This is a genomic window from Enterobacter sp. SCRI0065, assembly GCF_059766475.1.
On record NZ_JCBAJB010000010.1, the window covers coordinates 1 to 56,884 of the forward strand.

The following is a 56,884-nucleotide window of genomic DNA, read 5'->3' on the forward strand; positions in this document are numbered from 1 at the left end:
AAACCGACGTTTTATAGATTGCCCTTCAATGGCTTGACCGATAATGTCACCTGTTTTTTTTGCAGAAATCATTGGGTGAAAAACATGCAAATTGGCTATGTCAGGGTATCAACAAATGACCAAAATACTGACCTACAGCGACAGGCGCTGGAACGCGCAGGATGTGAACAGATTTTCGAGGAGAAAATGAGCGGCACGGTTGCAAACAGACCCGCGCTAAAGAAGCTAATGCGAGCCCTTAATGCAGGAGATACGCTGGTGGTCTGGAAACTGGATCGTCTGGGTCGGAGCATGCGTAATCTGGTTCTGCTGGTAGACGAACTGCGTCAGCGCGGTATTCACTTCAAAAGTCTTACCGACAGTATCGACACTTCCAGCCCAATGGGGCGCTTCATTTTCCACATCATGTCTGCCCTTGCTGAAATGGAGAGAGAGCTGATCGTCGAGAGGACCCGAGCAGGTCTGGCAGCAGCGAGAGAAAAGGGAAGGATTGGAGGTCGCCGGCCAAAATTGACTCCGGAGCAATGGGATCAGGCCGGGCGGCTTGTCGAGAACGGAGTCGATCGTAAGCAAGTAGCATTAATTTACGATGTAGCGGTATGCACACTATATAAAAAATTCCCGGTAGCAAAGCTTGCTGGAGGCAAACAGTAGGGTGGGCCGAAATATTTACAAAAACATATTTGTCGATGCATGAAATGGTTACGCCCAAACCGCTTAAGCATTAATCAGTCAACATCAAAGCGCACCTTGATCAGATTTTTCCATTCAACTACTGTATATAAAAACAGTATCGAGGCGTGCGTTATGAAGTTATACAGACCAGCAGAGTTACGAGAAGTCATTGCGATCCCACTTTTCAGCGATTTGGTGCAGTGTGGATTTCCCAGCCCGGCGGCGGATTACGTTGAGCAGCGTATCGATCTCAATGAGTTAATGGTCCAGCATCCGAGTTCAACGTACTTCCTGAAGGCTGCCGGGGACTCGATGATCGATGCGGGGATTAGTGATGGTGATATGCTGGTGGTAGACAGCTCAATCACTGCGGGTCATGGAGATATCGTGATCGCCGCAGTGGAAGGAGAGTTCACAGTAAAACGCCTTCAGCTTCGACCAACCGTTCAACTTAATCCAATGAACAGTGCTTATAGCCCGATCATTGTCGGCAGTGAAGACACCCTGGATGTTTTTGGCGTCGTAACTTTCATCGTTAAATCGACGAGCTGATCATGTTTGCGCTCTGTGATGTAAATTCCTTCTACGCATCATGCGAGACGGTATTCAGACCGGATTTGAGGGGGCGGCCAGTTGTCGTTCTCTCTAACAACGATGGCTGCGTGATCGCAAGATCAGCTGAGGCCAAAGCCGCTGGAATTAAAATGGGAGAGCCTTTCTTCAAACAAAAGGACCTATTCCGTCGCGCTGGCGTGGTCTGCTTCAGCAGCAATTACGAGCTGTATGCTGATATGTCGAACCGGGTAATGACGACACTGGAGGAAATGAGCCCTCGTGTCGAAATTTACAGTATCGATGAAGCTTTTTGTGACCTGACGGGAGTAAGGAACTGCCGTGACCTGACTGACTTCGGTAAAGAGATCCGCGCGACAGTTCTTAAACGCACGCATCTCACTGTAGGAGTTGGTATTGCCCAGACCAAGACGCTTGCGAAGCTGGCGAATTACGCAGCAAAGAAGTGGCAGCGCCAGACAGGAGGGGTCGTTGATTTATCAAACCTCGAACGACAGCGAAAGTTGATGGCAGCGCTACCTGTGGATGAAGTCTGGGGAGTGGGCCGGCGTATCAGCAAGAAGCTTGAAGCCATGGGTATAAAAACGGTTCTGGACCTGGCTGATACCCATACTGCCGTCATTCGTAAGCACTTTAACGTGGTTCTGGAAAGAACGGTGCGGGAATTACGTGGCGAGCCATGTCTGGAACTTGAAGAATTCGCGCCGGTTAAACAGGAAATTGTTTGCAGCCGGTCATTTGGGGAGAGGGTGACCGAGTATGAACAGATGCGGCAGGCCATTTGTTCATACGCAGCACGCGGCGCGGAGAAGTTGCGTGGCGAACATCAGTATTGTCGGTACATCTCAGCGTTTGTGAAGACGTCGCCATTCGCACTGAATGAACCGTATTATGGTAAAAACGCATCTATTAAGTTGCTGACTCCCACACAGGACAGCAGGGATATAATTAACGCGGCCACAAAATGCCTGGATGCCATATGGAAAGAGGGCCACCGTTATCAAAAAGCCGGGATTATGCTGGGTGACTTCTTCAGCCAGGGCGTTGCTCAGTTGAATCTTTTTGATGAGAACGCGCCGCGCAAAGATAGCGAGTTGCTGATGAATATTCTCGATCAACTCAATGTGAAGAGTGGAAAGGGCACACTTTATTTTGCCGGACAGGGCATACAGCAGCAGTGGCAGATGAAGCGTGAAATGCTATCTCCACGCTACACCACAAGGTATTCAGACCTTCTTAGGATTCGATGATTTTTTGATGCCTAAATCTGCTATATGACTGAATCACGTAGGATTAAGCTACAGGCTAACGACACCTGCTGGCTCATTTCTCACCTGGCTGTCAGTCAGTGCATTATTACTTCACTATCAACAGAGATATCCTGCATTTGGCGACTGTTACCCTGCTTAAGGAGGGCACTTTCCGTGAGAGAATGTAAGTCCCAGAGTGCAGTGATTATCCCTGACCTTCTCAACTCATCACACTCGTCAAGTAATTGAACCTGCAGCCTCTGGTAAAGGGTCTTAACGGTAATAGGCGTTTGCTCTCCGAGTAATAACAAGACCGCTTCACCCAGGACAGTTTCAGAGAGCTTATATTGTTTGCTTTTAAACATAAAAATCGACTCGCAGGGCAAATCAGTTTTGCCATGGGTTACTTAACTGTGCCGACTCAACCGGCTACCAAACGCATTCAGACAAGTTGTGACATGTATATGTTTATACTTGTTTCCTGCGTTTTGCCGAGTACATCACTTCGTCACTTTGTTTAAGCATCTCGCCCAGTGACGGGTACCGAACCGGGTCATTATGCAACATTCCATAAGAATAATTAATATTATAGGGTTTACCCGATTTTTCGTTGTACTTATCCACACTGTTACGCAAACCCTGCAAAAATGTATCAGTCCTGGTCTGTTGAGCGATTAGAACGGCAAATTCATCTCCACCAATACGCCCTGCGACATCTCCGGGTCCAAGAAGTTTGTACAACAAAGTAGAGAATACTTTTAACACCTCATCGCCTTCTGCATGTCCCCAGAGATCGTTGATAGGTTTAAATTTATCGAGATCAAAAAATAGTAGGCTGAATGTTTCTTTCGTTTGAGTAAGGGCGCGGAATCTCTTTTCCCCTGTGCTGTAAAAGCCACGACGATTGGGTATACCTGTGAGACTGTCGGTCTTGGCCATGCCTATAATCTTAAATTCATCCTCAACAATAAAGGCCAGGTCTCTGAGTAAGGCAATATCATCGTCGTTAAAACCCCGCGGTGTGGAATGAATCAGACAAAGTGTACCCGCAACTGCGCCATCAGGCAGATGCACCGGATAGCCAGCGTAAAATCTTATATGGGGTTCGCCGGTAACCAGGGGATTATCATGAAAACGTTCATCGTTAGCGGCGTCGTTAACAATAAAAGGCCCTTCCTGCAAAATGGCGTGGCCGCAAAAGGATACGTTACGGGGCGTTTCGCGCGTACCCAATCCTTCGCATGCGAGCAACCACTGGCGCTCGCGATCCAGCAGGCTAATCAGGACAACGGGCACCTGAAAAATTTTCTTTGCGAGACGTGTTAAACGGTCAAAACGTTCTTCGGAGCCTGTATCAAGAAGGTCTGTTAGATAAAGGGACTTTAAACGCTCTTCTTCATTTTCCGGTATGCCAGGAAATTTCATATCGCCTCGAATGAATGTACATGTTTTATGCCGATAATGGTTTAAAGACTGAATGAGTCTTTTCCATCACTTGAATATAGCTGAAAAATTGGCAACCAGCCTAACGGCAGTAATGGGGTAACAAATTTTAGCTCATTATTTTCAGTAGGTAATGTTTGTTTCGTTACATTGCTTCCGGAGGGGGAATCGCAGATAAATTGGACCTAATACACGTTGTAAACGATTCAAAATTTGAAATCTTGTATGGAAGGATCCGATTCGTGCAATAAGCGGATGTCTGAGATGCAGATATCCAATCCCATTTGAGCTTATTCTTTTCAGTTATTTTACGCCACTCCTTGTGTGCTTCATGGAATAGCCACGATTAACCGAGGATCCTGATTTCTCGGGTTTCCAACAGCGGTAGATACTGCGTGCCAGGTGAATTTCTCTGCTGGTACAGTACCGTCGGCAACTATCTTTTCAACCTCATTCCCTCCAATGTCCTGTCGCATCCATTCCCGGGCAGCTTCCGGTGACAGTACAAGCGGCCGTCTATCGTGAATATCGACCAGCCCTTTATCCGCAGCAGACGTGACAATGAGAAAACCTTCTGCTTCATCGCCACGTTCAAATGGCGTGCTGCCGATCGCAGCCATAAATATTGGTTGCCCGTCGGCGCGATGAATGAAGTAGGGCTGTTTTTTGTCGCCTTCCTTCTTCCACTCGAACCATCCATCCGCAAAGCAGATCGCCCGGCCATGCTGCCAGAGAGGTTTGAACATTCTGCTGGTGGCCGCCGTCTCGACGCGCGCGTTAATCAGCGGCTGCTTATCCCACCACCCGGGCGCGTAGGACCACAGAACCGGATCGAGGTGCAGTTGCTCGTCTCGTTCGCTCAGCAGCAGGACTTTGGTTCCGGGCGCGACGTTGTACCGGCCAATAGGTTCCGGGTCATAGGCAATGTCGCGATCGGCTTCATCGGCCAGGTAAGCCAGATATTCTTCACGGGTTTGGGCTTGTGCAAAACGTCCACACATAGAAACCTCCAGTCAGTCAGACTGAAAGTATAGGGCAGGGACAAAGAGTGTTGAGCAGATGCCAAAGATTTTGGGGGCAGATTTGGGGGCAAATTTTCAAATAGGGGCAGGAAAAGGGGCATTAAATAACCCGATATAACCCACTATTGTCTTAAGCAGGTATGGTGTAACTGATTGATATACATCTAACTTGATGAAATGAAGGGATAACCTTCGCCAGATCAATAAATCATGAAAATTTAACGATCTGGCAAAAAGAAAATCGGGGGTTAAGCAACGTTGCGAGAATGGCCTGCGAGGACTGCCAGCGCTTCGCCGTTTTCGATGGTGATGTATTTACCTTTCACCGCTAACATGCCGCTTTTCTGGAAACGGCCCAGCAGGCGGCTGATGGTTTCCACCGTCAGGCCAAGATAGTTACCGATATCGCCACGCGTCATGGTCAGACGGAACTCGCGCGGAGAGAATCCACGTTCTGCAAAACGGCGCGAGAGGTTATAGATAAAGGCCGCCAGGCGCTCTTCTGCATTCTTTTTAGAAAGTAGGAGGATCATGTCCTGATCGCCTTTGATCTCACCGCTCATCAAACGCATCATCTGCTGACGCAGGTTCGGCATTTTGCCTGACAGGTCATCCAGCGTCTCGAATGGAATTTCGCAGACCATTGAGGTTTCCAGCGCCTGAGCGAAGCTCGGGTGGTTACCGGTGCCAATGGCGTCAAAACCCACCAGATCGCCAGCAAGATGGAAGCCGGTGATCTGCTCATCGCCTTGTTCGGTGATGGTGTAGCTCTTGATAGTGCCAGAACGGATAGCATAGAGCGATTTCAGTTCGTCTCCCGCTTTAAACAGCGTCTGCCCCTTCTGAATAGGCTTTTTGCGCTCGATGATATTATCAAGCTGATCGAGTTCATGCTCATTCAGGGTAAACGGGATACAGAGCTGGCTGATGCTGCAATCCTGGCAATGGATAGCACAACCGCCAGACTGAATGCGTCGTATAATTCGCTTTTCCGGGATCATAGGTCTGCTCAAGCCTTAATTGATATTGGTCAATTTTAACATCTTTTTTAAGAGTAAGTAAGCCTGGCAAACTATCATAAAAGACAAGTGGCGACATTGTGTCGCCATCTTCTTGAAATTCCACAGCTTGGTTGTGGAATTATGACCTAAATAGAAGAAAATTAAGCACTAAAAGCTTGGTTTCTACAGCAGCAGGTAGCCTTCATGGCGCAGTAACCACTCTTTACGCTGAACGCCGCCCGCGTAGCCCGTCATGGTGCCGTTACGACCAATCACACGGTGGCATGGTACGACGATGCTGACAGGATTTGAGCCGTTTGCCGCACCTACCGCCCGGGCCGCGCCAGCGCGACCAAGCTGTTCTGCCAACTGACCGTAATGCATGACCTGACCGCAAGGAATGGTGCGCAGAGCCTGCCATACCTCGCGCTGGAAAGGTGTACCGGCTGTAGCGGTGGGTAACGTATCGATAATGCTGAGATCGCCTTCGAAGTAGTGTCCAAGCTTATCACTCAGGCCGCCTGGGTTGGTGGCGCTGATGCGCTCATAGCCCGAACGATAATTGATATCCAGTAATTCAACCATTCGGTTGCTGTACTCTTCCCATTCCACTGCGCGCAGGTTGAACTGTTCGTCGGCAATGACCCACAGTGGCCCAAGCGGTGTGGCAATCTTATCTTCAAGTAATCTCAGCATCCCTTGTCCTTAATTCAGCCGTGGGTAAATCCCCGGTCCAATTGGCAGACCGACAAGATACCACGCCACTAACATCACCAGCCATACCCCTAAAAAGATAAGCGGATACGGGAGAACCAGCGAATAGTAGGTACCCAGTTTTGCCTCGGGTTTATAGCGCTGAAGGAAACCTAAAAACAGCGGCACGAACGGCGAAACGGGGGCGAGGGGTATGACAGACGAGTCGGCGACGCGGAACAAGATTTGTGCAAACGCAGGATGAAAACCGAGCAGCATAAACATCGGCACAAAAATGGGGGCCAGGATTGACCAGATTGCAGACCCGCTGGCGATAAACATGCAAAGTAATGACGACAACAGCGCCAGACCCACGAAAGCCGGAATACCGCTTAATCCAGCCGTTTCCAGGATATCAGTCAAACCTACCGCCATAAATTTGCCCATGTTGCTCCAGTTAAACATGGCAACAAATTGCGCGAGCGGAAAGACCATCACGATAAAGCCTGCCATCTCCTTCATAGGCTCAATCATTAAATGCGGCAGATCGCCCTGACGGCGAATTTTGCCAGTGGCTATGCCATACGCCAGCGATACGACAAAAAAGAACAGAATGATCAGTGGGACAATACCCTGAATGAAGGGCGACGGGAGGACGGTGTGTTTAACAGGGTCGCGAAGGATACCATTTTCCGGAACTACCATCAGGGCAATCACCGCGATAAAACATAACGAAACGATCCCTGCCACGCGCAGCCCAAAACGTTGTGCTTGACTCAGGGTGTCCAGCTTCTCATCGCTGTTACCCTCCCATTTGCCCAGACGCGGCTCAATAATTTTATCTGTGATGAGCCCCCCAACAATCGTCAGCACAATCACAGAACAGGCCATAAAATACCAGTTGTCGATAACGCTGACATGCATACCGGCATCGATGGTTTTTGCCGCCTCGGTGCTGATACCGGAGAGCAGGACATCCGTTGTCACAATCAGGAGATTAGCGGTGAATCCACAGCCCACGCCTGCGATAGCGGCCAGCAAGCCCGCTACGGGATGGCGGCCAACGGCTAAGAAAATCAGCGCGCCCATCGGCGGCATAATCACCAGCGCGGCATCAGAGGAAATATGGCTGAAGAAAGCAATAAACAACACCATAAAGCTCGCGTAACGCGCGCTCACGATCGATGCCATTTTTACCATTAGCGCTGGCAGCAGTCCGACGCGTTCCGCCAGACCTGCACCCAGCACCAGCGCAAGAATGGCGCCTAGCGGTGCAAATCCGCTGAAGTTTTTAATGACATTGGGTAAAAACCAGTGCAACCCTTCAACGCTAAGCAGGTTTTTCACCTCCACCATGCTGCCGTCAGCCGGGCTTCGGACGCTAACGTCAAACGCCGACAGGACGGCTGTGGAAATCATCAAAATAACAATCAGATAAATGAAAAGCAGGAAAGGGTGCGGTACTTTATTACCGATCCTTTCAACCCAGCCATAGAGCTTACCGGATGGGGAAGGCGAAGGTATGGAAGACATACTCATGGGCGTTCCTCGAGACTGTTGTGTTGTTGTATTTGCGTGTTTTATTATTTTAAAGGTGACGGTGTCACGTTATGGGGTATCGGACACTCGTACGGTCGTTCTGTGATGTGTTGTTCAAATTCGTCGCGACATGCTTTCAGCAACGACGCGTCCTGGAGCAGGTTGAGTGCTGTTGAACCCATTACTTTTCCAGCCAACAGCATGCCTTTGTGCGCGATAGACGTGCGCCCCTGAGCCACCAATTGCCAGGTGTGCAGCGGTGTTCCAACGGTAAAACAGGGACTAAAGCATTGAGCTACGGGCATTTTCCAGCTCACATCCCCCACGTCCGTCGATCCCGCCAGCACGTTATCGGTGATGGCATACGGGGCAACTTCAGTCACCAGCAGCGTGTCGTGGTGACGTCGGGCAAACGCTTTGCCCTCATTACCGCCAGTAGCGGCGATATTATTGAGACTGTTTTGCAGATCGTTTGCGCTGAGCGTTGCGCGGATCTCGCGCGCAAAATCATGCTCTTCTTTCGTCCAGGCAGGCGTTCCGTAATGCTTTAGCGCATCGTACATGGCGGTTTCAAGCGTACGGTTGGGCAGGTAGCTTGAACAGGCTTTATCGAAACGGCGCTCCACGCGGGTTTCGGTCATTAGCGCAGCGCCCTGAGCAATCTTTTCTATACGTTCGTAGATTTGCCGTGCATCCGCCATTTCTGGCGCGCGGATTAGATACAGCACTTCTGCCTGAGCCTGCACGACATTTGGCGAGATCCCGCCCGTGTTGGTGATAGCGTAGTGGACACGTGCTTTTTCGATAATGTGTTCATTGAGGAAATTGGTACCGGTGGTCATTAGCGTGACGGCATCCAGCGCGCTACGGCCAAGATGCGGGGAGTTCGCCGCGTGCGCTGCCGTGCCGTAAAAACGCCAGGCGGCCTGAATATTCGCGAGTGTACTGACGTTAAACATGCCCGCAAAGGCTTCGGGATGCCATGTCACGGCGGCATCAACATCGTCAAATAAGCCTTCGCGCACCATAAAGGTTTTACCGGATCCGCCTTCTTCACCGGGACAGCCGTAAAAACGAACCGTACCGCTTCCGCCGTGTTGCTCAAGCCAGCTCTTTACGGCCACTGCGCCTGCCAGTGCAGCGGTGCCGAGCAAGTTATGCCCGCAACCGTGGCCGTTGGAGCCTGGTGTGTCCGAGCGTTGTGTCGCGCAGTGCGCCTGCTGGCTCAACCCGGCCAGCGCATCGTATTCACCTAATAACGCCACCACGGGTTTACCGCTACCAAAACTGGCAATGAAAGCGTTCGGGATCCCACCTGCTTCGCGTGTTAGTGCAAAGCCTTCGGCTTCGAGCGCGTTGGCCAGACGCTCGGCTGACCAGAACTCCTCAAAGCGGGTTTCAGGATGATCCCATATTTCGTCGGCAATATCGGTGAATGTCTGACATCGTGTTTCGATTGTGTCATTAACAAAACGGTAAATCTCCTGCATCACACACCTCGCGTCCACGGAAAATTGAGTGCCGTACGGGCCAGCGTATCGATAGCAACGCCCATGATCTGCTCGTCAAAGTCGAATTTTTCATTGTGATGTCCGGCGCTCAAATCAGTGCCAAAGACCATATAAGACGCCAGACCGCCATTTTCCTGCACGCGAGCCATCATCAGCGTGGCATCTTCCGAGCCTGCGGGTGCTTTAACTCTGTCGATTGCCTGGGTGACGCCCGGAACCTGGCTTGCCTGTTCACGCAGGTAATTCACCCAGGCAGGGGAAGGCGAACTTGATGTAGCCGCGCCCATCAGGTGCATGTCATATTCCACGCCGTAAAGCGCGGCGGCACCTTGAATAACCGATTGTGCACGCTCGAACACATATTGATTGATGGCGTCGCTTTCCCCACGCGTCTCCACTTTCAGTAGCGCATTGGCGGGGACCACATTGCGCCCGCTGCCGGCCTGCATTACGCCGACGTTCACCCGCGAGGCCCCTTCGCTGTGCGGTGCGATGCTGTGAAGCGCCAGTGCTGCCTGGGCTGCGGCGAGCAGGGCATTACGGCCATCTTCCGGTTTGCCACCGGCATGAGCCGCCACGCCGGTAAAGCGCACGTCAAATTTGGTGGTGGCCATAAAGTTATCGCTACCGCAAATAACCGTCCCGGCGGGTACGCCTGTCCCGATATGTATTGCCGTGAAATAATCGATACCGTCAAGCGCACCCGCCGCGACCATAGCGCGTGCGCCGCGTGTCCCTTCTTCGGCAGGCTGGAAGATAAGTTTTATAATGCCGTGAAGCTGTGATTCGTTGTGTTTGAGGATGTGAGCCAGACCCAGACCAATGGTGGTGTGTCCGTCGTGACCGCAGGCGTGCATCATTCCTGGGTTACACGAGGCAAAGCCGTCGCGATGGGGGCGATGACCGTCATGAAGGGCTTCACTAAGATCAAGCGCATCCATATCCACGCGAAAGGCGATTGTCGGTCCTGGTCGTCCGGTATTTAGCGTGGCGACAATCCCGGTAAAACCACCTTCAAATGCCGTTACCCATTTTTGTGGAGCACCTTGCTGGCGCGCGCGGGCAAATTCCGTTGCCAGTGTGGCATCGTCCGGCAGCCCCATGCGGCTATCGGCATCGATAACATCTCGGCCCATTGCCAGTTCAAAGCCGAGTGTGTCCAGAACTTCTGCGACCATTGCAGCAGTACGAAACTCCACCCATCCCGATTCGGCATAATGGTGAAAATCGCGACGCCACTCGATTAACTTTGGCATCAATGTTTGGATGGTATGCGTCAACGAATCCATATCTCTTCCCGTCATCATCAAAATGTGTGAGCTGCTTCACGCTGTGATAGTTTTTACTTATCACTAACCGTTTATTCACAGTTTTAACCGTTCAGGAATTACCCTCGCACATCCATTTCCATTAAAGTAGATGACAGTTTCTTTACTCTGATAAACAACGGTTATCGGTCCAGCTATGTCATTTCAGGTTAAAATTCACCAAATCCGGGCGTTTGTCGAAGTGGCGCGTCAGGGGAGTATTCGGGGTGCCAGTCGTGTGATGAATCTTTCGCAACCCGCGTTGACGAAGTCAATCAAAGAGCTGGAAGAGGGCATGGCGGCGCAATTTTTTGTACGCCGTAGTAAAGGCGTGGCGCTCACTGAATGTGGCGAGAGTTTTTATCAGCATGCCAACCTGATCCTTGAGGAGCTGCGTGCCGCGCAGGACGACATTCGTCAGCGTCAGGGGCTGCTTGGCGGGCAAATCAATATCGGGATGGGAGCCAGTATTGCCCGTACGCTCATGCCCCCGGTCATTACGCGCTTTCATGAACAGCATCCGCAGGTCAAAGTGCGAATAATGGAAGGGCAACTGGTATCAATGATTAATGAATTACGCCAGGGAGAGCTGGACTTTACGATTAATACCTATTATCAGGGGCCTTACGATCACGAATTTACCTTCGAAAAACTGTTCGAGAAGCCGTTTGCGATATTTTGTCGGGAGGGGCATCCAGCCATTGGTGCAAAATCAATCAGTGAACTGCTGCATTATAACTGGACGATGCCAACACCGCGCGGAAGTTATTATAAGCAGCTAGAGGATGTGTTTAAATATCGCTCACAAATACCGCAGATTGGTGTGGTGTGTGAAACATTCTCTTCGTGTATCAGTCTTGTTGCACAAAGCGATTTCCTGAGTATTTTGCCGCAAGAACTGGGCTGCGACCCGCTGCTGGCACACCGACTTGTAATGCTCCCGGTGACGGAAACATTACCAAAGGCTGCCTATTATTTAATCCAGCGACGGGATTCTCGTCAGACACCGTTAACGTCGTCCTTAATAACTCAGTTCAGAAGACATGCCCGCGGAATATTAATGACCGAGCGCAAATAAAAAAATAGAGCCTGCCGACATCAGACAGACCCTACAGTACACACAGCAGTGCGTCCTTTCGCAGTCCCGCTTTTTTTATCCATTCGGCGGGTTTATTAAGTTATAACAGCTTTCTCCCAAAAATAAAGTGACCTGAGTGACCTGATTCACTTATTTTTAACTTAAATTTTTCATTTCATTAACCGTGAAATTTCATTTAAGTCCTGTTTACGTTTCGGTGTTGGAAATTTAATCGTTTTAGAACGTTTCCCAGTTGCCTTCTCCGGCAGAGGCCGGTGCCGGGCGCAAAACCTGCGGCGTTTTAACGTTTGAAGGGCGGGTCGTTGCCACCTGAGGCTGCGCGTTCAAACGAAATGCAGCCACGGCCTGGCGCAATTGTTCTGCCTGATCTTCCAGCGCGGCAGCGGCGGTTGCGGATTCCTGCACCAGAGCGGCGTTTTGCTGGGTAACACTGTCCATTTGCGAAACCGCGAGGCTCACCTGCTCAATACCGCGACTTTGTTCGTCGGAGGCGGACGCGATTTCGCCCATAATATCGGTCACGCGAGTGACCGCCGCGACGATCTCCTGCATGGTTTTGCCGGCCTCGCTGACCTGTCCGGAACCGGTATTGACCCGGCTGACCGAGTTTTCAATCAGCGCTTTGATCTCTTTCGCGGCCTGCGCGCTTCGACTTGCTAAAATGCGGACTTCACCGGCAACTACCGCAAATCCACGACCTTGCTCACCCGCACGCGCGGCTTCTACAGCGGCGTTTAACGCGAGAATATTGGTCTGGAAAGCAATGCTATCGATAACGCCAGTGATATGAGCAATTTGCTGAGAACTGTCGGCAATTTCGGTCATCGTACGCACAACGTTGTCGACGACACGCCCGCCGCGATCGGCGGTTTCAGAGGCATTTTTAGCAAGTAACGTCGCCTGCCGTGCATTGTCGGAGTTCTGTTTCACGGTTGCCGTTAACTCTTCCATGCTGGCGGCAGTCTCTTCTAGTGAAGCGGCCTGTTGTTCCGTTCGGGCAGAAAGATCGTTACTGCCTGCTGCAATTTCTCCTGCGCCGGTATAAATCGAGTCGGTGCTGCCGCGAACGGCGCTGACGGTCGTCACCAGGGATTGCTGCATTTCATGCAAACCGGTGGCCAGTTGGCCCATTTCATTGCGGCTGTTAAGGGGGATCGCGTGGGTTAAATCGCCGCTGGCGATGGTCCGAATATGGTTCATTATGCTACGAAGCGGTTTCAACAGCAGATGTTGTAAACCCATCCAGAAAACGATCAGTACGGCGATAACCACCACCAAAATCGTCCCCAGCGTCCATTGCATATTGGTGAAGCTGCTCTGGTTTTCCAGGGCCGCGGCTTTAAGCAGCGTGTTATTTTCTGCGCGCCAGCGGGTATAGACGGCTTCCATTGCGTCCTGCGCCTGTTGAGCATCCAGATCGCCATAGGCTTGATAGTTGTCAGCGCGCAGATAATCAATCGACAGGCGCATAACATCGTGCATATGGGTGTAGGCTTTTTGCATCTCATCGGTTAACGACTGGCTCTGGCCTTTAACGGATGGCATGCCTTGCCAGGTGCCGTAATACGCTTCCGCTTTGGTCAAGGAATCATTGGCGTTACCCAGCAGCTTGCCAATGGCGGCCAAAGAGGCAGGATCACGCTGATTTTTAAGGTATCTGATCGCCACTCGGGTGACGGTGACGCGCGTTTTGACCAGCGTATTCACGCTGTCACTCAAACTTTCCTGTTGCGCATTTAGCGTGCCTGAGTTTTGAAAATTATGACGATCGTTGCTGACGGCAGAGTAGAACAAACCTCCCGTGACGATTTGCAGCAGGCAGAATATAGTAAGAGCGAAAATGATCCCGGTAATGACGTGCAGATTTTTCAGCATGACGGACGTCCATTTAATGTGCAGGAGTTGCATCATTACTATCGACGTAGCAAATCTAAACTTTAATTTAACCATTGCTTAACTAAAGGTCGCAGCCCGTAAGCTGTTGTTACTTTGGGCAGTATTCGAAACGAAAAATTTCTTCTACGCAGTCGATAAGGAACACAAACATGACCAGCATTGATAAAAGCGGCACTTTTACGTTAGGTTCAGGCACCGTCAAACGACTCGGCTATGGTGCAATGCAGTTGGCTGGCCCTGGTGTTTTTGGCCCGCCTAAAGACAAACAGGCGGCGCTGGATGTGCTGCGCGAAGCGGTCGAGGCGGGTGTCGACCATATCGATACCAGCGATTTTTACGGCCCTCATATTACTAATCAGCTTATTCGTGAGGCGTTGCACCCTTATCGTGACGATTTGACGATTGTGACCAAAATCGGTGCGCGACGTGGCGATGACGCTTCCTGGCTGCCGGCATTCTCCCCGCAGGAACTCACCCAGGTGGTTCACGATAATTTACGTCATCTTCAGCTGGATGTACTGGATGTGGTCAATTTGCGCATTATGTTTAGCGCGCATGGCCCGGCAGAAGGCTCGATCGGAGAGCCGTTGACCGTGCTCGCGGAGCTGCAACAGCAGGGTCTTGTTCGCGATATTGGCGTGAGCAATGTGACCGCCGCTCAGGTTGCGCAAGCGCAAAGTATTGCGCCGATCGTTTGTGTGCAGAATATGTACAACATCGTTAACCGCAGCGATGATGCACTTATCGATTCCCTGGCCCGGCAGGGGATTGCTTATGTTCCATTCTTCCCACTGGGTGGGTTTACGCCGCTACAGTCTACCGAACTGCAAACGATAGCTGAGGGCCTTAATGCAACGTCGATGCAGGTTGCCCTGGCCTGGTTACTCAAGCGCTCGGCAAATATATTGCTGATCCCGGGGACATCATCACTCGTTCATTTGCGCGAAAACCTGGCGGCGGCCGAGTTAGTGCTGCCGGATGAGGTTTTTGCTGAGCTAAACAATTTGGCTAAGGGAGATAAGGTTTAACGCTTTACTCTGCCGCGAGCTCTGCCTCGCGGCTCTTCTTATAAAGCGCGATAGCTGCCGCAACAATCTCCTGTTTGCTTTTACGCGTTTCAAAAGCAGTGGTTCTGATGTAATCGACGAGCGTTGATTCAATCCTTGCACTTAACATTGTCAGGTCTGCGTCCTTCGCTAACCCTCTTACTGCTCGCTTGTCCGGATAATCTCGGCTTGGCATCACATTCGTCCTCAAAAGATTGTCTTGTTAATTCGTGCTGTGAAATATGCGTGGGGAATGAATGCAAGTCAACTTTGGGTAGGGCGGGTAAATATTGTTGTGAAGACGTTAAAAAAACGCACCATAAAAGCACGGTCTTTCATATGGAAGTCAATGTTCTTAGCGGCATAGAGTGAGGTGTATGTCTTGGGTTAGTCATTTAATAACGCATGTTGAGTAATCGATTACAGTTCAAAATGAAATGAGGGATTTAGCGTACATTGAAAATTGTGATATTCCTCAATAAATTGCTTTCGTAAAGAACGCCCATATTGTCTCTGTAATGGAAACACAATTATGCGCAAAACTGAATATTTATGCTAAATGAAGGTATTTAAGCACTATTTGATGCATGTCATCTCGTGATAAGACATTTTCTCAGATGTAACATTTGCGCAAAATTGTGATCTAAGTCTTAATCTGAAACAGGATAAAATCCTTTTTAAGTGAATAATAAGTGATATTGTAGTGATGTTTTTTCCATCTATCCACAAGGGATTAAGGTTCTACCTTCACTGTGAGAAGTCTATTAAAAGTGTTCATGGGTATCTCTTTATTCAAAACTATCCATAAAGATAAAAGTGGCTTCTTTGCGCTGATACTGGTTAATCATGGGTACCAGTCGTCTGAAGTGCTCACTCGCGCAATGTGTGTCTAATGCTGAACGATCGGGCCACTCCTCAATAAAAATGAAATGACCAGGGTCTTTCTCATCTATATACAAATCATAAGCAATACAGAGTGGCTCAAGTTTGGTGGCCTTGACCAATTCCCGATATAGCGGGAGGACGATGGGTAAGGCTTCAGGGTGAATAAAATCTTCGGCGATGACTTTTAACACGGTATTCTCTCCAATTTACGAACAGCACTATGGCTGACGGGTAATGTCTCACTTTTGGCTCATATCGCTCAGTAGCACGGCAATGCTCTGGCCACCCGCCGTCTGTTCAAGCCCGATCTTCACGATAATGGTCAGCGGAACCGAAAGCAGCATGCCGACTGGCCCAAGCAGCCAGCCCCAAAATATCAACGACAGGAACACCACCAGCGTCGACAGGCCCAGCCCGCGTCCCATCATGCGTGGTTCGATAATGTTCCCGAATACCAGATTGATCACCAGATATCCTGCCAGCACAAGCAGCGCATCGTATAAACCGCTAAACACCAGCACCTGAGCAATAGGCGGGATAGCCGCCAGCACGGAACCGATATTGGGGATATAGTTCAGCGCAAACGCCAGGAGTCCCCAGACAAAGGCAAAGCGTACGTCTAAAGCGGCGAGCATTCCCCACGCCACCAGGCCCGTGATAATGCTAATGGCGGTTTTCAGCACCAGATAGTGAGAGACGCTGTCCAGCGCCCGTTGAATCGCGCTCATTCCTTCGGCTGGTCGCGACATCATTTGCTGTAGCTTAGCGGGTAGCTGTGGCACTTCGATAAGCATAAAAACGACCGTCAGCATCAGCAGGAAAATCGAGGTCATGGCGCTGGAAAGATGCGCTAATAAGCCCGTCACCAGGCTCATGGCGGCATTCGGATCGATATACTTGAGAAGTTCCTCAACGGAAACCTCAATCCCGGCGCGTTGCAGCCAGGGTTCGAGCTGTTTTAACGGGATAACGAGCGACGAACGGTATTGTGGCAGCGTACGCGCCAGTTCATTAAGCGATGTCCCCAGATAGGCGATAAGCAACACCATGGCCATAATAATGACGCTTATCAGCATGGTGATCGCCAGTACGCGGGGGACGCGCAGTCGAACCAGGCGTTGCACGAGTGGGTTGAGGATCACCGCGATAAAGAGTGCCAGAATGAACGGGACAATAATATCGGCAGCAAAACGGATCCCAGAGAGAATGATCATCAGCATTCCCAGCATGATGACAATTTTTAGCCCGTTCGGGGTAATAATGGGTTTGGCCATGTTTGTTCCTGATTAATCCTTTTTTATTGATGATAAATGCAATGGACATTCAATAAACTAACGAATGTCAAACAGGCTGGGTAAAGAATTGAAAAGGCTTTGAGTTAAATCTTAGCTTATGGTACAAATCGGGCGTGTTCAACTACCGAGGACAATTTTCATCCGCAATGACGAGAAGCAACACCGCGGATAATTGTAATATTATGGACAATCTGTTCAGGACGTACATTTCAAGAAACATCGCCGTATTCTCAATCTCCCTCTGCCTGCTATCTGGTGAACAACACTGGCGTAACGCGCTATAGTCCCGTCTTCTGCCTGAGCTAGCGCTACGCGCTTAGCTGTCTGATTTAATTTCATATTTTTGGGTTTGTCGTTCACGACGAGCCGCAATGGATTATATTCTCAAGCAGGAGAAGACCATGTTTTACTGGATCCTATTAGCCTTAGCCATCGTGGCTGAAATTACCGGTACTTTGTCGATGAAATGGGCAAGTATCAGTGATGGCAATACCGGCTTTATTTTAATGCTGGTGATGATCTCCCTCTCTTATATTTTCTTATCTTTCGCGGTTAAAAAGATCGCGTTGGGTGTGGCGTATGCGTTGTGGGAAGGGATTGGTATTTTAATCATCACGATTTTTAGCGTGATTTTATTTGATGAAAGCCTATCGACAATGAAAGTTGCTGGCCTGGCAACGTTGGTGGCCGGCATTGTGCTGATTAAATCGGGTACCCGCAAACCGATGAAGCAGCAGAAGGAGCGAACCCATGCAGCAGTTTGAATGGATTCATGCGGCCTGGTTGGCACTGGCGATTGTGCTGGAAATCATCGCCAACGTCTTTTTGAAGTTTTCTGACGGTTTTCGTCGTAAATATCACGGCTTACTATCTATCGCCTGTGTCCTGGGCGCATTTAGCGCACTGTCGCAGGCGGTGAAAGGTATTGATCTCTCGGTGGCGTATGCACTGTGGGGTGGCTTTGGTATTGCTGCGACGCTGGCCGCAGGATGGATTTTGTTTGGTCAACGCCTTAACAAAAAAGGTTGGGTCGGTCTGGTACTGCTGCTGGCTGGAATGATAATGATAAAATTAGCCTGATGCGTTCGCTGCCTGCCATTGCGGGCAGCGAAATTCCGCGCTTGTATGACTCTTAGAAATAAGCGATGGCAATTATTGCCCTGCTCCAGGTTCGACACGGCTAAGCTATTCTTGTGCCAGTTCTTCTAGCTTGTCGCGAAAACCCGTCACCGACAATGCGCGGTTGTCAGCACGCCACCGATCTTTTGCCGCCGGAGCAGAGCTTTGTACGCCAATCACTTGCCAGCCACTCTCGGTTTTCAGCATGAGCGGAGAACCGCTATCGCCAGGCAATGTGTCGCACTGATGCGACAATACATTTTTTTGCGCCCAACCCGTGACGACACAATCGGTATGCGTATAGAGCGAGTCCAGATGATCGACAGGGTAGCCCGACTGCGTGACTTTGCGTTCCGCTACCTTTAGCGCCGCCGTCAATGCGGCTTTATCACCTTCAAACAGGGGAAGCGGAGTAATTCCGGTTGGTGGATAACGCAACACCACTAAGCCAAAGTCCCACTCAGCAGCAGCGGGTGGAACAATCCAGCCATCACCGTCAGGTTTTAAACGTTTACCCAGAGAAGGATCAACACGTCCTTCGACACCGTGAATGTCATAACGCCATACACCTTTTTTGGACACGAAGCGCAACGCGACGACTTTGTCCGGTGTACCTTTCGGTGGTATCAGAAGACAGTGTCCTGCGGTAAGTGCCAGATGAGGCGAAATCAACGTTGCGGTGCACAAATTACCGCTGGCAGTTTCAAGTTGCCCAATAGCATCCCAGGGAGATTCGGTAGGATCGGAGACACGCGTGCGGTCATCATGACCAAAAAATAGCGTTTTGACTTCGTTGGCATTGATAGCATCGTCATCGCCATCATCTGCATGGGCAAAGCCGGACAAGAGGCTGAACGTTCCCAGTAACAACACAACAGTTTTCCGCATATCACACTCTGGTGGGGTAATTATGATTATTAAAAGTGAACCCTATGGAAATACTATAGACGGGACCGCAATAAAGTGGGAGTAAAATCAGCGTGCTACATTCAGGAAAGATAATATCGACTGACTATAAGCGCGCATAAAATAAGCATGATAAGAATGAACTCAAACCGATAGCGTTGCAGCATACGCCCTCCGGATAAAAAACGGCGCCGACCGGAAAAGGGTTAGCGCCGGTTTAGCAACGTGCCCAGATGGGGCACGGTTATGCGTAAATCTTATGCAGCTGGTTGAGCTGCTGGTTTTGCCGCTTCATGCTTCACTGCTTTTTTGTGGTGCTTTTTAGCTGCCTGAGCTTTCTGCTCTACGGCTGGCTTAGTTTCTGCTTTTTTGTGGTGCTTTTTAGCCGCTTGAGCTTTCTGTTCTACAGCAGGTTTAGCTGCTGCTTTTTTGTGGTGTTTTTTCGCTGCCTGAGCTTTCTGCTCAACGGCTTTTTTGTGTTTTTTGTGGTGCGTAGTTTTAGCCGGAGCCGCATGAGTCGTTGCAGCAGCGGTCGCAGCCGGTGCAGGCATTGCGGAAGTCGCGGTGTCAGCAGCAAATGCAGCAGAAGACAGACCCATAGCAGCGGCAACAACCAGAGCTAATACTTTTTTCATTGTCATACCCTCGAATTTGGTTTTTCATTTAACCCCACTGCGGGGCCGTTGAAGTAACTATATCCCTGTAAATCCGAGGTTTCCGTGAGTCATTGGTTTCGGCGTGTAACGCAATGTACAACGTAATATTATTCGTTGACCATCCACATATCAGCCTCTTCAAACATCTCTTCCAACATGCGATTGAGTTTCTCACGATCGCTTTTACTGGCGTCGCTGTTTAAGCCATTGGCCTGCATCGGCTTAACCTTGACCTCAGCGCCTGGGAAGATGTTATGCACCCGTCGGGTCAGTTCGTTCAGGATGATTTCCCTGGCATCAGGCAAACCCGCAACATTGCGCTTATCGTAGACGAGTTCAACGAACATAGTGATTTCCATTTATTTGCTGTATGTGTATACAGTATTTTCACTGTAATAACGTACAGTGTCAAGGCGTTAAGAAAATATCAGGAAGATAGGCCGGGATTCACTCCCGGCATCAGGAATTACAGATAACGTGAGGTCAAATGTTCGCGGAAATAGCGGATGTTGAGATCTTCACCGGTGGCCTGTTTGATCAGCTGCGAGGTCGTAAAGCGGCTGCCATGCTGCCAGATGTTCTGACGAAGCCAATCGAACAGTGAGGTAAAATCACCGTCAGCGATGGATGCATCAAGACCGGGTAGCGCTTTCTTCGCAGCACTGAACAGCTGCGCGGCGTACATCGCTCCTAACGTATACGATGGGAAATAGCCAAAGCCACCGTCAGTCCAGTGAATATCCTGCATACAGCCGTTACGGTAGTTATCCTTTGTGGATAAGCCGAGCCAGGACTGCATTTTCTCATCCCATAGCGCCGGGATATCGTCGACTTCGATTTCACCGTTAATCAACGAGCGTTCAATCTCGTAACGCAGAACAACGTGCGCCGGATAACTCACCTCGTCGGCATCAACGCGGATGTATCCGGGCTTAACGCGCTGATTCCACGCGATGAAATTATCTTCACTGAACGCCGCCTGGCTGCCAAAACGAGCATGAACGGCGGGCAGAAGGTGTTTGAGGAAGGCATTGCTGCGACCCAACTGCATTTCGAAGAACAAGCTTTGTGATTCGTGGATTGCCGTGGAACGCGCCAGTGCGACAGGTTGACCCAGCCAGTTGCGCGGCAGGTTTTGCTCGTAGCGTGCATGACCCGTTTCGTGAACGACGCCAAACAGCGCGCTGAGCAGTTCATCCTCGTCGTAACGGGTAGTGATGCGCACATCTTCCGGTACGCCTCCACAGAATGGATGCGCACTCACGTCCAGACGGCCCGCGTTAAAGTCAAAGCCGAGCATGTTCATGGCTTCCAGACCCAGTTCGCGTTGCACGGCGGTCGGGAACGGTCCTTGCGGCGGAACAAAAGAGTGCCTGGACTGCTTGTCTACGACCTGCGAGAGCATATCGGGTAGCCAGGTCTTCATGTCACCAAACAGGACGTCGAGCCGCGCGCTGGTCATGTCGGGTTCAAAAATATCGAGCAGGGCGTCGTACGGCGTACCGCCTTTGGCTTCGGCTCGCAGACGCGCTTCTTCGCGACTGAGCTTAACCACCTCTTTAAGATTCGCGGAAAACCCCTGCCAGTCGTTTGCCGGGCGCTGGGTACGCCACGCATGTTCGCATCGACTTCCTGCCAGCGATTTGGCTTCTACCAGAGATTCCGGCAGCAGGGACGCCTGCTGAAAATGGCGTGTCATTTCGCGCAGGTTAGCCTGCTCGACGTCGTTCAGTTCTTCGCTTTCGGCGGCTGCCAACCATTCGCCCACTTTTTTATCGGTGAGGATCTGATGCTGCAACACGCTCATTTCAGCCAATGCTTCACCGCGGGCGGTGCTGCCGCCGTGTGGCATCATGGCAAACATATCCCAACTGGCGATGGAGGAAAGGTGGGCGAAACGAGATAAGCGCTGGAACGTGCGGGTGAGTTGTTGATAATTAGTGTCTTTCATAAGATCTCGTGGACAGTTTAGCGTTTGAATTGAATAGAGATTTTATTCATTTTTTATAATCTGACGCTGTCAGTTAAACACAAACTGTCATGATGATCTTACTCTTTTTCATCGATAACGGGCGTAGGTGGAAGGTTACGTAACGCTTCAATATCGATTTCTGAATCCGCTTTTTCAATGAGGCGAGCGATAGCCAGAAGATCGTTAAACTGACTCAGCAGCAGCTGTGCGTCTGAACGAAGCAAATCATCTGAAACGTCCATCGCAGAATTAATCGCTTTATTGACGCTTTCGACCATTTTATCAACACCACCGTTTTTACCAACGGTCAGTAAAATAGCGCTCAGCATAAGCGACTGCGCTTCAACCTGTGCCGTCAGCAGCTTTGCTTCTGCATCCATTTTTGAAATTTTCGCAACCATACTAAAAATGACGTTTTTCATCATGCCCCCTTAATTAATTTCCCTATTGTAACGAGGGCCAAAATGAAAACAGTGATGGCTCGTCAGAATTGGATATGTTCAGAACTAATGCAGTCGTTTATGTAAATTTACCCCTACAACCAACGCGGCGCAAAGCATTATCGCAATAAACCCGCCGACGCCGTTCCAGCCATAGTTGTGCCAGAATATACCACCCAGCGTACCGGCAACACTGGAGCCCAAATAGTAGCTAAAAAGATACAATGACGATGCCTGGCCTTTGGCTCTTCGCGCACGGGGGCCAATCCAACTGCTGGCGACTGAGTGGGCAGCAAAAAAACCGGCGGAGAACAGCAGCATTCCGGCGAATATCAGCCACAGGGAAGAGAACAGCGTCATCAGGAGACCGACTAACATCACGCCTGTGGACGTGAGCATCACCGGGCCGCGACCGTAACGCGCGGTCATCGCGCCGGCTTTTGGCGAGCTCCAGGTGCCGGTGAGATAGGCAAGAGAAAGAATGCCGACGAACGCCTGGCTCAAATGCCACGGAGATAACATCAGGCGATAGCCAATATAGTTAAACAGCGTGACAAACGACCCCATCAGTAAAAAACCGACCAGAAACAGCAGCGGCAGGCCTTTATCGCGCCAGTGAAGCCGGAAGTTGATAAACAGCGTTTTCGGGCGCAGCGATGTCGGGCGAAAATGCCGTGATTCCGGCAGGATTCGCCAGAACATGAGCGCGGAGGCCAGGGCGAAGCAGCCAATGACGGCAAGCGCAATGCGCCAGTTAAAGAGATCGGTAAAGACCCCACTCAAGAGTCGCCCACTCATGCCCCCAATCGAGTTGCCGCTAATATAGAGGCCCATCGAGAAGGCGACGAAACTGGGATGAATTTCTTCGCTCAGATAGGTCATGCCCACGGCCGCGACACCACTCAGTGAAAGCCCAATGAGCGCACGCACGATCAGTATTCCGTGCCAACTGGTCATCATGGTGGAGAGCAGCGTGCATATTGAGGCCAACAGCAGCGCTGTGACCATCACGGGTTTGCGTCCAATGGCATCGGACAGCGGGCCGGTAAATAATAAGCCGACGGCTAGCATTCCGGTTGAAATAGAAAGAGAGATACTGCTGCTGGCAGGCGAAATACCAAACTCATGGGATAACACCGGGAGAATGGGCTGGACGCAATAGAGCAGGGCGAAAGTCGCGAGTCCTGCGGAAAACAGCGCCAGCGTGACACGCATAAACTGTGAGGTACCACGTTTGATATAGGGTGATGGCTGGGGCGCTACGGGTAATACATCAATGTCGCTTGCCGGGGCGATATCAACGGTAGTTGTACGACTCACTGAATTTCCTTGCTTAAACATCCCGTGATTTCGGGTAACGGGTATGACCACAAAATCAGGGTAGGAAATTGTAAATATTCTGTCTAATATATTAATAATCTCAAATGATACTTTTTAAATATGAATATCGAGTTGCGTCACCTGCGTTACTTTATCGCTGTCGCGGAAGAACTTCACTTCGGCCGGGCGGCGGCGCGACTGAATATCTCTCAGCCGCCCCTGAGTCAGCAAATTCAAATCCTTGAGCAGCAGATTGGCGCACGACTGCTGGCGCGAACCAACCGTAGCGTAAGCCTGACAGCAGCGGGGAAGCAGTTTCTGGCAGACAGTCGACAGGTCATGAGCCAGGTCGAAGATGCCGCTGCCCGGGCGCAACGTTTGCATCTGGGAGAAACCGGCGAGTTACGCATTGGGTTTACCTCGTCTGCGCCCTTTATCAGCGCGGTATCAGACACGCTGTCATCGTTTCGCCGTCACTATCCGGATGTGCATATCCAGACCCGCGAAATCAATACTCGAGAACAAATCGCGCCGCTCAATGAAGGTTCCCTTGATCTGGGACTGATGCGCAATACGCAATTACCCGATACGCTAGCGTGGCAGGTGATACTTCGGGAACCCTTGCTGGCGATGATACCTCGCGATCACCACCTGGCCTCAAAACCCTCGGTAACGCTTGCGGAACTGGCGAAAGAGCCGTTTGTCTTTTTCGACCCTCATGTAGGGACCGGTTTGTACGATGATATTCTGGGATTGATGCGACGCTACGGCGTGGCTCCGGTGATTACTCAGGAGGTGGGTGAGGCGATGACGATCATCGGTCTCGTGGCGGCCGGGTTGGGCGTTTCCATTCTTCCCGCGTCTTTTCGGCGAGTGCAGCTCAGCGAAATGCGCTGGGTGGCGATTGCAGAAGAAGACGCCGTATCCGAAATGTGGTTGGTCTGGCCAAAACATCACGAACAGAGCAATGCGGCACAGCGTTTTAAAAAACAGCTGATTGCTGCTGCAAACAGGTCGGTTTTATCCAATACCCCGGTCTAAAATGTGCGGTAAATCACATGGCTAAGTAAAAATTTGACGACGGCCTGTCAAGTGCTTCAACATAGCCCAAAGTTTATTTCGAAGCGCGAAAATAAGGATGTAAGTGGTGGTTGCTGATAGTCAGCCAGGGCATATTGATCAGATTAAGCAGACCAATGCGGGCGCCGTGTATCGCCTGATCGATCAGCTTGGCCCGGTCTCGCGTATCGATCTTTCTCGTCTGGCTCAACTGGCACCTGCCAGTATTACCAAAATTGTGCGCGAGATGTTGGAAGCCCATCTGGTTCAGGAAACAGAAATTCAGGAGCCGGGCAGTCGTGGACGTCCCGCCGTAGGGCTGGTGGTGGAAACCGAAGCCTGGCACTACTTGTCGATCCGTATCAGCCGTGGCGAGGTGTTTCTCGCGCTGCGCGATCTCAGCAGCAAGATGGTGGTGGAAGACCGCCTGGAGCTGTCGCTCCAATCTGAACAAACGCTGTTAGAGCGGATTGTTGTTCATATCGATCAGTTCTTTATTCGCCATCAGCAAAAGCTGGAACGCTTAACATCTATCGCGATCACTATGCCCGGTATCATTGATACGGAAAATGGAATCGTGCACCGGATGCCGTTTTATGACGACGTCAAAGAAATGCCGCTGGGTGAAGTTTTAAAACAACATACTGGTGTGCCGGTTTATATTCAGCATGATATCAGCGCGTGGACCATGGCCGAGGCGCTCTTTGGCGCGTCGCGTGGAGCACGTGACGTGATTCAGGTGGTTATCGATCATAACGTGGGCGCGGGCGTGATCACCGATGGCCGCTTACTGCACGCGGGTAGCAGCAGTCTGGTGGAAATCGGCCATACGCAGGTCGATCCTTACGGAAGGCGCTGTTATTGCGGCAATCACGGCTGTCTGGAAACGATTGCCAGCATTGAAAGTGTGATGGAGTTGGCACAGCAGCGTTTAAGTCAGTCGATGAGTTCGTCGCTGCATGGCCAACCGTTGACCGTTGAGTCACTTTGCGGCGCGGCGCGTCAGGGCGATCTGCTGGCAAAAGACATTATTACCGGTGTCGGTAACAACGTTGGACGTATTCTCGCCATCATGGTGAACCTGTTTAATCCGCAAAAAATCCTTATTGGCTCTCCGCTTAGCCAGGCCGCAGACATTCTGTTTCCGGCAATTTCCGACTGCATTCGTCAGCAATCGCTCCCGGCGTACAGCAAAAATATTGCGGTTGAGAGCACGCAATTCTCCAATCAAGGCACCATGGCCGGGGCTGCACTGGTGAAAGATGCGATGTATAACGGTTCGTTGTTGATCCGTTTGTTACAGGGCTAACTCTTTTTCACAGATTTAAGAAAAATTGCGCTATCTCAATCTGGACCCTCAACGCATACCTTAGACTCACTCCACTGAATTATTTACTTGGTTTATATTTTCAAAGCATAACGGTGGAGTTAGTGATGCTTAAGCGTTTCTTTATAACGGGTACTGATACCTCTGTCGGCAAAACAGTCGTGTCCCGCGCTTTGCTGCAAGCCCTGGCGGCAGGCGGTAACAGTGTGGCAGGGTACAAACCGGTCGCGAAAGGCAGTAAAGAGACGCCAGAAGGGCTACGCAATAAAGATGCGCTGGTGCTGCAAAGCGTTTCAAGTTTTGAACTGCCTTATCACGCGATCAATCCCATTGCGCTCAGTGAAGACGAAAGCAGCGTGGCGCATAGCGGCCTAATCAATTACGCCCTGCTGTCTGATGGCTTAGCGAATCTGAGCGAGAAGGCCGATTACGTTGTCGTAGAGGGAACGGGCGGCTGGCGCAGCCTGATGAACGATCTTCGCCCCTTATCCGAATGGGTGGTTCAAGAGCAACTGCCGGTGTTGATGGTGGTGGGAATTCAGGAAGGGTGCATCAACCATGCGTTGTTAACGGCGCAAGCCATTGCCAATGACGGTCTGCCGTTGATTGGCTGGGTTGCCAACCGCATCAATCCAGGCCTGGCCCATTACGCCGAAATCATCGACGTGCTCAGTAAAAAACTGCCTGGACCGCTGGTGGGAGAATTGCCTTATCTGCCGCGTCCTGAACAGCGGGACCTAGCGCGATACATCGATCTGACGATGCTCGGCGGTATGCTCTCCATAGATAGAGTTGTGGCGTAACGTCCGCGACAGAACGGATGCCACCACGCAGGCTATAAGCAAACCGGGCAATAACGAATATTGCCCGGTCATTTCACAGACCATCAGCGCCGACATTATCGGTGCATGCGTGGTCGCAGCCAGTAGCGTCGCCATACCGGTCAGCCCGAGTAAAATCGCCATCTCTGTTCCCGGAAACCAAACGCCACCTATCTTTGCAAATAACATTCCCATAGCCATCCCGACGAATAACGTCGGCGTAAACACGCCGCCGGGCGCGCCTGAGCCGCTACTGGCCAGCACGGCTAACACTTTGCAGATAAACACGCCGGCTATAACGGATAACAACGGCGGGGCCAGCAGAAAAGCCTGCACCACGCTGTAACCGTTACCCCAAACCTTTGGCGTCAGCAACGACAGCAACCCGACAATTAACCCGCCAAGCGCGAGCTGCAAGGGCGGAGAAAGCCGCAGGCGTAAAAACAACCTGTGGCTGCAATCCATCAACCACATGAAAAGCGGCCCAAGTACCCCCGCCAGCAATCCCATTGTGAGGATCAGCGAGTAATCGAGTGTGCTGAGCGTTCCGCTCAGGTGAACGTCATAAAGCGTGCTGGCGCCTGGACTCAGTAACCGCGTTGTTAACAGTGCTACCACGGCGGCTATCACGACCGGGCCGAGCGAAGCCAACATTAACGTGCCAAATAAAATTTCGGCAATAAACAAACTCCCCGCCAGCGGAGCATGATAGGCGCTGGCCATCCCGGCGGCTGCACCGCAGGCGATCCACAGCTTCCACTCTTTTTTCGGGGTAAAGCGCTGTGCAAAAAACGAGGCGGCAAGTGCGGCAAGTAAGATCATGGCCCCTTCGCGGCCAATCGCACTGCCGCTGGCGACGACCATGAGCGATGCGAGGGATTTGACCAGGCTCGCGCCATAGTCAAACTGTCCTTCACCGGCGTCGAGGGCTTCCATGTAGTCGGAGGGGGCATGAGGGCGTTGCTGATTTAGTCGTTGCCAGCCCCAGAGCAAAAGCCCGGCAGCGAGCCCGCCCAGCGCAGGAGTCATGGCCCGACGCCATGGTGAAAGCGTGCTGGCGGCGTTGACCAGGCTTCCGCTTTGATTACTGAGAAACAGCCATTCAAGCAGATACATTGAATGACGAAACAGCGCGACGGCACACGCCGCCAGGATGCCCGTTACGGTAGCAATCAGTAATCGGCGGAACATCGCGCGAATGTCCGGGTAAGCGTGGAGACGTTGCATGCGTTGCGACAGTAAAGTAGGAGATACAATATTGTGCGGTGAAAATGCGGGGTTAGCAAAAGTTCTGCGTGCGAAAAAGGTAAGCCCGACACACCAAGGTTGCCGGGAGGGGAGCCAAAATCGTCGTAAAGGTAAAACTCGATAAGTGACAACGTAACTATTTAAAGGGTGTACCGCACGGTACCGAAGCATCCGTGCGGAATAAGCTGATTAACGATATAGCGTTTTTTCAGCAACGGGGATCAGCAGTGAAGACTGCCAGTTGGCCAGCGTGAGCTGGGCAAGTTGCGCTAACGCGACGTAAAATGGATGTCCTGCTTCCTCGATAAATACGGATAAGAAACGTTGACTCCACGGTAACAGATGCCACGCGAGCAGTTGATCGCACTCGGTTGTACGCCCATTTTCGGCCAGCCACGCCGCTAACAGCAGCAGCGTACCAAAGTGATCTTCCGGTTCGTTCTGCTGCATTTCGAACGTTATGCCGTTATCACGCATCCACTGACGCAGCGCGAGAGTTGAATCGCCAAACAGCACGGATTCGCGGTCGAGCCAGACCGATCCCCACGGCGGTGCTGGCAATGCCCAAGGACCAATAAACAACCGCTGCCAGGCATCTGGCAATGATTCGTCAGCCGTTGAACGCAGCGCGTGTGCAATGGGTAATAACCGTTCCTGCTCGAGCGGCCAGTCCGTAAACCAGTCGGTGGTCGTTAAAGCTGATACCAACGGAGCGGCTTGCTCACTGTCTGGGGCAAAGTAAAACAACGCGCCCAGGACACGGGCGCTGAAGGCGAAAGATTCGCGTTGTGAAGCATCATTCATGACAACTTTCCTTACTCGCGCAGGTCGCCCCGCGCGTTGATATTAACCGGCAATCGCCATGCCGACGGTCATATGTAAACCGTAAAACAGTCCGCGGCCAATGAACTCGCCCAGAACCACTAAAACGAAACCAGCAGCAAGACCCACTAATTTGGGATCCTTGCGCCGTAACAGGGGACACAGCCAGCAACCCAAACCGGCAGCCAGCAACAGAATGCGCCAGACCTGAAGAGAACCATACTCAGGCAGCAGCGCACTGGCCTGCTGCACGGAGCTATGAATTGTACCAAGCTGCTGACTTTGCAGCACGATGACGGCGACGGTTGCTATCAGCGCCAGTACGCTCACCGACGCTGCCATTGCGCCACTGTTTGCAGCTTTTGCTCCACGCAACAGAAGTACCGCAAATAAAGGGCCGCCCAGCAGCGCCGTCAGGAAGAACGCCAGCGTTGTATAACCCGTATACCAGGTTGGAACGGTGTCTATCTGATAGACGCGGGTCATCGCCCAGACAAAGACAATCCCGAGTACCATGCTCAGTATCATCCAGACTTTACCGAGCGTCGCGGGCATTTTACCGATGGCAGAAAGCAGCCACCAGAAGCCGCCGACGGCAAAGAAAATCGATCCTGCTGCGATCTCATTACTGAGTGCAGAAGAACCTATGCGATTTAAGGAGTTAAAGGCTCGCAGCGGTGAACCCAGATGCAGCACCGAGGCCATAAAGCCGATGCCCATCACAACCCATAAAAAGAACATGCTGCGTACGATTCGCATTTTTACGCCGTCATCCTTCTCCTTTAACCAGGCAAATCCCGCGACGATTAACGCACCCGCCACGCATTGTCCGAAGACGGTGAAGATCACCAGCGGCCATTCATGCCATCCACTTCCCATTTTACACTTCCTTCGGATTGGCCAGATAGCCGGTGGTATCACCCGTCGGACGGCTATTGGCATTAGGTTTAATCACAATACTCGGCTTCGTAAAGTGCGCCCCCGGCAGCGGAGCGACCGCCGCAAGGTTACCGTGCTTCTGGCGCAGCTCGTCAATCGGCCCGAAGTCCAGCGCACGAAGCGGGCAGGATTCCACGCAAATCGGTTTCTTACCGTCGGCCACACGCGAGTGGCAACCGTCGCATTTGGTCATGTGACCTTTCGCGGCGTTGTACTGCGGCGCACCGTATGGGCAGGCCATATGGCAGTAGCGGCAACCAATGCAAACGTCTTCGTCCACGACCACAAAACCGTCTTCACGTTTGTGCATCGCGCCGCTCGGACACACCTTGGTGCAGGCCGGATCTTCACAGTGGTTACAGGCGATCGACAGGTAATAGGCAAACACGTTCTGATTCCAGACGCCGTTGTCTTCCTGCCAGTCGCCGCCTGCGTATTCATAAATACGGCGGAAGCTGACGTCCGGGGTTAAGTCTTTGTAATCTTTACAGGCCAGTTCGCAGGTTTTGCAACCGGTGCAACGACTTGAATCAATAAAAAATCCATATTGGGTTGTCATCGGTTACTCCTTACGCCTTCTCGATCTGCACCAGATTGGTGTGCTGCGGGTTGCCTTTTGCCAGCGGCGAAGGACGATGCGTGGTTAATGTGTTAATGCATGAACCATGATCGACGCGATCTCCGGTCATATTGGCGTCGTGCCACGCTCCCTGGCCCATTGCGCTAACGCCTGGCATGATGCGCGGGGTGACTTTCGCTTCGATACGCACTTCGCCACGGGCGTTGAACACGCGCACCATATCGCCGTTTTTAATACCGCGTTTTTCGGCATCGACCGGGTTCAGCCAGACTTCCTGACGGCAGGCAGCCTGAAGCACATCAATATTGCCGTAACTGGAGTGAGTACGTGCCTTAAAGTGGAAGCCAAACAGCTGTAACGGGAACTGACTGCGTTCAGGGGCGTCCCAGCCATCGAAAGTCGATGCATAAACGGGCAGCGGGCTGATGGTTTCATCTTTCTCCAGCTCCCAGGTATTGGCGATATCGGCCAACTTACTGGAGTAAATTTCAATTTTGCCAGAGGGCGTTTTAAGTGGATTTGCCTGAGGGTCGTCGCGGAATTTTTTGTACGCTACGAAGTGACCCGCTGGATCTTTGCGCTTATAAATCCCCATCTGTTTTAGTTCGTCGTAGGAAGGCAGCTGTGGATCTTTTTCAAGCATTTTGGCGTAGAGAAGCTGTAGCCATTCCTCTTGAGTACGGCCTTCAGTGAACCGCTGATAGATATCCGGACCGAGGCGCTTAGCCACTTCACTCATGATCCAGTAGATTGGCTTGCGTTCAAACTTGGGCGCGGTAACGGGCTGGAGGAAAATGAGGTAGCCCATATTACCCGCGTAGTCGTTAGGAATAATGTCTTCCTGTTCGACGGTCATTAAATCGGGCAGAAGGATATCGGCATATTTTGCCGAGGAGGTCATAAAGTTGTCGATGACCACGATCGTTTCGCACTGACTGTCGTCCTGCAAAATGTCGTGGGTTTTGTTGATATCAGAATGCTGATTAATGATCGTGTTGCCGGCGTAGTTCCAGATGAATTTTATCGGTACGTCGAGTTTGTCTTTCCCGCGCACGCCGTCTCGGGTGGCGGTCATCTCTGGGCCACGAGCGATAGCATCCGTCCAGCTAAAACAGGAGATTTGGGTTTTGACCGGGTTATCCGGCAGGGGCATACGCTCAATAGTGATGGTATAGGTCGATTCACGTGCGCCGCTGTTACCGCCGTTGATGCCCACGTTACCGGTTAAAATCGGCAGCATAGCAATGGCGCGTGACGTGAGTTCGCCGTTCGCCTGACGCTGCGGCCCCCATCCCTGACAGATATACGCCGGTTTAGCGCTGCCTATTTCACGAGCCAGCTTAATGATTCGATCGGCAGGAATACCGGTAATGCGCGACGCCCAGGCTGGCGTTTTAGCGATGCCATCCTCACCCTGGCCCAGAATATACGCTTTATAATGGCCATTAGCCGGTGCACCTTCGGGCAGCGTTTTGTCATCATAGCCGACGCAATATTTATCCAGGAACGGCTGATCGACCAGGTTCTCGTCGATCAACGTCCAGGCGATACCGGCCACCAGCGCGGCATCGGTACCTGGCCGAATGGGAATCCATCCATCTTCGCGTCCGGCGGCTGTGTCGGTATAACGAGGATCGATGACGATCATGCGCGCATTTGAGCGTTCGCGCGCTTGCTCAAGGAAATAGGTAATCCCGCCGCCGCTCATGCGCGTTTCGGCCGGGTTATTACCAAACATCACCACCAGTTTGGTGTTCTCGATATCGGAGGTGCTATTACCGTCGTTTGTGCCATAGGTATACGGCATGGCACAGGCGATTTGGGCGGTGCTGTAGGTACCGTAATGGCTCAGGAATCCGCCGTAGCAGTTCATCAGACGAGCGACCAGAGAAGCATAAGGCGAGGAGCGGGTAATGTTCCCTCCTACGATTCCGGAAGAGTAGTTGATATAGACCGCTTCGTTACCGTACTTTTCCACTATCCCTTTCAGGCTAGCGGTAATGGTGTTTAACGCTTCGTCCCAGCTGATGCGCTCAAACTTACCTTCACCGCGTTTTCCCACGCGCTTCATAGGATAATTGAGGCGATCCGGATGATTAATACGACGGCGGATAGACCGACCGCGCAGGCAGGCGCGAACCTGATGATCGCCGTAAATATCGTCGCCGGTATTGTCGGTTTCGACCCAGTAAACTTCATCATCGCGCACGTGCAAACGCAAGGCGCAACGGCTGCCGCAGTTTACGGAGCAGGCTCCCCAAACGACTTTATCTGCACCAGGCTGGATAGCTTGTTGCACCGCGGCTGCGGCACTTTTCAGCCCAAAGGGTAGGGAAAGGCCGCCAGCGGCGAGCGCCAGAGAGCCAATGGCGGTGGATTTAACCAGAGTTCTACGGCTGATCCCGCCGTTATGTTCGATATCGGACATTACTCACTCCATCATTGTAATTGCGTATTATTTTCACCCGTGATTACAACCGGGCTAATGATGGAGTGAGTGTTACCTATTCAGTGTTATAGAACTTTAATCCTTATCAAGCTAAGGGTCATATACCCAGAAATTATTGCGGTTCGTTGGGTGCGCTCTCTTGTGCGCCGGAACTGCTGGCGGAGGCGTTACCGCTGCCGGTGCGCGTGTAGAGGATTTTAAAGGTGTCGTTGGCGCAATGCCCTACAACCTGAGCGTCCGGACGATCTGCCTGATCGTTAGGGACAATATTGAGAGTGAAACCCGATTCAGGTACACCGTTATTGATGATGCGCTGTTGAATATCGCTCTTAACGCGCTCACAAGAATCAGGGGCGGCCAGTACAGCCGGTGAAACACCAATCAACAACAGGGCGGTAATCCAGGTTAACCGTTTCATGTCGTACTCCTTCTGTCTGTGTGTGGCTTTCATTTTAGCAGGCTTGGTTTCACTCTTCGCAGCATGAAGCAACTTTCTGAAAAATCTTAAAAATTTCTCAAATACCAATAGTCAAATTTTGGTGAAAAATAAAAACCTGCAATTGGCTATTAATTTGTACGCTTAACGTGAATAGCGTAGATGCTTCTTTCCATCGCCTGATAAAAAAGCGTTCGTTATTTTTGGCGTGTTTAATTACTGACGATTAGGCTTGCTAGCGGATGTTTTGTTTTTGATATTTTATTAATATATCGAATAAGGAAATGAAATGTTAACGCAAAATAATTTATCGAAAAATGAACGTGAAGAAGCCGTATATTTGTTGGAGCAAAGCATGGGTTTTGTCTGGCAGGCCTCTTTGCGTGCGGCGGCTGAACTCGGCGTTGCCGACAGGCTGACTGAAGGTGATAAAACTGCCGAGCAGCTTGGACAAGAACTGAACGTCGATGGGGTTTTTTTACAGCGGGTGATGCGCATACTGTCGTCCCGACGGGTGTTTCATGAATCCCCGGATGGCCTGTTTTCCCTCACCCCGGCGGCACGCTTCTTATGTTCTGACCATCAACACTCCTTGCGCTCAGCGGTACTGATGTTGACCGATAAAACTTTCTGGCTCCCCGCATTGGAAATAACCGATATCCTTTCAGGGAAACAGGTGTTTAACCATCTGTTTGGTATGTCATTTTATGAGTATTGGGGGCAGGATAACTTAGCCGCCGGGGAGAACGTCTTTCATGCTGGGATGTCTTCGATGTCGAGTGTCGAAAACGAAGTGCTTGTCGATTGCTACGATTTTCCGCAAGGGGCCACGGTTGTCGATATCGCAGGTGGCTTTGGCAATCTGCTGTTAACCGTGTTGCGTAAAAACCCGTCGCTGAAGGGAATTTTATTCGATCAACAAAAGGTACTGGCTGGCAATCGGCTGCATTTATTAGGTGACGATACGCGCTGGGAAACCGTCGCCGGAAGTTTTTTCGAAGCAACGCCTTCCGCCGATATTTATTTACTCAAATATATTCTCATGGATTGGTCAGATGCCCAGGCCAGCCAAATATTACAGACCTGCCGCAGATCGATGAAAGCGGGATCTCGATTGTTAATTCTGGAACCCGTCATTAAAGAGGAGAATAACGAACCGGGAAGATATGAGATCGACCTATTACTGTTAACCAGTTTTGACGGGGGACGAGCGCGGTCGGAGCAAGAACTTGCCGATATGCTCGCGCATGCCGGGCTAAAACTCAATCGGGTTATCCACACGCCATCTTATTTATCTATTGTTGAAGCCGTTCTAGCCTAAATTTTACGATGAGATGGCGTCTAAATCAGAACGCTGGAATATAAAAATTCACTATTGCTGTTTTACCTGAATGTAAACATCTGTATATTGCTAATATTATTGAAATTAATCTCCACGTATCGGTGAGTCTTGTGAAGAAATTAGCAGTGATGGTAACGCTGGCAAGCGTGCTGGTGGGTTGTGACAACGCTTCTGGACCGTTGTCCTTCACGCCGGAGATGGCCAGCTTTTCAAATGAGTTTGATTTCGACCCGCTACGTGGGCCCGTAAAAGATTTCACCCAGACGTTGTTGAACGAAAAAGGTGAAGTCAGCAAACGCGTCACCGGTACGATGTCAGAACAGGGATGTTTTGACACGCTGGAACTGCACGACCTCGACGCCAATACGGGTGTTGCTTTGGTACTTGACGCTAACTTTTATCTGGATGCAGAGACACAGCAGCAAAAGATCAAGCTACAAGGGAAATGCCAATTGGCCGAACTGCCTGCGGCGGGCGTCACCTGGGATACTGACGATAACGGGTTTATCATCAGCGCGCATGGTAAAGAGATGGAGGTGAATTATCGCTACGATGCCGACGGTTATCCGCTGGGTAAAACCACGGTTTCAGGCGGGCAGCATCTTTCGGTTTCCTCTACGCCGTCAAAGGATAAACGTAAAAAGCTGGACTACTCGGCGGTCAGTTTACTGAACGACAAACCGATCGGAACGGTGAAACAAAGCTGTGATTACGATCGCCATGACAACCCGGTGGCTTGCGATTTGCTGATTAAAGATGAGAGCGTTAAGCCGACGGTTGAACATAAATTCACCATCAAAAACAGCATTGATTATTATTGAGGTGGAAGCATGAAATCTATCTACGTAACGTTTCATGCTTCGGATCTGTGTATCGTTGAAGGGATGGACTTGCTTGGCAGGCGTAATTGTAGAAATTGAATAAGCGATTTAGCTTAACTATCACGGAGATCTTTATGATGAGTGCTGGGGCGTGCCAGTGATCTTGCCATTAACGTTGTCTACCGTAAGGTTGAGAGCACGGCTAAGACCAATGATCTCGATACTACCTTCGCGGTCCATAACGTCAACTGAACCTTTGATGTCTGCGCCGCCATCGTCTTTAAGCCACATATACGGAGGAATTGGCATTTTATGAGTTCTTTATTTTGTTGAATAACTTCATTGTTAATAGGTAAATAATAGTGGTGAATGTAAGCACTGTTAAAATATCAATATTCGTATAAGTCTCGTACATCGCTTCTGCGTTCACATCACCATAGATGAAATTACATATTGATGACGCCATTTCAGGATTGATGTATGTTTCTGCAGGACCCAGTGAGCGGCCTACCACAAAGATAATTAACAGGAACAAGACTGTTTTGAGCAGCCTGATGCCCCATTTATGTGCAAGTGTTGGTATAGCCACTGCTAATCCCCTCGAACCAACCGCGAGCCTTTTATCGATCCACAATCCCCATAGTTGCGGAAGGCTCCCTGCCCGGAGTGGGCCATAAACACACCCACTCCGTAGAGGTTAAATGGTGCGTAATCATCATCGTTAAGCATCAATGTTCCATTCAAAGCCATTTTTACCACCCAGCGTCTTTACGGTGTGACTTAATGCTAGGCATGGCCTGCATCTTCTCTACAGGGTTCTGGCAATTATACGATGCGACAGGCCTCATTGGTTCGTTATCAGCAATGAGTCATTCGGACGTCAGAACGGCGGGCTGGCCGTCACGCAGCGCTAGTGTCATTACTGCGCTTGAAAAATTCATAATCTTCCTTTCAATCTATGTGGTGATAAAGGCAAGCCTATGCCTGAACACAGCATGAAAGTTCAAACGAGATCATGTTTACACCTTAATCCGGCCTTTTTAAGAAAATGACCAGGCATTTTTTAACCAAAATTAAGGAGTTAGCTAATGAAAGTTTCAGAAGGTTTCCGAATTACAAACGGCCCAATAGGCAGAGCAACTGCTGATGGGAGAACGTATTGGTATCAATGAAAGACCCAATACCTATGTGGGATGAAACCGCGCAGGTTACTGCGCGGTGGGCTTCAGCAGACTGGAGCCAGACGCTTTATGCTCAGCCAGATATTGCTGCTGGAAGATGCACATACGAATGGTGTTACGGTACTCGCCATTGATGAAAAATTCGTGAATTAATTCGCCCTCGACCATAAATCCGAGCTTACGGTAGATGTGGACGGCTTTTTCATTCTCTTTATCAACAATAAGATACAGCTTGTACAGATTCAGGACCATAAATCCGTAATCCATCGCCAGTTTAGCCGCCCGGGAGGCGAGGCCTTTACCCTGGTGATCGGGAGAAATAATAATCTGGAATTCTGCCCGGCGATGAACGTGGTTAATTTCGACTAACTCAACCAGGCCGGCTTTTTCGCCATCACACTCCACAACGAAACGACGTTCGCTCTGGTCATGAATGTGTTTGTCGTACAGATCGGACAGCTCGACAAACGCTTCATAAGGTTCTTCGAACCAATAGCGCATGACGCTGGCGTTGTTGTCGAGCTGATGAACGAAGCGCAAATCTTCGCGCTCAAGTGGTCTAAGCCTGATGGCTAAGGTACTGCCCATGGTCATCCCTTTTATTTAGCTATTAAGGTGCAACCGTGCGGCCGGTACGGCGATCCAGGCAGCGTAGCGTATTCTGTTCCCAATAAGCGTTCACGTTCGCGCTCTGCTGGCATTTATCGCGTGAATCAAACGCGACGTCTTCTTTGTCCCACTCTTTCTCTACACGCGTGTTCACCTTCTGGCGAAGATTGCGCGTGTCATTCCATTGTTCCTTATCCATGGCGGCATTTTGACGGCTCTGGGCGCTATCACCTGATTCAATAATCAGTTTACTGGTCTGTGCAGAAACCGGCGCGGTGAAGGCGAGGGCTGTCAGGGAGAGCATGGCCGCCAGACAGAGGCGTTTGCGTAAAGTCGTCATTGCGTGTTCCTTTTATTAGGCGCGGACAAGTGGTTGACCCGGAGTCAATTCTACACCAAACCTAAATCGTGGCATACCCGTGCATCAGGTATGGAAAAGTAAATCTGATTATCGCGTATGATGGATAAACCCAGGCTCACTCAACAGTAGAAATGATCAAAACTACGCTGCTTTTCTTCGCCACCGCGCTTTGCGAAATCATTGGATGCTTTTTACCCTGGCTGTGGCTCAAACGCGGAGCCTCCATATTGCTGTTGCTGCCAGCAGGCGTAGCCCTGGCGTTATTTGTGTGGTTGCTAACGTTACATCCTGCGGCAAGCGGGCGTGTCTACGCGGCTTACGGCGGGGTGTATGTTTGCACTGCGTTACTTTGGCTACGGGTGGTAGACGGTGTGAAGCTCAGCGTCTACGACTGGGCAGGTGCGTTGATCGCGCTTTGTGGCATGTTGATTATCGTCGCGGGCTGGGGACGGGCATGACTACCTATATTTTGTGATCAATAGATGATTTTTCGATCGTCATACTTGTATGGTAGTAGCTCAGTTGGTTAAATTTCTTGCATCACAACGAACGATGTAAGGAAATGGATTATGAAGATTGTTGGGGCTGAAGTATTTGTCACCTGCCCGGGGCGCAATTTTGTGACCCTCAAAATCACCACCGATGACGGTATTGTCGGGCTGGGTGATGCCACGTTAAACGGACGTGAACTGTCCGTCGCCTCTTATCTGAAAGATCACCTTTGCCCTCAGCTGATTGGGCGCGATGCGCACCGTATCGAAGACATTTGGCAATTCTTCTATAAGGGCGCGTACTGGCGTCGCGGGCCGGTCACGATGTCCGCTATTTCGGCTGTAGATATGGCGCTTTGGGATATTAAAGCTAAAGCCGCAGGTATGCCGCTGTATCAACTGTTGGGTGGCGCGTCACGCGAAGGCGTGATGGTTTATTGCCACACCACCGGACACACCATTGATGATGTGCTGGAAGATTACGCGCGACATAAAGAGATGGGCTTTAAGGCGATTCGCGTTCAGTGCGGCGTGCCAGGAATGAAAACCACCTACGGCATGTCCAAAGGCAAAGGTCTGGCGTACGAGCCTGCGACCAAAGGCGACTGGCCTGATGAGCAGCTGTGGTCCACCGAAAAATACCTCGATTTCACCCCAAAACTGTTCGATGCCGTGCGCAGCAAATTTGGCTTCAACGAACATCTTCTGCACGACATGCACCACCGCCTGACGCCAATCGAAGCGGCGCGTTTTGGTAAGAGCATCGAAGAATTCCGCATGTTCTGGATGGAAGACCCGACGCCTGCGGAAAACCAGGAGTGCTTCCGTCTGATTCGCCAGCACACCGTGACGCCAATTGCAGTGGGCGAAGTATTTAACAGCATCTGGGATTGCAAACAGCTTATTGAAGAACAGCTCATCGACTATATCCGCACCACCATTACTCACGCGGGTGGGATCACGGGGATGCGCCGTATTGCCGATTTTGCGTCGCTGTATCAGGTGCGTACCGGCTCACACGGTCCGTCCGATCTCTCGCCAATTTGCCATGCCGCCGCGCTGCATTTCGACCTGTGGGTACCCAATTTTGGTGTTCAAGAATTTATGGGTTATTCCGAGCAAATGCTGGAGGTCTTCCCGAATAGCTGGACCTTCGATAATGGCTATATGCATCCAGGTGAAAAACCAGGGCTCGGCATCGAGTTTGACGAAAAGCTTGCCGCAAAATATCCGTACGATCCGGCCTACTTGCCGGTTGCCCGCCTTGAAGATGGCACCTTGTGGAACTGGTAAAACAGGAGCGAACGATGAAAAGCGTAGTTATTCAACAACCGAACGAACTGGTCATTGAAGAACGTCCCGTGCCGACACCTGAAGCCGGTGACGTTCGGGTCAAAATCAAACTGGCTGGCATTTGCGGCTCCGACAGCCACATTTACCGCGGGCACAACCCCTTTGCGAAATATCCACGTGTGATTGGCCATGAATTCTTCGGCGTGATTGATGCGGTAGGCGAAGGTGTTGATAAGGCGCGTCTTGGACAGCGTGTATCGGTTGATCCTGTGATTAGCTGCGGGCAGTGCTATCCATGCTCTGTCGGCAAGCCGAATGTCTGTACTTCGCTGGTGGTGCTCGGTGTGCATCGCGACGGCGGGTTTAGTGAATACGCGGTAGTGCCTGCAAAAAATGCCTGGCATATCCCTGATGTTATCCCCGATAAGCATGCCGTGATGGTCGAACCCTTCACCATTGCTGCCAACGTCACCGGACACGCGCAACCCACAGAGCAGGATGTTGCGCTGATTTATGGTGCAGGCCCAATGGGGCTGGTGACCGTGCAGGCGCTGAAGGGCGTTTATAAGGTGAAGCAGGTCATTGTCGTCGATCGTATCGAAGAACGTCTGGCAATGGCGCAGCGCAGTGGGGCGGACTGGGTGATTAACAACGCCGAACAGTCGTTGCAAGCGGTGCTGGAAGGAAAAGGCATCAAACCGACGTTAATTGTCGATGCGGCCTGTCATCCGTCTATTTTGCAGGAAGCGATTAACCTGGCCTCACCCGCGGCAAGGATTGTCCTGATGGGCTTCTCCAGCGAACCGAGCCAGATTATACAACAGGGCATTACCGGCAAAGAGTTGTCGATATTTTCTTCACGCCTGAACGCCAATAAATTCCCGGTCGTTATCGACTGGTTGCAAAGAGGACTGATCGACCCCGAAAAACTGGTTACCCATACCTTTGATTATCACCACGTAACAGACGCAATCGAATTGTTTGAGAAGGACCAGCGGCAGTGCTGCAAAGTCTTGCTCACGTTCGGGCAATAACAACAAACGCGGATAAGTGGTACGCATCTTACCTTTTTAGAGATAGCCATTATGACTCAAGCACAACCTCAAAGAACGACGTCCGATCTGGTGAAAGCCGCCGTTTCCGGCTGGCTAGGCACTGCACTCGAATTCATGGACTTCCAGCTCTATTCGCTGGGGGCCGCATTGGTCTTCCATGAAATCTTTTTCCCTGAACAATCTGCTGCGATGGCGTTAATCCTCGCGATGGGGACCTACGGCGCGGGTTATATTGCGCGTATTGTCGGCGCATTTATTTTTGGCAAAATGGGTGACAGTATTGGCCGTAAGAAGGTGCTGTTTATCACCATCACCATGATGGGGATCTGCACCACGCTTATCGGTGTGTTACCGACCTATGCTCAAATCGGCATTTTTGCGCCGGTCCTTCTGGTCACGTTACGTATCATTCAGGGACTGGGGGCCGGGGCAGAAATCTCGGGGGCGGGCACGATGCTGGCTGAATATGCGCCGAAAGGTAAACGCGGCATTATTTCTTCGCTGGTGGCGATGGGCACGAACTGCGGTACCCTGAGTGCCACGGCGATCTGGGCGGTCATGTTCTTTGCGCTAGATCGTGAAGAGCTGATTGCCTGGGGCTGGCGTATTCCGTTCCTCGCAAGCGTAGTGGTGATGATCTTTGCTATCTGGCTGCGAATGAATCTGAAAGAAAGCCCGGTATTTGAGAAGGTAAACGATGCGGACGCGGGTCCTGCGGTTGCCGCACAGGACACGTCTCTAGGTGCGATGTTCAAAAGCAAATCGTTCTGGTTAGCCACCGGTCTGCGTTTTGGTCAGGCCGGTAACTCGGGGTTAATTCAGACTTTCCTGGCAGGCTATCTGGTCCAGACGCTGCTATTTAATAAAAGCATTCCAACCGATGCCTTAATGATCAGCTCCATTCTTGGGTTTATTTCCATCCCGCTACTGGGCTGGCTATCCGATAAGGTCGGTCGACGCTTGCCTTATATTATTCTCAATATTTCCGCCATTATTCTGGCGTATCCAATGCTATCGATCATCGTCGATAAAAGCTACAGCCCAGGCGTCATTATGATGTCCATTATCGTCATTCATAATTTTGCGGTACTGGGACTCTTTGCCCTTGAAAATATCACGATGGCTGAGATGTTTGGCTCACGAAATCGCTTCACGCGGATGGCCATCTCGAAAGAGGCGGGCGGTCTGGTGGCCGTTGGTTTTGGTCCAGTACTGGCGGGGATCTTCTGTAATATGACCGGTTCGTGGTGGCCAATTGTGGTGATGATGGTGATTTACTCCGTGATTGGCCTGGTGTCAGCCATTCTGATGCCGGAAGTTCGCGATCGCGACCTGAGTGTTCCAGAAGACGCTGCCGAGTTACCGAGCAAAAACGCTGTGAGCTACGAGGCGCTCAATACGCATCGATAAATCTGGTTTATAACTTGGAATATCTGTCACACAACTTTTCATTCATGTCACACCACATGGAGAAAAGTTAACGTAAATCAATGTCTGAGCTGAAAGTATCAGTATGGTTAATGGCAGCTTTTTTTTTACCTGAACTGCCATTCTAGTTAGTGTAGTCAGCAGGCGCTGCCGCTCCAGAGAGGGCGGCAGCGAATCTCAGCCTAATTTATTAAACGAGTCACCATCATGGAAAACCGGTTATCAAAGGCGAAAGCCACGCTTCCTCAGTACGATCGCGACAGCCTGAAAGCGCGGATAGTGCATTTAGGCTTTGGCGCATTCCACCGCGCGCATCAGGCGGTTTACACCGATATCCTGGCGGCAGAGCATGGCGGCGACTGGGGTTACTGCGAAGTTAACCTGATTGGCGGCGAGCAACAGATCGCCGATCTTAAGGCACAAGACAATCTCTACACCGTCGCAGAAATGTCGGCCGATGCCTGGACTGCGCGCGTCGTGGGTGTCGTGAAAACCGCGTTGCATGCGCAGGTCGATGGCCTGGAAACAGTGCTCGCGGCGATGTGTGAACCGCAGGTGGCGATTGTTTCGCTCACCATTACCGAAAAAGGTTATTGCCACGCCCCGGCCACCGGGCAATTGATGCTCGATCACCCGTTAATTGTGGGTGATCTGCAAAATCCGCATCAGCCTAAATCCGCACCTGGCGTGGTGGTCGAAGCACTGGCTCGTCGTAAAGCGGCAGGCTTACCCGCATTCAGCGTGATGTCCTGCGACAACATGCCAGAAAACGGCCACGTGATGCGCAATGTAACCTGCGCTTACGCGCGCGCGGTCAACGGCGAGCTGGCTGACTGGATTGAAGCAAACGTGACGTTCCCGTCCACCATGGTGGACCGTATTGTGCCAGCAGTAACGGCGGATACACTGGATAAGATTGAACACATTACCGGCGTGCGCGATCCGGCGGGCGTGGCTTGTGAACCGTTCCGCCAGTGGGTAGTGGAAGATAACTTCGTCGCGGGGCGTCCGCAGTGGGAAAAAGCAGGCGCAGAGCTGGTGTCAGACGTCATACCGTTTGAGGAAATGAAGCTGCGCATGTTGAACGGTAGCCACTCTTTCCTGGCGTACCTGGGTTATCTGGCGGGTTATCAACACATCAATGATTGTATGGAAGATGACAACTATCGTCGCGCCGCACATGCGCTGATGCTTAACGAGCAAGCACCGACCCTGAAAGTGAAGGGCGTCGATCTCGGTCGTTATGCCGACCTGCTTATTGCCCGTTACAGCAACCCGGCGCTGCGTCATCGTACCTGGCAAATCGCGATGGACGGCAGCCAGAAGCTCCCGCAACGTATGCTCGATTCTGTGCGCTGGCATCTGGTACATCAGCGCAGCTTCCCGCTTCTGGCTCTGGGCGTTGCAGGCTGGATGCGTTATGTCGGTGGTGTGGATGAACAGGGTGAGGCAATTGAAGTGAGCGATCCGCAACTGTCCGTGATTCAGGCTGCTGTGAATGGCAGTGCCGAAGGCGAGAGTCGCGTCAAAGCCCTGCTCGGAATTGAGGCCATTTTCGGCAAAGAGCTGCCGCTGGAAACCACCTTTGTTGATGCGGTGAAAAACGCCTATCTGACCTTGTTGGAAAAGGGCGCAAAAGCCACCGTGGCGCAGTACGCCGCGCAAATCTAATCTCCCCAAAAATGCCGTCGTTCGCGACGGCATCTCTCAGCTTTCCTCTTCTTTACAAAACGGACAATTGTTTTCACGTTTTCAGCCTTTCCAGGCTAAACCGTTTAGGTTTCGTTTGAACGGACAACGGCATCCTTAACTCATATAAAGAACACGTTTATCCGAGAAAGGAGAAGGGCTTATGTATAAGAAGATATTGATGCCTGTCGATGTATTTGAAATGGATTTAAGCGACAAAGCCGTTCGTCACGCAGAGTTTCTGGCGAAGGCAGATAACGCCACCATTACGCTGTTTAACATCCTTCCCAGCAGCAGTCGTTCTCTGCTACGCGGCTTTAACGCGGATATCAAAAAGTTCGAAGCGTTTATGGTCGAAGAGTCAGAGAAGAAAATGAAATCGCTGAAGCGCTTATTTGATATTGCGCCAGAAAACATCCTTACCGAAGTGAGTTTTGGTAACGTGCGCGATGAGATTATTGCGATGAGTGCGAAGGGCGAATACGACGTTATCGTTATTGGTTCAAAAACGCCTGGGCTGTCTACTCATTTGCTGGGTTCTAACGCGGAATCCGTCTTACGCTACGCCAAAATCCCCGTTTTAGTCGTTCGATAATCACGAAGCCGCATCCCAGTCAGTATCGGGGATGCGGTCACGCTCACTCTTCCGTAAACCACTCACGATTTTCCAGGCGAATAAGCTGCACGGATTCACCAATTTCCTGCAGGTGTACCGTCATGGCTTTCTCTACCGCATCACCGTCTCGTTTTTGCAGAGCGGTGAAAATATCATGATGCTGGCGTAACAGCATTTCTGGTGGTGAAACATGATCAAGGCTCATGTAGCGCACGCGATCCATGGTCGCCTTGATATTCTCAATGGTGTCCCACGCCAGCTGACAATCCGCAACCTGTGCAAGTTTCTGATGGAACTCATCGTCTAAAAGGAAAAAATCATTCAGCTGTTTGCGTTCAATCGCCGTGTGCTGCTGATTCAGGTTTTGTTCAAGCAGGTAGCACTGATGATCGTCAATAAGGGCGGCGGCACGACGGGCAACGGCACACTCTATTGCCTGACGGACAAAACAACCATTCCGGACCTGAGACAGCGATATCTTGTTGACGTAACTGCCGCGCTGCGGGCGGATCTGAATCAAACCGTTTTCAGCAAGCTTAATGAAGGCTTCACGCACCGGCTGACGGGACACGTCAAAACGCACCGACACTTCTTTTTCGGAAAGCGGCGTACCGGGTGCAATCAGGCAATGCACGATATCACGACGCAAAATGCGGTAAATTTGCTGGTTGACGGGCTGTGTAGGATTAAGTTGCGATTCAACGGCCATTCGATGTGATTTCTCAAAGAGTTAACCCGTGAATACTACCATTCTTTTCACGGGTGTCCCATACCCGACCGAAAGGCCGGGTATAGATTTATCAGCCGCGATGTACGCTTAAACCAGCAAAACTCTGGCTGACTGGCATCATTTCGACGGTATTGATATTGACGTGTTTTGGCAACGTCGCAACCCACCAGACCGTTTCGGTCACATCTTCTGGCGTCAGCGCGTCGGTGTTTTCATAGGTTTTTCCTGCTTTCGCATCATCGCCTTTGAAACGCACGTTGGAAAATTCGGTGCCGCCCACCAAACCAGGCTCGACGTCAGTGACGCGAATGGCGGTGCCGTGCAGATCGGTGCGTAGATTCAGGCTGAACTGACGCACAAACGCTTTGGTGGCGCCATACACATTACCGCCCGCGTAAGGCCAGCTACCGGCGGTGGAACCGATATTGATGATATGACCGCGATTGCGTTCAACCATGCTAGGCAGCACGGCGCGGGTCATGTAGACCAGCCCTTTGTTATTGGTGTCGATCATGTTTTCCCAGTCTTCAACGCTGGCTTTGTGCGCAGGCTCCATCCCCAATGCCAGACCGGCATTGTTGACCAGCACGTCGATGGCTTTCCATTCTTCCGGCAGGTGGGCAATCATCTCTTCAATGGCAGCGCGGTTACGCACGTCAAGCTGCGCGGTCAAAATGCTATCCCCTAATTCGTCTTTCAGCTCCTGCAAACGCTCCTGACGACGACCGGTTGCAATTACTTTGTGTCCATTGGCGACGAAGCGACGCGTGATACATTCACCAAAACCCGCTGTTGCCCCGGTAACTAAAATTATCATCTCACTGTTCCTCAACGCTTTTGTGTTGAACTACCATAGCACGCCCGCAGGCTAATAAGTATGACAAGAGGCTGCCTGGATAAGGCGTCAGCAATGCCAATTCTTCGCCTGATGTAGAATTTTATTCCAGGTTTTAACGAAATGTATTTTATAACAAATTCTTTTCTATCATATTGAAATCCGACTCCCTACTTAGCACACTCACCGAACCTAGTAGAGAAAATAGATCTGTGATTTGCGCAGTCGCCGCCGTCAGGATCACCACTGCTTTACTGGAGTCATTAACGTTGATGATTAAGAATCTGACACAGTTAGCATGATTGAACATCTCCTGTAGTTCTCTTATGTGCACACCGGGAACAAGAGATATTAGCGTTTTTCCTGGGGCTAACTTTATTCCAGATGAGAGCCGATTCAGGGCGTGACGGTCGGTGTTGATAAAAATGATGTCTGCTTCGTCAACCACCGCCTGATGGCTGTCTTGGGTCCAGCAGGGATAATCTTTCGCTAGCTTTTGCGCGGGTTCACCCGAGCCGGGCGATATAAATATCTGTGCATCAGGAACGGCCTTAAACAGCAATTTAACAAGAGACTCGGTCAGCGTATCAACGCCCAGAAAACCTATCCTTTTCATCAGCACTCCGTCATTGAAAAGTTGCGCCGTGCTACCGACGATGGCGACATCCGCTTCGCCGCTGTTGTCAGAGCGGTTATAATCCGACTCAACCTTTCAACCGTTAAGCAAACCAGTGCTCACTGCGAAGGCAAGAGTACGTACAGGGAACATCAGGCGACCTTGAATGAATCTGAAATAGTGACTAAATTACCAAATGGTTACTCGTTGTCAATCGGAGCCTATCACGCTAAGCTAAAAAAATGACTAAAAATACGAACCTACCTGCATCACGTGGTCCACTGGATCACAATGTCCGAGACCAGATAGTCGAAGCCGCCACAGAACACTTCGGGCACTATGGCTATGAAAAAACCACCGTATCGGAACTCGCAAAATCCATTGGTTTTTCAAAGTCCTACATCTATAAATTTTTCGACTCCAAGCAGGCTATTGGTGAAGTGATTTGCGCTAACCGCCTTGAGATGATCATGGCGGTCGTCAATTCAGCAATAGCTGATGCCCCATCAGTAAGCGAAAAGTTACGCCGACTCTTTAAAGCGCTCACCGAAGCGGGTAGTGAGCTGTTTTTCCACGATCGTAAGCTTTACGACATTGCAGCCGTTGCCGCGCGGGACAAGTGGCCTTCGACAGAACGCTATGAAGTTCGCCTGTGTCAATTGATAGAGAGCATCATTGTCGAGGGCCGAAAGGCTGGAGAGTTCGAGAGGAAAACGCCTCTGGACGAGGCAACACAGGCGGTATACCTGGTGATGCGGCCCTTCATGAGCCCGGTTCAGTTGCAATACAATCTCCACGTAGCCCCAACAGCAGCCGTTCTTCTCTCCTCTCTTATTCTAAGAAGCCTGTCACCCTAATTTGTGACCATTGACTTTATTGGTCACTAGTCTGAGAATGTGAATACCGTCCTGTTGATTCAATAAGGGTTCACATGCTCAGGCTTAAATCAGCCAACATTGCCGTCTGCTTCCTGCCGCTTGCCCTGGTGGCTTGCGGTGATAATCCTGGTAATGACGATCCGCGCACGCGACCGCCACTGGTCAGGTCAACGCCCGTTGAGAGGGCGGTCGATACTTCTCGTGCGTTCACCGGGGTGGTGGTTGCCAGAACGCAAAGCGATCTGGGTTTCCGGGTGCCGGGAAAAATCCTCGAACGCCTTGTTGATACCGGTCAGTCCGTTAAACGTGGCCAACCCTTAATGCGGCTCGATCCTGTCGACCTCACGTTACAGGCGCAGGCTCAGCAACGAGCTGTAGATGCTGCCCGGGCACGGGCGCGAAAAGCGTCCAATGATGAAACTCGTTATCGTGGTCTTGTGGCGACTGGGGCTGTGTCTGCTTCGGAGTACGATCAGATTAGCGCGGCGGCAGATACAGCCAAAGCGGAGCTGAGTGCTGCTCAGGCGCAGGCGAACGTGGCACTTAACGCGACGAGTTACGCCTTACTGCTGGCCGATGCAGATGGTGTGGTTATGGAGACGCTCACCGAACCCGGACAGGTGGTTAGTGCCGGGCAGGTGGTCATCCGGCTGGCCAGATCGGGACAGCGCGAAGCGTTGGTGCAACTGCCCGAAACGTTGCGGCCTTCCATAGAGAGCGAAGCCCAAGCGACGCGCTATGGCAACGACAATCAGCCCGTCGCCGCAACGTTGCGTCTGCTTTCTGATTCCGCAGATGCCACGACCCGCACATTTGAGGCAAGGTACGTGCTTGAGGGTGAGCTGGCGAACGCGCCGCTAGGTGCGACCGTCACGCTGCATATCGCAAATAGAGTCGAAAGTCAGGTCATGCAGGTCCCTATGGCAGCTCTCTACGATGCGGGAAAAGGACCTGGTGTCTGGCGAATTTCTGCTCAGCCTGCAAAAGTCTCCTGGCAGCCCGTTAAGGTGCTGAGTCTGGGTGACGATGCCGCCAGGGTGACGGGCAGTGTCAAACCGGGTGAAAAAATTGTCGCGTTAGGCGCGCATCTTCTGCACGAAGGTGAGGCTGTCCGTCTGGCTGAAGAACCTGGTACTGCCCTTGCAGGGAGTAAACCATGAGCGAGGGACGGTTCAACCTGTCAGCGCTTGCGGTACGCGAGCGCTCAATCACGCTGTTTCTTATTGTCCTCATCACCCTTGCTGGCATTTTCTCGTTTTTTGGCCTCGGGCGAGCTGAAGATCCTCCCTTTACGGTGAAGCAGATGACGATTATCACCGTCTGGCCTGGCGCGACTGCGCAGGAAATTCAGGATCAGGTTGCTGAACCGCTGGAAAAACGCCTCCAGGAGCTCAAATGGTATGACCGTACAGAAACCTATACCCGACCGGGCATGGCTTTTATTACGCTTTCATTACAGGACAAAACGCCGCCTTCCTGGGTGCAGGAAGAGTTCTACCAGGCGAGAAAAAAGCTTGGCGATGAGTCCAAAAACTTACCCGCTGGCGTAATAGGGCCGATGGTTAATGATGAATTCTCTGATGTGACTTTTGCCCTCTTTGCACTGAAAGCGAAAGGAGAACCGCAGCGACTATTGGCACGTGATGCCGAAGCGCTGCGTCAGCAACTCCTGCATGTTCCAGGCGTGAAGAAGGTGAACATTATTGGAGAGCAGGCCGAGCGGATCTTCATCTCCTTTTATCATGACCGTCTGGCGACGATGGGGCTCTCACCTCAAGATATTTTCAACGCGCTTAACAGCCAGAACGCATTAACACCTGCAGGTTCAATTGAGACGCGCGGCGCACAGATATTTATCCGCCTCGATGGTGCTTTCGACAAACTTCAGAAGATTCGCGATACGCCATTTATTGCCCAGGGCAAAACGCTAAAGCTTTCCGACGTGGCAACCGTTGAGCGGGGTTATGAAGATCCCCCGACCTTGCTGATTCGTCACCAGAAAGAACCGACACTTCTGCTGGGGATTGTGATGCGTGAAGGCTGGAACGGCCTGGATCTGGGTAAAGCGTTGGATGCCGAAACGACAAAAATCAATGAGAACATGCCTTTGGGCATGACCCTGACGAAAGTCACCGATCAGTCTGTGAATATCAGTTCAGCGGTCGATGAGTTCATGATCAAATTCTTTGTCGCCTTACTTGTCGTCATGGTGGTGTGTTTTGTCAGCATGGGGTGGCGAGTAGGGGTGGTGGTTGCGGCGGCAGTACCGCTGACGCTGGCCGTGGTATTTGTCGTGATGGAAGCCTCCGGCAAAAACTTTGACCGAATAACGCTCGGCTCCCTTATTCTTGCGCTCGGCTTATTGGTCGATGATGCCATTATCGCCATCGAAATGATGGTGGTTAAAATGGAAGAAGGCTACGACAGAATCAAAGCATCCGCTTATGCCTGGAGCCATACCGCCGCGCCAATGCTGGCCGGTACGCTGGTGACTGCCGTTGGCTTTATGCCCAATGGTTTCGCGCAGTCTACTGCCGGTGAATACACCAGCAATATGTTCTGGATTGTCGGTATCGCTCTTATTGCCTCGTGGGTCGTGGCTGTTGTTTTCACGCCTTATCTGGGCGTTAAAATGCTGCCGGATATTGCAAAAGTGCAGGGCGGTCATGCCGCCATCTATGACACCCCTCGTTATAACCGCTTTCGACGTGTGCTGACGCGCGTTATTGCGAGGAAATGGGTAGTGGCAGGCTCTGTCATCGCCATTTTTATTCTGGCAATTCTGGGGATGGGGCTGGTGAAAAAACAATTTTTCCCTACGTCTGACCGCCCGGAAGTGTTAGTGGAAGTCCAGATGCCTTACGGCACTTCTATTGAGCAGACCAGCGCCGCCACCGCGAAAATAGAAAACTGGCTGAGCAAGCAGCCAGAAGCAAAAATCGTCACCTCCTACATCGGCCAGGGCTCACCTCGTTTTTATCTGGCGATGGCACCCGAGTTACCCGACCCATCGTTTGCGAAGATAGTTGTGTTAACGGATAGCCAGGAGTCACGTGAGGCGCTCAAGTTCCGACTTCGTCAAGCGGCAGCTAACGGGCTGGCATCTGAAGCGCGCGTGCGCGTAACGCAACTGGTATTTGGCCCTTATTCCCCTTTCCCTGTCGCCTGGCGTGTCATGGGGCCTGATGCCGATAAACTGCATGAAATCGCTGATAAGGTTCAGGCTGTGCTGCAGGCAAATCCAATGATGAGGACCGTCAACACCGATTGGGGCCCGCGGGTACCAACGTTACATTTGACCCTGAATCAAGACCGCCTGCAGGCAACCGGTTTAACGTCGAATGCCGTTGCGCAGCAACTTCAGTTCCTGTTATCGGGTGTTCCTATTACGTCCGTACGAGAAGATATTCGCTCGGTACAGGTTACAGGGCGCGCTGCCGGCGATATCCGTCTGGATCCGGCAAAAATTGAGGGATTCACCTTAGTTGGCAATGCGGGCCAACGCATTCCTCTTTCACAAATCGGGGAGGTTGAAGTCAGGATGGAAGCGCCCGTACTACGTCGTCGCGATCGCACGCCGACGATTACCGTACGAGGGGATATTGCCGAAAACAGGCAGCCACCGGATGTTTCTGCATCAATCATGAAACAGCTAAAGCCGATCGTTGATTCGCTACCGCCAGGATATCGTATTGAAATGGCGGGATCGATAGAGGAGTCCGGCAAAGCGACTCAGGCAATGGCACCGCTGTTCCCCATTATGATTGCGATGACGCTACTGATCATCATTCTGCAGGTGCGTTCAATATCGGCCATGGTCATGGTATTCCTTACCGCGCCGCTGGGGCTTATTGGCGTCGTTCCCACGCTACTGATATTCAATCAACCGTTTGGTATCAATGCACTCGTTGGACTGATCGCGCTTTCAGGCATTCTTATGCGTAATACGCTGATTCTTATTGGGCAAATCCATCATAACGAGAAGGAAGGTCTCGAACCGTTCCATGCGGTAGTAGAAGCAACGGTGCAGCGAGCCAGACCGGTACTATTGACGGCAATGGCCGCAATTCTGGCGTTCATTCCACTGACGCATTCGGTGTTCTGGGGGACGCTGGCCTATACGCTGATTGGCGGAACGCTGGGCGGCACTATCATCACGCTAGTCTTCCTGCCCGCGATGTATGCGATCTGGTTCAGGATCCGTCCTGACGCACAACCCCATTCCGAACCTAAATTAAGGAGTTCACTATGACTTTCAACTATCAAAAAAGGATAGTCGTTACCGGCTGCGGCATTGTCAGTCCGCTTGGATGTGGGACAGAAACGGTCTGGCAACGGCTGCTAAAAGGCGAATCAGGTATCAGGAAACTTTCTGCAGACATAGCGGAAGGAACCGGTGTTTCCGTAGCAGGGCAAGTTCCTGCTCTGGCTGAGGATGCCGAGGCCGGTTATGCGCCAGAGCGCTACATCCCTGCCAAAGAGCGCAAGAAAATGGATCGTTTTATCGAGTTCGCGCTTATTGCGGCGCAAGAGGCGCTTGCTCAAGCAGGCTGGGAACCCTGTGATGAAAATGACCGACAGCGCACTGCTACCATTATTGCTTCCGGTGTAGGCGGATTCGGTGCCATTGCTGAGGCGGTCAGAACGACAGATACACGCGGACCGCGACGCTTATCACCCTTCACTGCGCCATCATTTCTGGCCAATATGGCAGCCGGGCAGGTCTCTATTAAACATGGCTTCAAAGGCCCCATTGGCGCGCCCATTACCGCTTGCGCTGCTGGCGTGCAGGCTATTGGTGATGCGGCCCGCCTGATCCGCTGCGGTGAGGCCGATATCGCGCTTTGCGGTGGCACGGAGGCTGCTATCGATCGTGTCACGCTGGGGTGCTTTGCCGCTGCACGCGCGCTGTCAACAGGGTGTGTAGAAAAACCAGAGGAAGCATCGCGGCCATTTGACCGCGATCGTGACGGATTCGTGATGGCGGAAGGTGCCGGACTGCTGGTCATAGAATCTCTTGAGCACGCGCTTGCGCGAGGCGCAAAACCGCTGGCAGAACTCGTGGGATACGGCACCAGTGCCGATGCCTGGCATCTGACGGCCGGTCCGGAAGATGGAAGTGGAGCCCGAAGGGCCATCGAGCTGGCGTTAAGCCAGGCTCAAATATCTGCCGATGAAGTTCAACATATCAACGCTCATGCGACGTCAACCCACGTCGGGGATAAAGGCGAGCTGGCAGCGATTCGGGCAATCTTTGGCAATGCGTCTGACGTGGCGATTAGCTCAACGAAGTCTGCTACAGGGCATCTACTCGGTGCCGCTGGAGGCATTGAAGCTATATTCACGGTTTTAGCCTTGCGTGATCAGGCCATTCCTCCCACCTTGAATTTGCATCACCCGGACGAGGCAGGCGCAGGGCTTAATTTTGTTGCTCTCAAGGCGCGAAAGGCTTCCATTACGTATGCGTTATCTAACGGATTTGGTTTCGGCGGCGTGAATGCGAGCGTGCTGTTTCGTCGGTGGGAAGATGCGGTCTAAATAAGTATGCTTCCCTAAATTGCGATGTCCCCTGTTACAGCGGCTAACAGGGGACATCAGCGACCCGCACAGTTACGGGTGACAAAACGGGGCCGAATGACAATGACATTAACACCAACAGATGCTGAGGATTGCAGACCCGCGCTGGCTGCCTTACTCTGGGAAGATGACCATTTCTCAGGAGTGAAAGATGTCGGTTGCTAATCCATTTTTTGAAATCAGCCTGTTGCCTTATCAGGCTCCGCGCTTCGATCTTATTGAAGATATTCATTATCGCCCGGCATTTGATGAGGCGATGCGTCAGAAGCGTGTAGAAGTGGATGCGATTATCGCTGACTCCGCCGCGCCGGATTTTGATAACACTATTCTGGCGCTGGAAAAAAGCGGAGCCCTGCTTTCACGTGTGAGCAGCGTATTCTTCGCTATGACCTCGGCGCACACTAACGATTATCTCCAGGCGCTGGACGAAGCGTTTTCCACCGAGCTTGCCGGGCTTGCAAACGATATCTGGCTGAACGACACGTTTTTTAGCCGGGTTGAGACCGTCTGGCATGCCCGTTCTTCGCTGGATGATGAATCTCGTCGGCTGGTGGAACAAACCTATCAGCATTTTATCCTGGCAGGTGCAACGCTCAGCCACGCTCAAAAAGTGGAGTTGAAGTCTCTCAATACAGAGTCAGCATCGTTAACCAGTCAGTTCAACCAGCGTCTTCTGGCGGCAGATAAGGCCGGTGGTCTGGTGCTTGATTATGCTCATCAGCTTGATGGTTTGACACCTGATGACATCGCCGCTGCCGTAGAGGCCGCCGCTGAGAAGGGGTTGACCGATCGCTGGCTGATACCTCTGCTTAACACGACTCAGCAGCCTGCGCTCTCGGCACTGCGCGACCGACAAACCCGTGAAAATCTGTTTAACGCCGCCTGGCTACGCACCCAAAAGGGTGACGAAAATGATACCCAGGAGATCGTGCGTCGACTGGCCGTATTACGCGCGCGTCAGGCGCAATTGCTGGGTTTCGCTAATTACGCCAGTTGGAGTATCGCTGACCAAATGGCGAAAACGCCCGACGCAGCGCTAGATTTTATGCGCGGAATTGCTCCTGCGGCCCGGGCGCGCGCGGAGCGTGAGCAAGCCGATATCCAGAAAGTCATCGACGACGAACAGGGCGGTTTTAGCGTTCAAGCCTGGGACTGGTCTTTTTACGCTGAACGCGTGCGTCTGGGGAAATACGCGCTAGATGAATCGCAAATCAAACCTTACTTTGCCCTCAATACAACGCTTGTGGACGGTGTTTTCTGGGCTGCCAGTCAGCTGTTTGGTATTCGCTTTGTCGAACGCTTTGATATTCCTGTTTATCACCCGGATGTCCGGGTCTGGGAAATCTTTGACCATAACGGCGAAGGCATGGCCTTATTCTACGGGGATTTCTTCGCGCGTGATTCAAAAGGCGGCGGCGCGTGGATGGGGAACTTCATCGAACAATCACACGAATTTGCCGCTCGACCGGTCATTTACAACGTCTGCAACTATCAAAAACCGGCAAATGGTCAGACAGCGCTGCTCTCCTGGGATGATGTCATCACCTTGTTCCATGAATTTGGCCACACGCTGCATGGTCTGTTTGCCAACCAGCGTTTCGCCACCTTATCGGGGACAAATACGCCCCGTGATTTTGTCGAGTTTCCGTCGCAAATTAACGAACATTGGGCCAGCCATCCACAGGTTTTCGCCCATTATGCGCGCCACTATCAAACGGGCGAACCGATGCCGGAAGCGTTGCGCGAAAAAATGCTCACTGCCACGCAGTTTAATAAAGGCTATGACATGACCGAACTCCTCAGCGCAGCGCTGTTGGATATGAACTGGCATGGTATCAGCGCCCAGCAAAATGTCGGTAGCCTTGATGCCTTTGAGATGGAGGCGCTGAAAAAGGAGGCGTTGGATCTTCCGGCCGTACCGCCACGCTACCGCAGCAGCTATTTCGCCCATATTTTCGGCGGCGGGTACGCGGCAGGCTATTACGCCTATCTGTGGACGCAAATGCTGGCCGACGACGGCTATCAGTGGTTTGAAGAGCAGGGCGGATTAACGCGCGAGAACGGACAGAAATTCCGTGAGGCGATTTTGTCGCGTGGCAACAGTACTGATTTAGCTGAACTTTATCGAGAGTGGCGCGGACACGATCCTTTGATCGAACCGATGCTGGAGAATCGCGGGTTGAACGGATAAGGTTTTTTCATGTTGGGAACAGAACCGGGCGCGATGCCCGGTTTTTTTCTATCGGATTTTTTCTTCCCCAAAATGAATTCTGGAATACCAAGCGAAAGTTATCAGAAATTTCCTTCAGGCCAGTCGGTATAATCTTTTGCACCACCGCCGTAATACGCCTCTTTAGGCGCGATCGTCAGTTCAGTACCGTAACGCAGACGCTTCACAAGATCGGGATTGGAGATGAACAGGCGGCCGAAGGCAACGGCATCAATAATCCCCGCGTTACGGCGACTGATAGCCATCTCAAGATCGTAATTATTGTTCCCAATGAATGGCCCTTCGAATTGCGCGCTCAGCGCGTCCATATCCACATCGGCAGGCACTTCACGTGAAGTGGCGGTTGCCCCTTCGACAAAATGCAGATACGCCAGGTTAAATTTATTCAATCGCTGGATGAGGTACCCGTACATCCCCATGACGTTACTGTCCGGCGGGGTATTACCCGCATCCGGAGTAACAGGGGAGAGACGAATACCGACTCGGTCATGACCCCAGATATTTACGATAGCTTCTGTTACCTCAAGCGTAAGACGGGCACGGTTTTCAATAGAGCCGCCGTAAGCATCGGTACGATGGTTAGTGGAATCACGTAAAAACTGATCAAGCAGGTAGCTGTTTGCCGAGTGAACCTCAACGCCGTCAAAGCCTGCGTGCAGTGCATTTTCTGCCGCTCGTTTGTACTGTTCAATAATTCCCGGGATTTCTTCGGTTTCAAGTGCACGCGGTGTCGAGACCGGTACAAAGCCGTTTACGGTGTAGGTTTGGCCTTCAGCCTTAATCGCTGAGGGTGCAACCGGGCGTTCACCGTTTGGCTGCAGCTCCACACTTGAAAAACGACCCACATGCCATAGCTGGCAGACAATTTTGCCGCCCGCTGCATGCACGGCATCAGTCACTTTTTTCCAGCCGGCGACTTGCTCCTCACTCCAGATCCCAGGAGTGGCGGCATATCCGCGACCCTGAGCTGAAATGTTGGTGGCTTCTGAAATGATCAGTCCTGCGCTGGCTCGCTGGGCATAATAAGTGGCATGCATTTCATCAGGAATGCCATCCTCACCGTAACGACTGCGGGTGACAGGGGCCATTACGATACGGTTCGCCAGTTGAAGTTGCCCCATTGTTACAGGTGAAAATAAATCGGTGCGGGTACTGTTGTCAGTCATGATAACTCCTGAATAGTTGACCGGTCGTCTAGTAAATGGGTAAAAAAACACGGCTACGCAAGTAGCCGCATGGTTGCGTTCATTGCTTTATCAAACGCTTTTTCGGGGGAATGGATTTTTGCCATCAAGGAAGCCCCCAGCCAGAGCTGATAGAGCTCTTCAGCAAGTTCATCTGCATCAGCTCCAGCCGGCAGAGAGCCGTCCTGCTGCCCTTCGCCAATACACTGTGCAATTTTCTGAACGATCTTGTCAGTGCCGTTAGCCAGAATATGTCGCATGCTGTCGTACTGATCGCAGACTTCTGCACCTAGTTTCACAACAAGGCATTTGCTTTCCGGAAGATCAGCGCCCTGCGTTTCTTTCCAGAAACTGAAGTAGCGCTTCAGACGCTCTCGGGCAGACTCCTTGCCACTGAGCTGAGTGTCCACCTGCTGAAGGTAATGGCTGAAGTAGTGTTCCAGCAGGGCTTCTGCGAACTCTTCCTTGGACTTAAAGTAATAATAAAACGAACCCTTAGGGATGCCGGCAGCATTGACAATCTCGGCAATTCCGACGGCGCTGTAACCTTTATGGGTGATTAATGCTCTCGCCACATCGATAATGTGTTGACGCATATCTGGTGTCTGCTTTTTCATAG

The 56,884-nt window shown here is 51.4% G+C and carries 56 protein-coding genes and 2 pseudogenes; 24 read left to right on the top strand and 34 right to left on the bottom strand.

Annotation, left to right across the window (positions count from 1 at the left end):
* The first annotated feature begins 84 nt into the window (after window positions 1-84).
* The 3 genes from AC6EMZ_RS19875 (at window position 85) to AC6EMZ_RS19885 (ending at window position 2,498) form a co-directional block, all read left to right on the top strand.
* On the top strand, window positions 85-654 hold the full coding sequence (locus AC6EMZ_RS19875; RefSeq protein WP_498404655.1) for a recombinase family protein: 570 nt from the start codon (window positions 85-87) through the stop codon (window positions 652-654).
* A gap of 153 nt (window positions 655-807) precedes the next feature.
* Window positions 808-1,227 carry a translesion error-prone DNA polymerase V autoproteolytic subunit gene (locus tag AC6EMZ_RS19880; protein WP_498404485.1) on the top strand — a complete coding sequence of 140 codons (420 nt, stop codon included), beginning with the start codon at window positions 808-810 and terminating at the stop codon, window positions 1,225-1,227.
* Between the two features lie 2 nt (window positions 1,228-1,229).
* Entirely contained in the window at window positions 1,230-2,498 is a 1,269-nt protein-coding gene (locus tag AC6EMZ_RS19885; protein WP_498404486.1) for a Y-family DNA polymerase, read from the top strand.
* A 468-nt stretch (window positions 2,499-2,966) separates the two neighbouring features.
* Here the strand turns inward: AC6EMZ_RS19885 and AC6EMZ_RS19890 are convergent, their stop codons facing one another.
* The 7 genes from AC6EMZ_RS19890 to AC6EMZ_RS19920 all read right to left on the bottom strand — a co-directional run bounded on the left by AC6EMZ_RS19890 (window position 2,967) and on the right by AC6EMZ_RS19920 (window position 10,996).
* Entirely contained in the window at window positions 2,967-3,923 is a 957-nt protein-coding gene (locus tag AC6EMZ_RS19890) for a sensor domain-containing diguanylate cyclase (protein WP_498404488.1), read from the bottom strand.
* Window positions 3,924-4,270: 347 nt separating this feature from the next.
* Window positions 4,271-4,942 carry an SOS response-associated peptidase gene (locus AC6EMZ_RS19895; protein ID WP_498404489.1) on the bottom strand — a complete coding sequence of 224 codons (672 nt, stop codon included), beginning with the start codon at window positions 4,940-4,942 and terminating at the stop codon, window positions 4,271-4,273.
* Between the two features lie 269 nt (window positions 4,943-5,211).
* Window positions 5,212-5,964: a fumarate/nitrate reduction transcriptional regulator Fnr gene (gene fnr, locus AC6EMZ_RS19900; protein WP_032617879.1), complete on the bottom strand. Its 753-nt coding sequence runs from the start codon at window positions 5,962-5,964 to the stop codon at window positions 5,212-5,214.
* 183 nt (window positions 5,965-6,147) lie between these two features.
* The gene (gene ogt / locus AC6EMZ_RS19905) at window positions 6,148-6,660 is read right to left on the bottom strand and encodes a methylated-DNA--[protein]-cysteine S-methyltransferase (protein WP_498404491.1); all 513 of its coding nucleotides are present in this window, start codon (window positions 6,658-6,660) and stop codon (window positions 6,148-6,150) included.
* Between the two features lie 9 nt (window positions 6,661-6,669).
* On the bottom strand, window positions 6,670-8,196 hold the full coding sequence (gene abgT / locus AC6EMZ_RS19910) for a p-aminobenzoyl-glutamate transporter (protein WP_498404492.1): 1,527 nt from the start codon (window positions 8,194-8,196) through the stop codon (window positions 6,670-6,672).
* 44 nt (window positions 8,197-8,240) lie between these two features.
* On the bottom strand, window positions 8,241-9,686 hold the full coding sequence (locus AC6EMZ_RS19915) for a M20 family metallopeptidase (RefSeq protein WP_498404493.1): 1,446 nt from the start codon (window positions 9,684-9,686) through the stop codon (window positions 8,241-8,243).
* Entirely contained in the window at window positions 9,686-10,996 is a 1,311-nt protein-coding gene (locus AC6EMZ_RS19920; RefSeq protein WP_498404494.1) for a M20 family metallo-hydrolase, read from the bottom strand. The genes AC6EMZ_RS19915 and AC6EMZ_RS19920 overlap by 1 nt, the downstream gene beginning before the upstream one ends.
* 175 nt (window positions 10,997-11,171) lie before the next feature.
* Between AC6EMZ_RS19920 and AC6EMZ_RS19925 the strand changes: the two genes are divergently transcribed.
* Window positions 11,172-12,092, top strand: coding sequence for a LysR family transcriptional regulator (locus tag AC6EMZ_RS19925; RefSeq protein WP_498404496.1), 921 nt, complete (start codon window positions 11,172-11,174; stop codon window positions 12,090-12,092).
* Between the two features lie 237 nt (window positions 12,093-12,329).
* Here AC6EMZ_RS19925 and tcp read toward each other — a convergent pair whose 3' ends face one another.
* On the bottom strand, window positions 12,330-13,988 hold the full coding sequence (gene tcp / locus AC6EMZ_RS19930) for a methyl-accepting chemotaxis citrate transducer (RefSeq protein WP_498404497.1): 1,659 nt from the start codon (window positions 13,986-13,988) through the stop codon (window positions 12,330-12,332).
* Window positions 13,989-14,158: 170 nt separating this feature from the next.
* On the opposite strand from tcp, the gene AC6EMZ_RS19935 reads away from it, so the two are divergent.
* On the top strand, window positions 14,159-15,037 hold the full coding sequence (locus AC6EMZ_RS19935) for an aldo/keto reductase family oxidoreductase (RefSeq protein ID WP_498404498.1): 879 nt from the start codon (window positions 14,159-14,161) through the stop codon (window positions 15,035-15,037).
* Between the two features lie 4 nt (window positions 15,038-15,041).
* On the opposite strand, the gene AC6EMZ_RS19940 is transcribed toward AC6EMZ_RS19935, so the two are convergent.
* The 3 genes from AC6EMZ_RS19940 to AC6EMZ_RS19950 form a co-directional block, all read right to left on the bottom strand.
* Window positions 15,042-15,251, bottom strand: a complete 210-nt coding sequence (locus AC6EMZ_RS19940) for a hypothetical protein (protein WP_498404499.1) — start codon at window positions 15,249-15,251, stop codon at window positions 15,042-15,044.
* A gap of 592 nt (window positions 15,252-15,843) precedes the next feature.
* Window positions 15,844-16,131, bottom strand: a complete 288-nt coding sequence (locus tag AC6EMZ_RS19945; protein WP_498404500.1) for a putative quinol monooxygenase — start codon at window positions 16,129-16,131, stop codon at window positions 15,844-15,846.
* A gap of 48 nt (window positions 16,132-16,179) precedes the next feature.
* Window positions 16,180-17,214 carry an AI-2E family transporter gene (locus AC6EMZ_RS19950; protein WP_498404502.1) on the bottom strand — a complete coding sequence of 345 codons (1,035 nt, stop codon included), beginning with the start codon at window positions 17,212-17,214 and terminating at the stop codon, window positions 16,180-16,182.
* Between the two features lie 134 nt (window positions 17,215-17,348).
* Between AC6EMZ_RS19950 and AC6EMZ_RS19955 the strand changes: the two genes are divergently transcribed.
* The 3 genes from AC6EMZ_RS19955 to mdtI all read left to right on the top strand — a co-directional run bounded on the left by AC6EMZ_RS19955 (window position 17,349) and on the right by mdtI (window position 18,315).
* Window positions 17,349-17,519, top strand: a complete 171-nt coding sequence (locus AC6EMZ_RS19955; protein WP_498404503.1) for a protein YdgV — start codon at window positions 17,349-17,351, stop codon at window positions 17,517-17,519.
* 117 nt (window positions 17,520-17,636) lie between these two features.
* On the top strand, window positions 17,637-17,999 hold the full coding sequence (gene mdtJ, locus AC6EMZ_RS19960; protein WP_498404504.1) for a multidrug/spermidine efflux SMR transporter subunit MdtJ: 363 nt from the start codon (window positions 17,637-17,639) through the stop codon (window positions 17,997-17,999).
* The gene (gene mdtI, locus AC6EMZ_RS19965) at window positions 17,986-18,315 is read left to right on the top strand and encodes a multidrug/spermidine efflux SMR transporter subunit MdtI (RefSeq protein ID WP_498404505.1); all 330 of its coding nucleotides are present in this window, start codon (window positions 17,986-17,988) and stop codon (window positions 18,313-18,315) included. The genes mdtJ and mdtI overlap by 14 nt, the downstream gene beginning before the upstream one ends.
* A 105-nt stretch (window positions 18,316-18,420) precedes the next feature.
* Here mdtI and AC6EMZ_RS19970 read toward each other — a convergent pair whose 3' ends face one another.
* The 7 genes from AC6EMZ_RS19970 to ynfM form a co-directional block, all read right to left on the bottom strand.
* Entirely contained in the window at window positions 18,421-19,242 is an 822-nt protein-coding gene (locus tag AC6EMZ_RS19970) for a trypsin-like serine peptidase (protein WP_498404508.1), read from the bottom strand.
* Between the two features lie 101 nt (window positions 19,243-19,343).
* A complete protein-coding gene (gene ydgU / locus AC6EMZ_RS19975; RefSeq protein WP_498404656.1) occupies window positions 19,344-19,427 on the bottom strand; it encodes a small membrane protein YdgU in 84 nt (27 codons plus the stop codon).
* A 90-nt stretch (window positions 19,428-19,517) separates the two neighbouring features.
* Window positions 19,518-19,895 carry an acid resistance repetitive basic protein Asr gene (asr, locus tag AC6EMZ_RS19980; protein ID WP_498404510.1) on the bottom strand — a complete coding sequence of 126 codons (378 nt, stop codon included), beginning with the start codon at window positions 19,893-19,895 and terminating at the stop codon, window positions 19,518-19,520.
* Window positions 19,896-20,023: 128 nt separating this feature from the next.
* Complete coding sequence (locus AC6EMZ_RS19985) at window positions 20,024-20,263, bottom strand: DinI family protein (RefSeq protein WP_498404511.1); 240 nt, start codon at window positions 20,261-20,263, stop codon at window positions 20,024-20,026.
* A gap of 119 nt (window positions 20,264-20,382) precedes the next feature.
* Entirely contained in the window at window positions 20,383-21,867 is a 1,485-nt protein-coding gene (locus AC6EMZ_RS19990) for a carboxypeptidase M32 (protein ID WP_498404512.1), read from the bottom strand.
* A gap of 98 nt (window positions 21,868-21,965) precedes the next feature.
* Window positions 21,966-22,310, bottom strand: coding sequence for an anti-adapter protein IraP (gene iraP / locus AC6EMZ_RS19995; protein WP_498404513.1), 345 nt, complete (start codon window positions 22,308-22,310; stop codon window positions 21,966-21,968).
* 84 nt (window positions 22,311-22,394) lie between these two features.
* Window positions 22,395-23,648, bottom strand: coding sequence for a multidrug efflux MFS transporter YnfM/SxtP(Kp) (gene ynfM, locus AC6EMZ_RS20000; RefSeq protein WP_498404514.1), 1,254 nt, complete (start codon window positions 23,646-23,648; stop codon window positions 22,395-22,397).
* 120 nt (window positions 23,649-23,768) lie between these two features.
* Here ynfM and ynfL point away from each other — a divergent pair, with 120 nt between their 5' ends.
* The 3 genes from ynfL (at window position 23,769) to bioD (ending at window position 26,837) form a co-directional block, all read left to right on the top strand.
* Window positions 23,769-24,689, top strand: a complete 921-nt coding sequence (ynfL, locus tag AC6EMZ_RS20005) for a multidrug efflux transcriptional activator YnfL/SxtR(Kp) (protein WP_498404515.1) — start codon at window positions 23,769-23,771, stop codon at window positions 24,687-24,689.
* A gap of 106 nt (window positions 24,690-24,795) precedes the next feature.
* Window positions 24,796-26,016, top strand: coding sequence for a sugar metabolism global transcriptional regulator Mlc (gene mlc / locus AC6EMZ_RS20010; protein ID WP_498404516.1), 1,221 nt, complete (start codon window positions 24,796-24,798; stop codon window positions 26,014-26,016).
* Window positions 26,017-26,141: 125 nt separating this feature from the next.
* The gene (gene bioD, locus AC6EMZ_RS20015; protein ID WP_498404517.1) at window positions 26,142-26,837 is read left to right on the top strand and encodes a dethiobiotin synthase; all 696 of its coding nucleotides are present in this window, start codon (window positions 26,142-26,144) and stop codon (window positions 26,835-26,837) included.
* Here the strand turns inward: bioD and clcB are convergent.
* The 6 genes from clcB to AC6EMZ_RS20045 all read right to left on the bottom strand — a co-directional run bounded on the left by clcB (window position 26,772) and on the right by AC6EMZ_RS20045 (window position 33,311).
* Complete coding sequence (clcB, locus tag AC6EMZ_RS20020) at window positions 26,772-28,082, bottom strand: voltage-gated ClC-type chloride channel ClcB (RefSeq protein ID WP_498404518.1); 1,311 nt, start codon at window positions 28,080-28,082, stop codon at window positions 26,772-26,774. The genes bioD and clcB overlap by 66 nt on opposite strands.
* Window positions 28,083-28,292: 210 nt before the next feature.
* Window positions 28,293-28,907, bottom strand: coding sequence for a Tat proofreading chaperone DmsD (gene dmsD, locus AC6EMZ_RS20025; RefSeq protein WP_498404520.1), 615 nt, complete (start codon window positions 28,905-28,907; stop codon window positions 28,293-28,295).
* Between the two features lie 42 nt (window positions 28,908-28,949).
* Complete coding sequence (locus AC6EMZ_RS20030) at window positions 28,950-29,804, bottom strand: dimethyl sulfoxide reductase anchor subunit family protein (protein ID WP_498404522.1); 855 nt, start codon at window positions 29,802-29,804, stop codon at window positions 28,950-28,952.
* A gap of 1 nt (window position 29,805) precedes the next feature.
* Window positions 29,806-30,423: a DMSO/selenate family reductase complex B subunit gene (locus tag AC6EMZ_RS20035; protein WP_498404523.1), complete on the bottom strand. Its 618-nt coding sequence runs from the start codon at window positions 30,421-30,423 to the stop codon at window positions 29,806-29,808.
* Window positions 30,424-30,433: 10 nt separating this feature from the next.
* A complete protein-coding gene (ynfE, locus tag AC6EMZ_RS20040) occupies window positions 30,434-32,872 on the bottom strand; it encodes a selenate/tellurate reductase subunit YnfE (protein ID WP_498404525.1) in 2,439 nt (812 codons plus the stop codon).
* Between the two features lie 133 nt (window positions 32,873-33,005).
* Window positions 33,006-33,311 carry a DUF1161 domain-containing protein gene (locus AC6EMZ_RS20045; protein WP_498404527.1) on the bottom strand — a complete coding sequence of 102 codons (306 nt, stop codon included), beginning with the start codon at window positions 33,309-33,311 and terminating at the stop codon, window positions 33,006-33,008.
* Window positions 33,312-33,618: 307 nt separating this feature from the next.
* Here AC6EMZ_RS20045 and AC6EMZ_RS20050 point away from each other — a divergent pair, with 307 nt between their 5' ends.
* Together AC6EMZ_RS20050 and AC6EMZ_RS20055 are read left to right on the top strand one after the other, a co-directional pair.
* Window positions 33,619-34,650: a methyltransferase gene (locus AC6EMZ_RS20050; RefSeq protein WP_498404528.1), complete on the top strand. Its 1,032-nt coding sequence runs from the start codon at window positions 33,619-33,621 to the stop codon at window positions 34,648-34,650.
* Between the two features lie 131 nt (window positions 34,651-34,781).
* A complete protein-coding gene (locus AC6EMZ_RS20055) occupies window positions 34,782-35,492 on the top strand; it encodes a YnfC family lipoprotein (RefSeq protein ID WP_498404529.1) in 711 nt (236 codons plus the stop codon).
* Between the two features lie 135 nt (window positions 35,493-35,627).
* On the opposite strand, the pseudogene AC6EMZ_RS20060 reads toward AC6EMZ_RS20055, so the two are convergent.
* The 5 genes and pseudogenes from AC6EMZ_RS20060 to AC6EMZ_RS20080 all read right to left on the bottom strand — a co-directional run.
* A pseudogene (locus AC6EMZ_RS20060) lies at window positions 35,628-35,801 on the bottom strand (type VI secretion system tube protein Hcp); the annotation flags it as partial.
* 1 nt (window position 35,802) lies between these two features.
* Window positions 35,803-36,081: a hypothetical protein gene (locus AC6EMZ_RS20065; protein WP_498404530.1), complete on the bottom strand. Its 279-nt coding sequence runs from the start codon at window positions 36,079-36,081 to the stop codon at window positions 35,803-35,805.
* Window positions 36,082-36,107: 26 nt separating this feature from the next.
* A pseudogene (locus AC6EMZ_RS20070) lies at window positions 36,108-36,242 on the bottom strand (DUF2778 domain-containing protein); the annotation flags it as partial.
* A gap of 458 nt (window positions 36,243-36,700) precedes the next feature.
* Complete coding sequence (speG, locus tag AC6EMZ_RS20075; protein ID WP_498404531.1) at window positions 36,701-37,261, bottom strand: spermidine N1-acetyltransferase; 561 nt, start codon at window positions 37,259-37,261, stop codon at window positions 36,701-36,703.
* Between the two features lie 22 nt (window positions 37,262-37,283).
* Entirely contained in the window at window positions 37,284-37,622 is a 339-nt protein-coding gene (locus AC6EMZ_RS20080) for a DUF1283 family protein (RefSeq protein WP_498404533.1), read from the bottom strand.
* A gap of 152 nt (window positions 37,623-37,774) precedes the next feature.
* Between AC6EMZ_RS20080 and AC6EMZ_RS20085 the strand changes: the two genes are divergently transcribed.
* From AC6EMZ_RS20085 to AC6EMZ_RS20110, 6 genes are all read left to right on the top strand, one after another.
* Complete coding sequence (locus AC6EMZ_RS20085; RefSeq protein ID WP_320459561.1) at window positions 37,775-38,101, top strand: YnfA family protein; 327 nt, start codon at window positions 37,775-37,777, stop codon at window positions 38,099-38,101.
* Window positions 38,102-38,212: 111 nt separating this feature from the next.
* Window positions 38,213-39,427: a D-mannonate dehydratase ManD gene (gene manD, locus AC6EMZ_RS20090; RefSeq protein ID WP_498404535.1), complete on the top strand. Its 1,215-nt coding sequence runs from the start codon at window positions 38,213-38,215 to the stop codon at window positions 39,425-39,427.
* A gap of 14 nt (window positions 39,428-39,441) precedes the next feature.
* On the top strand, window positions 39,442-40,461 hold the full coding sequence (locus AC6EMZ_RS20095) for a Zn-dependent oxidoreductase (protein WP_498404537.1): 1,020 nt from the start codon (window positions 39,442-39,444) through the stop codon (window positions 40,459-40,461).
* A gap of 51 nt (window positions 40,462-40,512) precedes the next feature.
* Window positions 40,513-41,892 carry an MFS transporter gene (locus tag AC6EMZ_RS20100; protein WP_498404539.1) on the top strand — a complete coding sequence of 460 codons (1,380 nt, stop codon included), beginning with the start codon at window positions 40,513-40,515 and terminating at the stop codon, window positions 41,890-41,892.
* Window positions 41,893-42,117: 225 nt separating this feature from the next.
* The gene (locus AC6EMZ_RS20105; protein WP_498404541.1) at window positions 42,118-43,581 is read left to right on the top strand and encodes a mannitol dehydrogenase family protein; all 1,464 of its coding nucleotides are present in this window, start codon (window positions 42,118-42,120) and stop codon (window positions 43,579-43,581) included.
* Window positions 43,582-43,762: 181 nt separating this feature from the next.
* Complete coding sequence (locus AC6EMZ_RS20110) at window positions 43,763-44,194, top strand: universal stress protein (protein WP_498404543.1); 432 nt, start codon at window positions 43,763-43,765, stop codon at window positions 44,192-44,194.
* A gap of 43 nt (window positions 44,195-44,237) precedes the next feature.
* On the opposite strand, the gene AC6EMZ_RS20115 is transcribed toward AC6EMZ_RS20110, so the two are convergent.
* From AC6EMZ_RS20115 to AC6EMZ_RS20125, 3 genes are all read right to left on the bottom strand, one after another.
* Window positions 44,238-44,924 (bottom strand): GntR family transcriptional regulator, encoded by a 687-nt coding sequence (locus AC6EMZ_RS20115; protein ID WP_498404545.1) that lies wholly within the window; start codon window positions 44,922-44,924, stop codon window positions 44,238-44,240.
* A 91-nt stretch (window positions 44,925-45,015) separates the two neighbouring features.
* Window positions 45,016-45,762, bottom strand: a complete 747-nt coding sequence (ydfG, locus tag AC6EMZ_RS20120; RefSeq protein ID WP_498404547.1) for a bifunctional NADP-dependent 3-hydroxy acid dehydrogenase/3-hydroxypropionate dehydrogenase YdfG — start codon at window positions 45,760-45,762, stop codon at window positions 45,016-45,018.
* Between the two features lie 148 nt (window positions 45,763-45,910).
* Window positions 45,911-46,396: an NAD(P)-binding domain-containing protein gene (locus AC6EMZ_RS20125; RefSeq protein WP_498404548.1), complete on the bottom strand. Its 486-nt coding sequence runs from the start codon at window positions 46,394-46,396 to the stop codon at window positions 45,911-45,913.
* A 242-nt stretch (window positions 46,397-46,638) separates the two neighbouring features.
* Between AC6EMZ_RS20125 and AC6EMZ_RS20130 the strand changes: the two genes are divergently transcribed.
* The 5 genes from AC6EMZ_RS20130 (at window position 46,639) to dcp (ending at window position 55,042) form a co-directional block, all read left to right on the top strand.
* A complete protein-coding gene (locus AC6EMZ_RS20130; RefSeq protein WP_498404550.1) occupies window positions 46,639-47,253 on the top strand; it encodes a TetR/AcrR family transcriptional regulator in 615 nt (204 codons plus the stop codon).
* A 74-nt stretch (window positions 47,254-47,327) separates the two neighbouring features.
* Window positions 47,328-48,434 (top strand): efflux RND transporter periplasmic adaptor subunit, encoded by a 1,107-nt coding sequence (locus tag AC6EMZ_RS20135; RefSeq protein WP_498404552.1) that lies wholly within the window; start codon window positions 47,328-47,330, stop codon window positions 48,432-48,434.
* Complete coding sequence (locus tag AC6EMZ_RS20140; protein WP_498404553.1) at window positions 48,431-51,526, top strand: efflux RND transporter permease subunit; 3,096 nt, start codon at window positions 48,431-48,433, stop codon at window positions 51,524-51,526. The genes AC6EMZ_RS20135 and AC6EMZ_RS20140 overlap by 4 nt, the downstream gene beginning before the upstream one ends.
* Entirely contained in the window at window positions 51,523-52,812 is a 1,290-nt protein-coding gene (gene fabF, locus AC6EMZ_RS20145; RefSeq protein WP_498404554.1) for a beta-ketoacyl-ACP synthase II, read from the top strand. Before AC6EMZ_RS20140 ends, fabF begins: the two co-directional genes overlap by 4 nt.
* Before the next feature lie 190 nt (window positions 52,813-53,002).
* Window positions 53,003-55,042, top strand: a complete 2,040-nt coding sequence (gene dcp / locus AC6EMZ_RS20150) for a peptidyl-dipeptidase Dcp (protein ID WP_498404556.1) — start codon at window positions 53,003-53,005, stop codon at window positions 55,040-55,042.
* Window positions 55,043-55,143: 101 nt separating this feature from the next.
* Here dcp and AC6EMZ_RS20155 read toward each other — a convergent pair whose 3' ends face one another.
* Together AC6EMZ_RS20155 and AC6EMZ_RS20160 are read right to left on the bottom strand one after the other, a co-directional pair.
* On the bottom strand, window positions 55,144-56,247 hold the full coding sequence (locus AC6EMZ_RS20155) for an alkene reductase (RefSeq protein WP_498404558.1): 1,104 nt from the start codon (window positions 56,245-56,247) through the stop codon (window positions 55,144-55,146).
* Between the two features lie 53 nt (window positions 56,248-56,300).
* A complete protein-coding gene (locus AC6EMZ_RS20160) occupies window positions 56,301-56,882 on the bottom strand; it encodes a TetR/AcrR family transcriptional regulator (RefSeq protein ID WP_498404559.1) in 582 nt (193 codons plus the stop codon).
* Window positions 56,883-56,884 lie beyond the last annotated feature (2 nt).

Bases quoted from the DNA above. Each gene is read 5' to 3' on its own strand.
- AC6EMZ_RS19875 (WP_498404655.1), top strand. From the start codon at position 85: ATGCAAATTGGCTATGTCAGGGTATCAACAAATGACCAAAATACTGAC.
- AC6EMZ_RS19880 (WP_498404485.1), top strand. From the start codon at position 808: ATGAAGTTATACAGACCAGCAGAGTTACGAGAAGTCATTGCGATCCCA.
- AC6EMZ_RS19885 (WP_498404486.1), top strand. From the start codon at position 1,230: ATGTTTGCGCTCTGTGATGTAAATTCCTTCTACGCATCATGCGAGACG.
- AC6EMZ_RS19890 (WP_498404488.1), bottom strand. From the start codon at position 3,923: ATGAAATTTCCTGGCATACCGGAAAATGAAGAAGAGCGTTTAAAGTCC.
- AC6EMZ_RS19895 (WP_498404489.1), bottom strand. From the start codon at position 4,942: ATGTGTGGACGTTTTGCACAAGCCCAAACCCGTGAAGAATATCTGGCT.
- fnr (WP_032617879.1), bottom strand. From the start codon at position 5,964: ATGATCCCGGAAAAGCGAATTATACGACGCATTCAGTCTGGCGGTTGT.
- ogt (WP_498404491.1), bottom strand. From the start codon at position 6,660: ATGCTGAGATTACTTGAAGATAAGATTGCCACACCGCTTGGGCCACTG.
- abgT (WP_498404492.1), bottom strand. From the start codon at position 8,196: ATGAGTATGTCTTCCATACCTTCGCCTTCCCCATCCGGTAAGCTCTAT.
- AC6EMZ_RS19915 (WP_498404493.1), bottom strand. From the start codon at position 9,686: ATGCAGGAGATTTACCGTTTTGTTAATGACACAATCGAAACACGATGT.
- AC6EMZ_RS19920 (WP_498404494.1), bottom strand. From the start codon at position 10,996: ATGGATTCGTTGACGCATACCATCCAAACATTGATGCCAAAGTTAATC.
- AC6EMZ_RS19925 (WP_498404496.1), top strand. From the start codon at position 11,172: ATGTCATTTCAGGTTAAAATTCACCAAATCCGGGCGTTTGTCGAAGTG.
- tcp (WP_498404497.1), bottom strand. From the start codon at position 13,988: ATGCTGAAAAATCTGCACGTCATTACCGGGATCATTTTCGCTCTTACT.
- AC6EMZ_RS19935 (WP_498404498.1), top strand. From the start codon at position 14,159: ATGACCAGCATTGATAAAAGCGGCACTTTTACGTTAGGTTCAGGCACC.
- AC6EMZ_RS19940 (WP_498404499.1), bottom strand. From the start codon at position 15,251: ATGCCAAGCCGAGATTATCCGGACAAGCGAGCAGTAAGAGGGTTAGCG.
- AC6EMZ_RS19950 (WP_498404502.1), bottom strand. From the start codon at position 17,214: ATGGCCAAACCCATTATTACCCCGAACGGGCTAAAAATTGTCATCATG.
- mdtJ (WP_498404504.1), top strand. From the start codon at position 17,637: ATGTTTTACTGGATCCTATTAGCCTTAGCCATCGTGGCTGAAATTACC.
- mdtI (WP_498404505.1), top strand. From the start codon at position 17,986: ATGCAGCAGTTTGAATGGATTCATGCGGCCTGGTTGGCACTGGCGATT.
- AC6EMZ_RS19970 (WP_498404508.1), bottom strand. From the start codon at position 19,242: ATGCGGAAAACTGTTGTGTTGTTACTGGGAACGTTCAGCCTCTTGTCC.
- ydgU (WP_498404656.1), bottom strand. From the start codon at position 19,427: ATGCTGCAACGCTATCGGTTTGAGTTCATTCTTATCATGCTTATTTTA.
- asr (WP_498404510.1), bottom strand. From the start codon at position 19,895: ATGAAAAAAGTATTAGCTCTGGTTGTTGCCGCTGCTATGGGTCTGTCT.
- AC6EMZ_RS19985 (WP_498404511.1), bottom strand. From the start codon at position 20,263: ATGTTCGTTGAACTCGTCTACGATAAGCGCAATGTTGCGGGTTTGCCT.
- AC6EMZ_RS19990 (WP_498404512.1), bottom strand. From the start codon at position 21,867: ATGAAAGACACTAATTATCAACAACTCACCCGCACGTTCCAGCGCTTA.
- iraP (WP_498404513.1), bottom strand. From the start codon at position 22,310: ATGAAAAACGTCATTTTTAGTATGGTTGCGAAAATTTCAAAAATGGAT.
- ynfL (WP_498404515.1), top strand. From the start codon at position 23,769: ATGAATATCGAGTTGCGTCACCTGCGTTACTTTATCGCTGTCGCGGAA.
- bioD (WP_498404517.1), top strand. From the start codon at position 26,142: ATGCTTAAGCGTTTCTTTATAACGGGTACTGATACCTCTGTCGGCAAA.
- clcB (WP_498404518.1), bottom strand. From the start codon at position 28,082: ATGCAACGTCTCCACGCTTACCCGGACATTCGCGCGATGTTCCGCCGA.
- dmsD (WP_498404520.1), bottom strand. From the start codon at position 28,907: ATGAATGATGCTTCACAACGCGAATCTTTCGCCTTCAGCGCCCGTGTC.
- AC6EMZ_RS20030 (WP_498404522.1), bottom strand. From the start codon at position 29,804: ATGGGAAGTGGATGGCATGAATGGCCGCTGGTGATCTTCACCGTCTTC.
- AC6EMZ_RS20035 (WP_498404523.1), bottom strand. From the start codon at position 30,423: ATGACAACCCAATATGGATTTTTTATTGATTCAAGTCGTTGCACCGGT.
- ynfE (WP_498404525.1), bottom strand. From the start codon at position 32,872: ATGTCCGATATCGAACATAACGGCGGGATCAGCCGTAGAACTCTGGTT.
- AC6EMZ_RS20045 (WP_498404527.1), bottom strand. From the start codon at position 33,311: ATGAAACGGTTAACCTGGATTACCGCCCTGTTGTTGATTGGTGTTTCA.
- AC6EMZ_RS20050 (WP_498404528.1), top strand. From the start codon at position 33,619: ATGTTAACGCAAAATAATTTATCGAAAAATGAACGTGAAGAAGCCGTA.
- speG (WP_498404531.1), bottom strand. From the start codon at position 37,261: ATGGGCAGTACCTTAGCCATCAGGCTTAGACCACTTGAGCGCGAAGAT.
- AC6EMZ_RS20080 (WP_498404533.1), bottom strand. From the start codon at position 37,622: ATGACGACTTTACGCAAACGCCTCTGTCTGGCGGCCATGCTCTCCCTG.
- AC6EMZ_RS20085 (WP_320459561.1), top strand. From the start codon at position 37,775: ATGATCAAAACTACGCTGCTTTTCTTCGCCACCGCGCTTTGCGAAATC.
- manD (WP_498404535.1), top strand. From the start codon at position 38,213: ATGAAGATTGTTGGGGCTGAAGTATTTGTCACCTGCCCGGGGCGCAAT.
- AC6EMZ_RS20095 (WP_498404537.1), top strand. From the start codon at position 39,442: ATGAAAAGCGTAGTTATTCAACAACCGAACGAACTGGTCATTGAAGAA.
- AC6EMZ_RS20100 (WP_498404539.1), top strand. From the start codon at position 40,513: ATGACTCAAGCACAACCTCAAAGAACGACGTCCGATCTGGTGAAAGCC.
- AC6EMZ_RS20105 (WP_498404541.1), top strand. From the start codon at position 42,118: ATGGAAAACCGGTTATCAAAGGCGAAAGCCACGCTTCCTCAGTACGAT.
- AC6EMZ_RS20110 (WP_498404543.1), top strand. From the start codon at position 43,763: ATGTATAAGAAGATATTGATGCCTGTCGATGTATTTGAAATGGATTTA.
- AC6EMZ_RS20115 (WP_498404545.1), bottom strand. From the start codon at position 44,924: ATGGCCGTTGAATCGCAACTTAATCCTACACAGCCCGTCAACCAGCAA.
- ydfG (WP_498404547.1), bottom strand. From the start codon at position 45,762: ATGATAATTTTAGTTACCGGGGCAACAGCGGGTTTTGGTGAATGTATC.
- AC6EMZ_RS20125 (WP_498404548.1), bottom strand. From the start codon at position 46,396: ATGAAAAGGATAGGTTTTCTGGGCGTTGATACGCTGACCGAGTCTCTT.
- AC6EMZ_RS20130 (WP_498404550.1), top strand. From the start codon at position 46,639: ATGACTAAAAATACGAACCTACCTGCATCACGTGGTCCACTGGATCAC.
- AC6EMZ_RS20135 (WP_498404552.1), top strand. From the start codon at position 47,328: ATGCTCAGGCTTAAATCAGCCAACATTGCCGTCTGCTTCCTGCCGCTT.
- AC6EMZ_RS20140 (WP_498404553.1), top strand. From the start codon at position 48,431: ATGAGCGAGGGACGGTTCAACCTGTCAGCGCTTGCGGTACGCGAGCGC.
- fabF (WP_498404554.1), top strand. From the start codon at position 51,523: ATGACTTTCAACTATCAAAAAAGGATAGTCGTTACCGGCTGCGGCATT.
- dcp (WP_498404556.1), top strand. From the start codon at position 53,003: ATGTCGGTTGCTAATCCATTTTTTGAAATCAGCCTGTTGCCTTATCAG.
- AC6EMZ_RS20155 (WP_498404558.1), bottom strand. From the start codon at position 56,247: ATGACTGACAACAGTACCCGCACCGATTTATTTTCACCTGTAACAATG.
- AC6EMZ_RS20160 (WP_498404559.1), bottom strand. From the start codon at position 56,882: ATGAAAAAGCAGACACCAGATATGCGTCAACACATTATCGATGTGGCG.